Below are 57671 nucleotides of genomic sequence, written 5' to 3'. Positions count from 1 at the left end.
GATGATGCCAATAGCTATTTCTTCGACGCGGCCTACCGCATAATTGAATGTGGTTTCAGGAGCCGAAACGACAGCAAAACTCGCAATTGCAACCGTATAACCGGCCAACATGAAGAGATAGCTGCGCGGTGTGCCATCAAGCAAACTGATTGCCAGACAAAGACCCATCCACAAGCCGATGGCCAGTGTCAGGATTTCAGGCGAATTGACCAGATGCGGCACAAACAGGATCGTAACAGCACCACCAATGATCGTGCCGATCAGTCGATAAAAGCCCTTCGATGTTGTCGCACCCGAAAGCGGATGCGCCACGATATAAACCGCAGCCACCGACCAATAGGGATTGGGCAGGTCCGCTATTAGAGCGATCCACAATGCAAGCATAGCGGCCGCAAAGGTCTTCAGCGAGAAGACCACGTCCCAAAATCGTGGCAATGTTTCAGCAGGCTTAATCATTTTCTTTACGGCTATGGTTGTTGAAGCGTTTTCTGCTCAGGAAGGTTGGTTTTGAAACTTCTCATGAAGCTTACGCAGCACATCCATCGCGATATCGACAGCCTCCGGATCAAGATCACCCAGAAAGGCTGTGCGCAATCGCGCTGCAGTCTTTTCGACCTTCTGCGCAAGGGCGCGACCCTCATCGGTAAGTTGAATAAGTTTCACCCGGCGGTCCGAGTCGTCTGCGATACGGCGGATCAGGTTTTCTTTTTCCAGATCATCCACCACGCGAACAATCGTTGCGCCCTCAATGCCTACTCTTTCAGCCAGCACACCTTGCGGAATGCGGTCGCCGTGGCGCAGAAGCGTCATGAGCGGTATGGCTTTTGCATCGGAAAGACTGTGCTCTGCCATTGCCGCATCAAAAGCTTTACGCCATCCGCGCGAATTGGCTGAGAGCAGCGGTGCAAATTCGACCCAGGCCTGTTTCATGATTTAAGTTCCATTCAAATAGATAGGTTCATATCTATATGGATACAATCTTGTTTATTTCAACTGGTTTTTATTGGTATCAATTAAACGTGTAACTTCACTCATGACGCTTCGGGTGTAACCAAAAAGCTTGACCATCGGCACCGGCCTCTGTCATCGATGCGATCATGCGCGCAAATTATAAAATGCAACGAATTTACATTGAAGCCCAGCTTGCTGACAGCGCAAGCGTCGAAGCTCCAACCCAAGCCGCCCATTATCTAACCCATGTGCTGCGGTTGAAGGAAGGCGACGAAGTTCTGGCCTTTAACGGGCAGGACGGCGAATGGAAGGTCAAGCTTCGCCCCGAGGGCAAGAAGCGGCTTTTTCTCGAAGCAATTAAACAGACCCGCCCGCAGCCAGAAGCTTGCGATCTGATCTATTGTTTTGCACCGCTCAAACAAGGTCGGCTTGATTATATGGTGCAGAAGGCCGTTGAAATGGGTGCAGGTGTGCTGCAACCCGTGGTTACGCAGCATACGCAAGTGCCCAAACTTGGCACGGATCGCATTAAAGCAAACGCGATTGAAGCTGCGGAACAATGCGGCGTGCTGGCAATCCCAGAATGTCGCGATGCAATACGCTTTGACCGCTTTTTAGGACAGTGGGACCAGTCGCGCCGCCTGATTTTCTGCGATGAAGGCCATGAGACCGATGATCCGCTGACTATTCTGAGCAACTTAAAACCCGGCCCTTATGCTGTGTTGATTGGGCCAGAAGGCGGCTTTTCGGAAAGCGAGCGACAGCAATTGCGCAGCCTGCCTTTTGTGACCGCCATTCCACTTGGGCCACGCATTTTGCGCGCAGATACCGCAGCCGTTGCAGCACTAACGCTTGTTCAGGCCGTGCTGGGCGACTGGAAAGCACCAGCATGAATTCAAGAAAATTCAATCATCAATGAAATTGACTTGCGCGATTTGACAAATTTGTCCAATCACGCTCACAAACACAAATTCGACTAGGGACAAACTATATGGCGCGCGACACGACCGATGAAACAGCACTGACTGGTGTTGAAGAACTCGCAGCCTATCTCGCCGAAGGCAGCAAGCCAAAAGATGCTTGGCGCATCGGCACTGAGCACGAAAAATTTCCGTTCTATGTCGCGGATAACAGCCCTGTTCCTTATGATGGACCGCGCGGTATCAAAGCCATTCTCGAAGGTATGAAAGCCAAGCTTGGCTGGGAGCCGATCATCGATGAAGGCAATATTATCGGCCTCGTTGAACCAACCGGACAGGGTGCGATTTCACTCGAACCGGGCGGCCAGTTTGAATTGTCGGGCGCACCGCTCTCTTCGATTCACCAGACATGCCGCGAAGTGAATGCGCATCTTTCGCAGGTGCGTGAGATCGCCGAACCGCTCGGCATTCGCTTCCTCGGCCTTGGCGGCAGTCCTAAATGGACGCTGGCAGAAACGCCGGTTATGCCGAAGTCGCGCTATAAGATCATGAGCAACTACATGCCGAAAGTCGGGCATGAAGGTCTCGACATGATGTATCGTACTTGTACGGTGCAGGTTAATCTCGACTTCAGCTCCGAAACCGACATGCGCCGCAAAATGCAGGTTTCGATGAAGTTGCAGTCAATTGCGACTGCGCTCTTTTCAAGCTCGCCTTTCACCGAAGGCAAGCCAAACGGTCTTCAATCATGGCGCTCAGATATCTGGCGCGATACCGACAATCAGCGTTCAGGCGTGCTGCCATTTGTCTTCTCGGAAAACTTCGGCTTCATTGATTATGTCGAATGGGCGCTCGACGTTCCGATGTATTTCATCCTGCGTGACGGCCGCTATCATGACTGCACGCATGTCACCTTCCGCCAGTTTATGAATGGCGCGTTGAAGGGTGAAGTGAGCGATCCCGTGCCGAACATGGGCGACTGGACCAACCATCTTTCCACTCTGTTCCCGGAAGTCCGCCTTAAGCGCTTCCTCGAAATGCGCGGAGCTGATGGCGGCCCATGGCGTCGTATCTGCGCCCTGCCTGCTTATTGGGTTGGTCTGCTTTATGATGATGAAGCGCTCGATGCCGCAGAAGATCTGACGAAAGACTGGACCTATGAAGAGGTCCTGGCGCTGCGCAATGATGTTCCTGCAAAGGCACTCAATGCTACGTTCCGTGGCAAGCCAGTGGCACAGATCGCCCGGAAGACACTGGAAATTTCGCGTCTTGGCCTTCTCAACCGCAAACAGCTGAACAGCGACGGGTTTGACGAAACGCATTTCCTCGCACCGCTTGAAGAAATCATAGCCGCTGGCATCACCGATTCCGAACGCATGCTCAAAGCTTACAACAGCGTCTGGGCTGGTTCTATCGAGCCGATCTTCCTCGAATACGCTTACTAATTTTTAAAAACGGTCGAGCTTATCTTCGACCGTAACCAGCGATGCGCCGGGTCACTTTCCCGGCGCTTATGCCATATCTGCACAAAGGGTATCGGCGGCAGTTTCACCGGCACCGGCATCACGATGAGATTGTCATCCGGCGGCAGATTTTTCAAACCACCGCGCGCAATAGTCAAAATCAGGTCTGTACCCGCAATCAGGTGCGGAGCAACACCCCAATGCGGCACGACCACTGCAATGTGCCGCGTGTGGCCTTCTCGTTTTAAGCTCTCTTCAATCTCTGTCGTGGCATCGCCCCGCACAGCCACAAGCGCATGAGGGCGTGCGAAATAGGCTCTCGCATCAAATGCCCGCCCTTCAAGGCTGCGTTGATCCAGAAGACAGACATATTCGTCCTGCATCAGGATATCGGCAGCGATCTGCGCTGGCAGATGCGGAAACACACCAAAGCCGAGATCAATCTCGCCATCCAGAACACGCGCAATCATACCTTCCCGGCTATACTGACTGATCGAGAGATCAATCCCCGGCGCGTCTCTCCGCAATTCGCGCACCAGCCCCGGCAGCACAATGCTGCCGCCATAATCTGACATCGACAGATTAAAGCGATGCTGCGTCGTTGCCGGATCAAAACCTTGCGGCCCTAGCACAGCGCGCACGCCTGATAGCGCTTCCGTCAGAGGCTTTGCGATTTCCATGGCCTTAATGGATGGCACAAGACCAGCGCCTTCCCGGATGAGAAGTGGATCATCCAGCAACTCACGCAGACGCGCCAAGGCATGACTGACCGCGGGCTGGCTCATATTGAGTCGAACGGCTGCGCGAGAGACATGGCGCTCTGTAAGCAGCACATCCAGAATGACCAACAGATTAAGATCGACATTTCTGAGATTATTCATCTGCTGCATAATTGATCCAATAATCTGAATTTCACATTCATCTCATCTATATCTAGATTTGAGCCGAAAGAACACAGGAAAGGCCACTCTCATGCAGGCTCAAGGATCACTCACATTCCTAATCGCCGCCCTTATCGCGGGCGCTGTTGTACCGTTTCAGGCAGGCGCGAATGCCGCATTGGGCCGCGCACTTGGTCATCCATTGTGGGCAACCATCGCTTCGCTCATCGTCAGCATCATTTGTGTGCTGCCAGTTTTGCTGGCGATGAAAACCTCGTTGCCCACATTGACTGGTCTTGCAGGACAGCCAAAGTGGATATGGATTGGCGGTGTTGCCGGTGTGGCTTACATCACGGCAGCTATTCTGTTCGCACCAAAACTTGGTGCCGCAGGCTTTATGACCGCAGTCATTGCCGGGCAGTTGATCGCTGCCGTGCTGATCGACTATTTCGGCATTATGGGGTTTGCTTCAAGAGAAATCACACCATCGCGCATAGTGGGTGTTCTCTTGGTGGCTGTGGGCGTCGTCGTAATGCAGGGATCATCGCTCTGGCGCGGAGCAGAAACAATCGCTGCGGCAACAGGCAGCAAATAAACAAAAGGCGCGGAAATCCGCGCCTTTTGCTGTTGGTTAAGCTGAAACCTGCGTTCCTTTGCTCGGATCAGGGATCACCACAATCGTACTGCCATCGCGCACATTGTTATAAAGATCAATCACATCCTGATTGAGCAGGCGAATACAACCCGACGACACCGCTTTGCCGATACTCCACTCTTCAGGAGAACCATGAATACGATAGATCGTGTCGCGGCCATCCTTGTGGATATAGTGAGCGCGTGCGCCAAGCGGGTTTTTCAACCCCGGGGGCATGCCGCCATTGGCGATGCTATAAGGCTGGAGTGCTGGTTGGCGTGCCACCATTTCATCCGGTGGTGTCCAACGCGGCCACTCACGCTTATAAGCGATGATCGCGCGGCCAGCCCATGAGAAGCCATCGCGGCCCACACCAATACCATAGCGCATGGCGCGACCGTTGCCACGGATATGATAGAGATATTTGTTTGGCGTATCGACAATCACGGTGCCGACTTTTTCACTGGTTGGATAATCGACTTCCTGTCGCCAAAATTTCGGATCGACCTTAGCAACATTCACCGCAGGCAGCGGGAACTGCTCATAGGGCATCGCTTCATACATCGGCGGTACAGCACGAACCGGCGCAGGAGCTTTGGCAACCTTAGCCGGTTCCGGCTGCTGTGCTGTCGAAACACAACCCGAAAGCGCCAATGCACTTGTACCAATCAAAAAGGCACGGCGGCTCGTTACACCATGGCCTTGGGAAAACTTAACCGACATTCAAAAACTCTTTCAGCTTCATCTCTTTGAGCCATGTGACTCGCTGGAATAGCGAAAAAGAAAACCAAACTTAAGTCAGCCTTAAGAGTGCGCAAAGAATTGCTATTTATGTGAAATGGCTTTGGATTTGTTGCTAAAATAACGAGTTTTGGTCATCGGAACCCGGTGTGCTGGTTTTGCTCGCTTTTCCTTTTGAGGTGGCTCTTGAAGCTAAACCTGCAACTGCTGTCACATCACCATCGCGGAATCGAATCGACAAAGCATCACCTTCAGCGACATTCACAGCCTGCTTCACTGGCTTGCCTTCCGCATCAAAGACAACCGCAAAACCCCGATCAAGAACACTTTCATACGAAAGTGTGCGCATCAGCCGTTCCAGTTCCTGCCCGCGTCTTTTGGTGCGCTCAATTAATATATTAATCGCCTGATCGCGACGGCGGTCAAGCTGCTCAACAGCACTCTTCGCAAGCGTGGTGCGCCGCAGCAAAGGCTCCGGTGTCAGCCGGTCGGCACGCCTTGCAAACACTATGCGGCGCTCGCGCAAAAATGCTTCCAAAGCGCGTGGCAAGCGCTGCCCGAGCAGCTTAATATGACGCTTCTGCTCATCAAAGCCGCGTTGAAGCAAGCGATGTGACAGCTGCCTTGCACGACCTTCAAATTGTACGCGTTTCTTTTGCGTGTTCACAAACAGTCCACGCGTGAGGCGCGATGCAGCCTCATCAAAGCGACGACGCGGCAGGGCAAGCAGTTGATCGGCTGATGGCAGCGCACGACCGGCAGCGCGATAAGACTGACGCTTCTGATCAATGAACCGCGACATGGCTGCAGACAAGCGCGCAGATTGCGTGGCAACAGTTGCCACCAGATCAGCCTTCACAGGCACCGCCATTTCGGCTGCACCTGTCGGCGTAGGTGCGCGCACATCTGCTGCAAGATCAATCAGCGTCCAATCGGTCTCATGGCCAACAGCCGCGATGACCGGAATATGTGAGGCCGCAACCGCCCGCACAACGACTTCGTCATTAAAACCCCAAAGGTCTTCAAGACTGCCGCCGCCACGCGCTACGATTAGCACATCAGGCCGTGCGATTGCTCCATCTTCCGGTAGCGCGTTAAAACCTTCAACTGCAGCCGCAACCTCGGCACCGCTTGTCTCGCCTTGCACACGCACGGGCCAGACAATCACATGCAGCGGATAGCGATCCGAAATGCGATGAATAATATCGCGAATAACAGCGCCTGTCGGCGATGTAACAACCCCAATCACCCGCGGCATGAAAGGCAAAAGCTGTTTTGCAGCCGGATCGAACAGACCTTCCGCACCAAGTCTGCGCTTGCGTTCTTCAAGCAGCGCCATCAGAGCACCAGCGCCTGCCGGTTCCATCTGCTCAATCACGATCTGATATTTGGATGAGCCCGGATAGGTGGTCAGCTTACCAGTGGCAATGACCTCCATGCCCTCTTCGGGGCGAAAGCGCAAACGCCCCATCGAGCCGCGCCAGATCACAGCCTCAAGCCGCGAGCGATCATCCTTCAACGCAAAATAAGCATGTCCTGAGGAGTGCGGTCCACGATAGCCGGAAATTTCACCGCGCACGCGCACATGCGCAAACGTATCTTCGACCGTACGCTTCAAAGCGCCGGAAATCTCAGAAACGCTATATTCCGCTACATTGGAAGCGGTGCCCTTAGGATCAGAATCGAAGCCCATGCTCATAATGTAATTGGTATCAGTCGCGGAACAGGGGTCAACGGGACAAGACGCCACTATGCATGCTTATGCACGTTCAACGCTCACCAGCCCGGCAATAATTCGTTGCTGCGCACGCGACGCGTTCGGACGGACGGGAAAGATGCAACTTCGGCAGAGGCAAGAGCTGCGGGTGCAGGCGAAGAAATATTATCAAGACTTTCAATAATATGCTGTGCCAATGCATCCACAATTGCGTTCTGCTTGGTATGCCCGCGCATAATACCGATGCCAAATTCTGGCAAACGTCCAAAGCCATCAGCCTCACCCAAAACACGCATTCCCGGTCGCAATGCGCATTCAGGCAAAACCGAGACAGCGAGTCCGGACAGAACAGCGGCGGCAAGAACGGTCGCCGACCAACTCGTGATAATGATCCGGTAATCGCGCTCAGCCTGTTCGAGCACATCAATTGCCGCGTGGCGCCATATGCATGTCGGGCGCCCAACAGCCAATGGTAACATAGCCTCTTCATGCACCGCATGATTGGCCGATGTTACCCACAACAACGGCTCGGTTCGCACCACTTCAGACCGGCGCTTGTCATCGCATTGCGTGACAAGAGCGATATCGAGCGTACCGCGCCTAATCATTTCATCGAGATTGACCGTCGGCTCACAAACCACAGACAGCTCTACACGCGGGTTTGAACGCGCAAATCGCGCCATGATTTCAGGCAAAAACCGATCTGCGTAATCATCCGGCGTACCAATGCGCACATGGCCTTCGAGTTGCGTGTCGTCAAAGGCTGCAATCGTTTCACCATTAAGCAAAAGCATTCGACGCGCATAGAGCAACAGCCGCTCACCATCTTCAGTCAGACGATTAATTCGCCCATCTCGTTCGAATATCGATTTGCCGATGCGTTCCTCAAGGCGGCGCATCTGCATCGAAACTGCTGATTGCGTTTTGAAGACAGCGTCGGCGGCTTTGGTAAAACTACCTGTATCCGCGATGGCAATGAAGGTTTGCAACTGGTCTAGATCTAAAGGCGCACTCATCGAAATGATCCATCACGAATATTGAACTGTTACATTAAAAACATTCGTTGGAACAATCAATTCTATTATTGGATAAAGCTGGCGTCGCAGGGAATGGAGACGCGAAAGCGAATGACCTGACGATAGAAACATTTTGACCAAGCGCGCTTAAAGGAGAGCGGCAATGACAGCGATCAGCAAGACCACCATGACACATTTACCAGCAACCAGCACAACCAGTTCGGTGCTTAGCCAAGTGGTACAATCCGTGTTTACGTCGGTTATGCGTCGCTGGACGCTTTTCCGAAATCGACGCCATGTTGCTCACCTTAATGAACTTGATAGCTACCTACTCAGGGATATCGGGGTTCATAGTGGAGATATTTATACTGCGAACCATACACGTATGACGGATGATCCAACCCGTATACTGGCCGCACTTGCAGATGCACGCGCACGCGTGGAGGCGACGCGCCACATCTGCTGAACGAACATCTGGCGGGCGCCACCTTCACAGCCGGGAACCCTCTCGGCCAGCCTGCCCTTTTGCCCGGCCGCACCTCTGCTGCCGGGCTTTTTTTATGCGCGTTGAGTAAGCTGTAGTACGAAGCGTATGCTTTTGAAGCACAATAAAGAAATAACTGAATTTGCCATATTTTTTTAAAAGAAGGGCTTGCGCTACCCGTTTGAGTTCGCTAGATGGTGGCCACCGACTAATGAAGCATCTAGCTTCTGTCGAAATCGCACTCAGTTACACTGAACTGAAATGCGACCCTGCTGGGGAATAGGTTAACGGTAGACCCACGGACTCTGACTCCGTTAGTCCTGGTTCGAATCCAGGTTCCCCAGCCATTTGATTTCATTAGATAATTTCCGGTTTTTACTCGCGTTTTTTAGCTGTTCTGGTTTGTAAACTGTGCAAACTGAGCCTTTTTGAAAAGCATAAATGACTGTTTTTAATATAGTTTAATTCCAGAACAGCGGTACACTTTCTAAACCTTTTGGAATCAGCCGTTTGCCACTGCTCCCGAACGGCATTATTGGATCTATCTGCTTGTGACTGAGATGTGGTGGGAAGCGGGCCATCCGCATTACGGCACTGTAGTGAGATAGCCTACACTTCTCTATTTACATTCATTTCAGCAATTTGAGTCCCTTTAGTATTTTATCGGCGGTCTTACGTTCGCAACGGAACGCTAGCCCAACGATATCAAGGTGCGCAGCCTGAACGCCGGCAACTGCAGCACGATTGTCGTCGTCGTTGAAGGTGCCAAAAAGATCGCGAGTAAAGAGTGAAAATGGCACCTCCCTCGATCTCGCGCGTTCTGCAGTTCGCTGTATTTCCGAGGCGTCGGCTCCAAAGACTAGAACCGCATCTTTGAACATTGGGAGATACGTATTTCCGGACGCGTCAGCGTAAACTTGGCCAGTGGCACCGACCTGTGCGCCAACGCCGCTTATGGTGAATGCGGCAACATTGAGCCTCTGCCAGGGTTCCAGATCATCTCTAAGGACGATTGCTATTTTCATTCCCACCTCGACTTCGTCGAGTGACGGTGAATTTGGGGAGTTTATAGTCATCTTGAATTCCTTGATTGTGTTGTTGTGTGGTTTTGGTCGCTACAGAGCAGCTTAATGTATGCGCTCGACGATGAGAAAGACGGCTATGCCCATCATGGCCGCACCGGAGAACCTTCCAACCATCTGAGCAACGGTGGGACGCGAGCGCAGGACCGCTTTGGCGAAGACTGACACGAAGATATAAATAACTGCGCAGTTGAAAACGTGCAGGAGTCCTAGAGCTCCCATTTGCACTGACACAGGCCAAGAAGCTTCCAAATCCGTGAACTGGGGTAAGATTGCCAAAAACAGCAGGAAGACCTTCGGGTTGAGACCACTGACACCAAATCCCTTCAGCGCCCAGCGCCACCACACCGTCTGTGTGTCAGTGTCCTGATTTGTGGCTTTTGGAGGGTTTCGGAGCATAGCAACACCAAGCCACAAGAGATACGCAGCGCCAACCATTGTCAGCGTCGTGGTTGCATGAGGCACGCTGGTTATCAGTGCGCCAGCCCCTATTGCGACAATAATGGTAGCGACTAAGTGTCCGAGCAATAAACCTGAGACGGATGGAACGGCTGCGCGGTTAGTTAATCCGGCACTGATTGCGTAGGCCCAGTCAGCTCCTGGTGTAATTACGAACAACATGGATACCGCCCAGAAACCGGCTACGGTGACAATTTGCATCAAAAATCTCCTTGGTCAGAAACATATCCGTTGATTGCAGGAATGAGCTTCTGATATCTTCTCTGAAAATATCAATTATAGGGAGAATTTGCGCCTTGGATGACTTTGACCGGAAGATCCTTTCCGAGCTACAAGATGACGGCAGATTGTCGCTCACCGATTTGGCTGATAGGGTTGGTCTCAGCTTATCCCCCTGCCACAGACGGGTGAGATCGCTAGAACAGGCTGGTGTTATTCAAGGCTATAGAGCCCATCTTCACCCAGCAAAGGTTGGCCTGAACTTTTCGGCGATTGTGTTCGTCACATTGCGGGAAGTGAACCGGGATGCTGTGGAGGTCTTTGAGAGAGCAGTTATGGCAATAGATGAGGTCGTTCAGGCGCAACGTCTATTTGGCGATACGGACTATATGCTACATGTCATGAGCAAGGACCTAGAAAGCTTTCAAAAACTCTACGACACCAAACTGACAGCTCTGCCGTCAATATTGCGTCTGAACTCAACGCTGGTGATGAAAACTGTCATACAGAATCGTCGGTTGCCTCTCTAGAATAAATTTGAGGTGGCCTGTTTTCATTTCTTGGAAACCTGAGACGGACACAAAGGGCTGGAATAGGCTTGAAAGCTGACGTTCAATTGACCCGAGGCAGGCTAGCATTTCGACGATAAACAATTGTGGGAAACTGCTACAAATTGGTTTGCATTTCTGAGCTAACATATTGATTCACAATCTGCGTTAAATGCATTATTTTGCAAAATAAACATTATATATCAATATTTTGGCCGGGACTCTGATTCCGTTAGTCCTGGTTCGAATCCAGGTTCCCCAGTCATTTATCTTCCTAAAAAACCATCATTCCAGCCTACGAAAAACGCAGTATTTCTTGAGCGTATAGGCCACCATATTTGTGACGCCATTAGAAACTTAGCAGTTTGCCGCATTATTTGACGGCATACACTTGGCTTGAGACGCAGCATTGATTGAATACTTAGCGCGCTACAACTTACAGAAAACGCGCCAATGCGAATCTGTCACACATTATTCCAGTACGCGATGAAGTGACGGCCGAGTTTGTTCGCAAACGATTTAGTCCCCCAAGAGCTGCCGGTCATCGCCATCACGAGAGCGAACAAGTTCTTCCTTAATCTGTCGAAGAATGCGAACCGCACGATTACGATCCGCGTAGGCCACCATATTTGCTAGAATATCGATAGCCGCGAGATATGCATAACGCGTCGATGTTGGCCTAAAAATATTATTCCCCTCCTGAAGATCAACAGCGATCAACACATCGCAGGCTTTTGCTAAAGGAGAGTGGCTTTGCGTAATTGCGATTGTTGGAATGGATCTCTCACGCAAAAGATTCATACAGTGCAATAGATCCGGATCGCGGCCGGTAATTGAGGAGCCAATAACAACAGTCCCGGGCAAAGCTGCGGATGAAAGCATAATATTCATACTGTGATCATTTGAAGAATGAATATGGCAGCCAAGCCTAAAAAGACGATTATGCAACTCGTTTGCAATCATCGCAGAGTTTCCGCTCGCACCAAAAGCATGAATGAAATTGGCATTACGCAATAAATGAGCAGCCCTATCAATCGCATTCAGATCAAGCTGCCGATGGAGCTGAAACAACGCATTCTGAGCTTTGGTAACAATATCCTCGGCAACTTCTTCAACGCTGTTTGTTTGGGTTTCTGGGGTCAAATACCTCAAACCAACATAAGAAATTTTGGCCAACTGCACCTTAAAATCAGAATAGCCCTGACAGCCTAAATGACGGCAAAATCGGGTGACTGTCGGAGCAGAAACCTTTGCTTTTTCAGCGAGCTCACTAATGGATGACGTGACAACAAAATCGACATTATCAAGCACAAAAGCAGCGAGCTTTTTCTCGGAGCCTGACAGTTTGTTCTCATCATCACTCAATGCATGAATAATATCCATGTGAAAACACAAACCTTCGTTGTCGGTTGATAATGAAAAATAATTTCACTTTTATGAAAAATATCTGCCATATTGTCAATAAGACCAGCATTTTCCTGCTATTTAGGAAAATTATATACATCACCACATATAAAGCGCATGAAAGGTTATCGGATGACGTTTCCCTGGCCCGTAGCTGGCACGCGGATCGAAGAGCTACCCACCCCTCTGCCAATCATTGATGAAGATCGGCTAACGGCCAACATCACACGGGCCCAGATCTATATCGAACAGAGTGGAAAAACTTTCCGTCCACATATCAAGACGCATAAGATCCCAGCCGTTGCCCGTCAGCAAATAGAGGCCGGCGCCCACGGCATTAATTGCCAGAAGGTAACAGAAGCCGAAATATTTGCAGATGCGGGTTTTGATGACATCCTGATTACCTACAATATTCTTGGTTCTGCGAAAGTTGGTCGTCTCAAGGCGTTAAATGAAAAAATCAGTGCACTCAAAGTAACAGCAGATAATGAAACCACCATCAGAGGACTTGCTGATGCTTTCGTGGCTGCTAGGCCACTATCAGTGTTGGTTGAGTGCGACACAGGCGGCAAGCGTTGTGGCGTACAAACGCCTGAAGAAGCTGCGGCATTGGCACAATTAATCAACGCTCAACCGGGATTACACTTCGCAGGAATCCTGACCTATCCCGCCACTGGCGGCGCAAAAGAAGTTGAAAGCTTCATCGTTGAAACTATCAAGCTTCTTAAGCTGGGCGACTTAGATTGTCCAATTAGATCCAGCGGCGGTTCTCCCGATTTATATTCCGCGCATTTGGTACCATCAGCAACAGAACACCGTGCTGGCACCTATGTTTATAATGATCGCAGCATGGTTCGCGCCGGTCATTGCACAACAGATGATCTGGCAATGCACATTTTAGCAACCGTCGTCTCACGCCCAGCAAGCAACCGCGCGGTTCTTGATTGTGGCTCAAAAGCACTGACATCCGACCTTCTTGGCTTTAGTGATTTTGGTATTATTGAAAATTTTGAATCTGCACGCATCATCTCTTTGTCAGAAGAACATGCCGTGGTCGACCTCAGCGATTGTCAGGACGACTTCCCTGCAATCGGCTCTGTAGTCCGCGTTGTTCCTAACCACACCTGCGTTGTCAGCAATCTATTTGACCAAATGGTTTTCCATCGAAACGGTATCGTCACACGTGTAGAACCTGTTTCAGCACGCGGAACAGTTTGGTAGCCATAAGCCACATCAAACACGCGTATGAAAAAAGGGGCCGCTAAACGCCCCTTTTTTTCATAATAGAACTGAGCCTTTCGTACTTTATGCAAGTTTCTCCAAAATCGGCCTGTTACTAAATCATTATTTTAATTGTTCATTTCAATAAACCCGCACATCTACAGCGGGCGAAGCCTATGAAAAAGTGAAAATCAATTTCACATTATTTTCATTCCTCTTAGATTTTTTAGATTAATCTGCCAAAATCGATTGACTTATGTGACGCTTGACGCATTATTAAGAAAATAAATTACAAAAATAGCGGCGGAACATAATAAACGAAATCTGGACCCTTTGATGATTGTCTGAACATCAAACTTAGCGCTTGTGCAGATAATGTGGGGTTCGGGTTCCTGAGTATGGGCATCACATGCGTATTTTTACAGCCTCTTTGGCGACGGAAACGAATACTTTTTCACCTGTGCCAACAGATATGGATGCGTTTAAGGCCGCTTTCTATGCTGGCCCGGGCGAGCATCCAGACACGCCTACACTTTGCTCATCTGTTGTGCCAATCCTCCGACGCCGCGGGAAGATTGAAGGTTTTAGTGTCATTGAAGGCACCTCCTGCTGGGCCGAACCCGCTGGGCTTATTCAGCGCAAAACCTATGAGACCCTGCGCGATACCATTTTGGATGAATTGCGTGCCGCATTACCTGTAGATGGTGTGATTTTGGGCCTCCATGGCGCTATGGTCGCACAGGGCTACGACGATCCGGAAGGAGATTTTCTGGCACGTATTCGCGAAATCGTCGGACCGAATGTTCTGATCGCAGCCGAGTTCGACCCGCACAGTCATTTAACGACAAAGCGTATTGCCAACCTTAATATCATGGCAACATTTCTCGAATTTCCGCACACGGATTTCGAGGAACGGGGTGAGCATGTTGTCGATCTCGCTTTGAGAACGCTTAAAGGTGAATTTGAGCCGGTCATATCCACTTTCGATTGCCGGATGATATCCATCTATCCAACAAATCGCGAGCCTATGCGCTCGTTTGTTGATCGTTTGGTGGCCTTAGAAGGCAAGGACAGCATTCTTTCTATCTCTGTAATTCACGGTTTTATGGCAGGCGATGTGCCAGACATGGGCACGCGTATTGTTGTTGTAACGGACAATGCGAAGACAAAAGGTGATGCTCTTGCGCGCCAGCTCGGACATGAGCTTTACGCAATGCGCAAAACCACGGCGATGCCAATGTTTGATACAGAAGCAGGCCTTGATCACGCTATCGCCGTGCGCAATGCAAATCCCACTCTGCCCGTTGTCATATCCGACATATGGGATAATCCCGGTGGCGGTGTCGCGGGCGATGCAACCCATATTATTCGCCGTATGTTGGAACGTGGTCTGGATAACTTTGGCGTTGCAACATTATGGGATCCCGTCGCCGTTTCTTTCTGTCATGCAGCCGGCGAAGGTGCGGAACTCAATATTCGCATCGGAGGAAAATCGTCTTGGCAAGGCGGTGAACCGCTTGATCTGCGGGTTACAATAATAAAAGTCATGGACGCTGGATGGCAGAGTTTCCGCAATAGCCGCGTCAATTTAGGGCGCGTTGCTGTTATCCGCCCTTTAGGAACTGAAGTTGATATTATTCTGATTACCAGCCGCTCGCAAACCTATGAGCCCGATATCTTCACCAATCTTGGAATTGATTACAGATCAAAGAACTTCCTTCTGGTTAAATCCACCAATCATTTTCAAGCGGGCTTCCAACCGATCACTTCAGAGATCGTCTATATTGCGGCCCCAACATCCTACCCAACAGATCCGGCAACAACACCATACCGCAAAGCCAGCCTAGAGCTCTGGCCGCGTATCGCTGACCCATTGGGACTTGACTAATTATAGCGAAAATGACCGGTACGCCGGTTCAAAAAAGGGGAGTAAATCATGAAAAAAACTTTGTTATTTGTCGCCGCAGCGGCGGCCCTTGCATGTACCAGTACCATAGCGATAGCACAGGCATCTGATGGCATTCTCACAATTGCTACCATAGGTGAACCACCTAGCCTCGACGTCATGCAAACGCCAACAGACATCGTCCTGACGATAGATCAGCATATTTTTGAAACGCTTTTCACTTATGATGATCAGTGGAAATCTGTTCCGCTGCTTGCCGCGGCAATGCCAGAGATTTCAGAAGATGGCCTCACCTACCGCATCGCATTGCGTGATGGCGTAAAGTTCCATGATGGTAGCGACCTGGATTCCAAAGACGTTGTTGCGTCTCTTAAGCGCTGGATGGAGATTAACTCTAAAGGCAAACAAGTTGCAGAAGTCGTCGAAAGTGTGAATGAAGATGGAGACCATGCGGTCATCATCAAACTCAAATCGCGCTATGCGCCACTTCTCGCTACACTTTCACAAGCCTCGGTTATCATTCCGTCAGAAACGGTGGAAGATACACTTACCAAGTTTATCGGTACTGGCCCATATGCCCTTAAAGAGCGCAAGCCTGATCAATATACGCAGCTCGTGCGTTTTGATGATTACAAATCTCCGGAAGGAGAGCCAAGCAACTATGCTGGAAAACGTGCAGCAATCGCTAAAGAGCTGCGCTTCGTACCCGTTCCCGATGCAAACACCCGCGTCGAAGGTCTGATTTCCGGGCAATTCGATTTTGCGGATTCACTGCCTGTAAGCGCCTATCAACGTGTGGAGGCCAGCGACAAAGCAAAACCCGTCATCTTCGAGAATTCCGGCTGGGCTTCTCTCAACATGAATATGAAAGAAGGCGTTCTTGCAAATAAGGAACTGCGGCAGGCCGTGCAAGCTTCACTCAATGCCTCTGACATGATGCTTGCAGCGTTTTCGGATGATCGCTTTTACAGTGTTGATGGCTCTATTTTCCCAAAAGGTTTTTACTGGAATACGGACGCAGGCGTAGTTCGTTATGGAGAAGGTGATCCGGAAACGGCCGCCAAACTGCTCAAAGATGCAGGTTATACAGGCGCCCCTATCCGCTTACTGACAAGCCGTCAGTATGAATTCCACTATAAAATCGGAGAAGTTGCCAAAGCCTATCTTGAGGCTGCGGGTTTCAAAGTGGACTTACAGGTTGTCGACTGGGCTACCCTAACCACCCGTCGTGCGGATCCAACACAATGGGATATTTTCATTACCCATTCCAACTTCCCTGGAGATCCTACAACGATCAACACCATTACGGATTCTTATCCAGGCTGGTACGTGTCTGACCAGAAAACAGCAGCCGTCAAAAACTATATGAATGCCACCACAGACGACGAGAAACTCAAAGCATGGGAGGGAATACAAACCGTCATTTATGACGATGCTCCTCTCTACAAGGTTGGCAATTTTAATGCTCTCTCAGGCATTGCCAACGGAGTGGAAGGATACACGCCTACCTATTGGCCCCATTTCTGGAATGTAACTCCTAAGCAGTGAGGCATGGAAAATGGAACGGATCGCCTGGGCATTGTTGAACCGATTAGTTGGCATGTTAATCGTGCTGGCTCTTGTCGTAACAGTAGTCTTCATCATTGTTCGTGTAACGCCAGGCGATCCGGCCGCTGTCATGTTGGGATCAGATGCCACCCCACAAGACATAGCCGATCTGCGCGCCAGAATGGGGCTCGATGCGCCCATTCTGATACAGTATGTCCATTTCATTATGGGCATATTTCAGGGTGATCTCGGACAATCTATGTTCCTCAATCAGCCCGTTACGACAGCCTTGGCATCTCGCGCCGAGCCCACATTCTTCCTCACCTTATTCTCAATCCTGATAGCAGTCGCCATCGCTCTGCCCGTTGGCATTTTCTCGGCCGTAAAACGCGGTACGATTTTTGATCAGTCCGTCGTTACATTGACCATGATCGCAGCCAGCATTCCCAGTTTCTGGCTCGGCCTTATCCTGATCCAAACTCTTGCCGTGGGGATGGGGTGGTTCCCTGCTTCGGGTTATGGCGGGCCGGATGCGAGTTTTTTCGACAGGTTGCAGCATTTGGTATTGCCAGCACTGGCGCTTGGTATCGTAAACTCAGCACTGATAACCCGCTTCACGCGTGCGGCAATGCTTGATGTACTCAGTGACGACTATGTGCGAACGGCGCGCGCTAAGGGGGCTCGTGAACGCAGAGTAATCCTCAAGCACGCATTTAAAAACGCGCTTGTTCCAATCATTACCGTTATCGGACTTTCAATCGCCATGCTAGTGGCAGGTGCTGTAGTGACAGAGACAGTTTTTGGTCTTCCAGGCATTGGCAATCTGGTCGTGTCAGCTGTTCTCCGCCGCGATTATCCGGTCATTCAGGGAACTTTGCTTGTCGTGGCTGCGATCTACGTCCTGATCAATTTCACCGTGGACCTTCTTTATATTCTGGTTGATCCGAGGGTAAAACTTTGACACTCGCTTCTTTCTCAATGCCATTTATCGATAATCTGCGGCGTCTTTTCGGCAACCGCGCCATTGCGCTGGGCGTAGTCATTCTTCTGGCCGTTATCCTTGCCGCACTCTTAGCACCATGGGTCGCTCCATATGCGCCCAACAAACTCTCTATAGTCAATAAGTTGCAAGGGCCCTCCTGGTCTCATTTTTTCGGAACCGATGAATTTGGACGCGATATTTTCTCTCGTGCTATTTATGCGGGGCGCATATCATTGCTTGTAAGTCTCGGTGTCGTTGCAATATCGACCATTCTGGGCATTTTCCTTGGTGTGACCGCAGGATATTTTCGAAGGCTTGACGCGCCAATCTCCCGCCTGCTGGATGCCATGATGTCATTTCCCGACATTCTGCTTGCAATCGCTTTGGTAGCGGCATTGGGACCATCGCTCATAACAGTTATCATTGCACTCGGCATTACCTATGCGCCGCGGCTCGCACGTATTGTGCGCGGCTCTACTCTTGTTATCCGTGAGATGCCCTATATCGAAGCCGCGATTTCGTTGGGACTACCAACCTGGCAAGTTCTTCTGCGCCACGTTCTGCTCAATCTGGCTTCCCCTATCCTCGTTCAGGCAACTTTCGTGTTTGCATCAGCTATGCTTGCAGAAGCGAGCCTATCCTTCCTTGGTATCGGCGTTTCATCAGACATGCCGACCTGGGGAACAATGCTGGCCGCTGGACGCGAATATATGAACAATGCGCCATGGTTGATGCTGTTTCCGGGTTTGGCGATCATCCTTTCCGTACTTTCACTGCAACTTGTTGGTGACGGGTTACGCGACATGGTTGATCCCCGTCTTGCGAAAGAAAACTGACCATGACCGACAACAATCACAACCAGAAGTCAGTTCTGACCGTTGAAAATCTGACCACTTCATTCAAGGCCGCAGATGGCTGGCGCGCAGTCATACGCGATATAAATTTTCATGTGGATGCTGGTGAAACCGTTGCCATCGTCGGCGAAAGTGGCTCTGGCAAAAGCGTGACAGCGCTTTCGACTATGCGATTGTTACAGAAAGACAAATCGCGCATCGAAGGACGTATTCTGCTTGAAGGTCGCGACCTGTTGCAACTGCCAGAAGCCGAAATGCGCTCAGTGCGCGGCGGTTCGATTGGCATGATTTTTCAGGAACCGATGACGTCCCTTAATCCGGTTTTCACAATTGGAAATCAGTTGGCCGAAGCGCTGGTATTGCACCGAAATCTTAGCTGGAAGCAGGCTGAAGCCGAAGCGATACAGCTTATGGAGCGCGTGCGCATTCCAGCGGCTCGGACACGATTGAATGAGTATCCGCACAAATTTTCTGGCGGAATGCGCCAGCGTGTCATGATAGCAATGGCGCTTGCATGCAGGCCCAAGCTCCTTATTGCAGATGAGCCAACAACCGCACTGGATGTAACTATTCAGGCCGAAATCCTGCATCTCATTCGGGAGCTACAGCAGGAAGAGAACATGGCAGTGCTTTTCATCACCCATGATATGGGCGTGGTTGCTGAAGTTGCGGACCGCACTGTCGTCATGTTACGTGGTGATATGGTGGAAACCGGTGCTACCAAAGACATTTTCGCAAAACCAAAAGCTGTTTATACAAAATCGCTTTTAGCGTCCATTCCACGCCTCGGCACTATGGGCGACACAATAGCGCCGAAACGCTTCCCGGAAGTGGACCCTAAAACCGGAGAGGCCAAAGATGGCCGCGTGACCAAGCCAGTTCCATCCAGTCGCGAACCTATCCTTAAGGCATCCAATATTGTTGTGCGATTTGACCTGCCCAATGGCCGCATCCATGCCGTTGAAAATGTCTCATTTGATTTGCGCCCAGGAGAAACACTGGCACTTGTAGGCGAGTCCGGCTGTGGCAAATCCACAACCGGACGCGCAGTTATGCGACTTCTTGAACCCACTTCCGGCAACATCATTATTGATGGTCAGGACGTCACGAAGCTAAATGCCTCATCTTTGCGTAACATGCGACGCAATGCGCAAATGATCTTTCAAGACCCCTTTGCCTCACTCAATCCCCGCATTCGTATTGGTGCGGCGATTGCAGAGCCGATGATATCCCATGGCCTGATGGACAAGAAGCAGGCGAAGGAAAAAGTTGCGGAACTCCTTGAACAGGTAGGACTTACAGCTTCGATGGCAACGCGCTTTCCGCATGAATTTTCAGGCGGGCAGCGTCAGCGCATCTGCATCGCCCGTGCACTGGCGCTTAACCCGAAGCTCATCGTCGCGGATGAGGCCGTTTCAGCACTCGATGTTTCGGTGAAAGCACAGGTTTCCAACCTTCTGTTGGATTTGCAGGAAAAGCACGACCTCGCCTATTTGTTTATCAGTCATGACATGGCGGTTGTTGAGCGGATCAGTCATCGGGTGGCGGTTATGTATCTGGGTGAAGTCGTTGAGATCGGTCCGAGAGTATCTATTTTCAATAATCCCCAGCACCCCTATACGCGTCGGCTTATTGATGCCGTTCCTGTTCCTGATCCCCTATCAAAAAAACTGGTGCGCCCTGATCTTGGAGAGGAAATTAAAAGCCCACTCCGACCACTCGATTATGTGGCCCCAAAGAAAAGCTATCGTGAAGTTAGTACCGGACATTTCGTGCAGATAAATGATGAGAACCGCGAAGAAAGCACGGCGGCATGAAATGCGCTCAGTCACCAATTCCAGCCTTCGTTGGCGTTGACTGGGGCACTAGCAGTTTTCGTGCTTGGCTTATGAGCGCTTCAGGCGATGTTATTGCCCAAAGCAAATCTGGCGAGGGTATGTTGCATTGCGCAAAGAGCGGCTTTGCACCAGTATTGGAGCGGCATCTGCGCAAGCTTGGCGCTACAAACGATTTGCCGGTTTTAATCTGTGGTATGGCTGGCTCACGCCAGGGCTGGGTAGAGGCACCTTATCTCCCCACGCCGACAACACTTGATCATCTGTATCAAGGTGCCCAAAGAATAGAATGCGACATGAACGTGCAAATTCTGCCGGGTGTTGCGCAGAAAAATGTTCACAATCCAGATGTAATGCGAGGTGAAGAAACCCAAATTCTGGGAGCAATCGATAATAGCTTTACCGGTCTCGTCTGTATTCCTGGCACTCACAGCAAATGGATCAAGATCTCAAATGGCATTATCCAGTCGTTCCAAACCTATATGACGGGGGAGCTTTTTTCCCTTCTATCGAGCCAAAGTATTTTAATGCATGCTGTTGAATGCGATGACAATCATATTGTCGATGATGCTGCATTTCTGTCCGGCTTTGAGATTGGACTAGAAAGCCCCACGAACTTAACAACAAACCTGTTTCGTTTGCGCGCGAGCCAATTGTTAGGCTTTTCACAGCGTAAGGATGGATACCATTGGCTATCAGGTCTGTTGATTGGTGTCGAGTTGGCTGACGCTCTTAAGGACTGTCATAAAGATATACCACTTATCTTGATAGGCGTGGGTCGCCTCGCCACCCTTTACGATAAAGCCCTGCAACATTCTGGCTATCAACCCCAAATAATCGATGCAGAAGAGGCATCACGTAAGGGACTGCTTAAAGCTGCCCGTAATCTCTAGAATATGAAAGAACAATAAGATGTCTCAGCCGAGTGTCAAATGGCCTGCGTTTAAGCGTTCTTTGGTTGCCATTTTACGTGGTATAAGGCCCAGCGAAGTTGAAGCAATCGGCGAAATGCTTATAGGTGCGGGTTTCGAGGCTATTGAAGTACCGCTCAACTCGCCCAATGCCCTTTCTTCGATTGAGCGCCTGAGCAAGCGCTTTGGTGCGGATAGCCTGATTGGTGCTGGAACGGTTTTAACAGCGGACGACTGTGCCCGGGTAGCAGATGCCGGTGGGTGCCTGATGGTCAGTCCCAACATCGATGCCGATGTGATGCGGATAGCCAAGGAACGCTCTATGGTCACATTGCCGGGTGTATTCAGTCCGACTGAAGCGCTGAAAGCAATTGAGCTTGGAGCATCGGCATTAAAGTTCTTTCCTGCCTCGGTTCTCGGCCCATCGGGTATTTCTGCGCTAAGCGCAGTGCTTCCTAAAAATATAGTGATCGGCGCTGTTGGTGGCGTCTCCCATCAAAACTTCCACGACTATATAACCGTTGGCATTCGTACCTTCGGATTGGGAAGCAGTCTTTATCGGCCCGGACAGAACGCAAAGATAGTTGAGGCGAATGCCATTGAAGCGGTCACGGCCTATGACGAAGCAATTTCTACAGCCAATTCTGGAGTATAGATAACATGACTGATAATCAGATAATTCGGTATGAAACCGCAGACAATCAAGCGGGCGGTCAGCCTCGCCCTTTCGCCAAAGCCGTACGCGCCGGTGACTTTGTTTATGTTTCAGGTCAAGTACCCACAATGGATGGCGAAGTCGTCGCCGGTAATATTGTGGTGCAAACCGAACAAGTCATCTCAAATATTAAGTCAGCTTTGGCGCTTGCAGATTGCACATTGGCCGATGTGGTTAAAGTGAATGTCTGGCTGGATGACGCTCGCGACTTCTCAAGCTTTAACGCAGTTTTCAAGAAACATTTTCTCGACCATCCACCAGCGCGGTCCACTGTGCAATCGCCGCTTATGGTTGATGCTAAAGTGGAGATGGACGTAATAGCTTACAGCAAACCAAAAGTCATTTAATGAAATAATAGACTTACATCCTTATGAAACACAGATAGACCAATTTTGGGAGTGCACAGACAGCAGGTTTTCCCTGTGCCCTTCCATCATTTCCGTCCCTCTTTTACGAGTAGCCAGAGGAAGTATATGCCTCCGATGCTAACAGTCATGATGCCGACGGGAAGCTGTGTTTCGAAGGCGTGCTGAGCGGCATAATCTGCGGCAGCAAGAAGCCCACTGCCTGTCAACGCTGAAGGAATAAGCGCAACACCTGCAGAACGCGTGATCCGACGTGCAATCTGTGGGGCAGCAAGCGCAATAAACGAGATCGGTCCAGCGGCGGCCGTGACAATAGCCGTGAGTGCAACGCCAAGGATCATCAACGCCGCCCTCGTGCGATTGGCATTCACACCAGAGGCGCGCGCTGCATCATCTCCCATTTCGAGTTGTCGCATTGGTCGTGCAAGAAGCATCGTCAAGGGCATGATAATGAGAAGAACAATTGCAACGGGCACCAGCTGATCAAAGCCCAGACCATTGAGCGAACCCGCGCCCCAGATAGCAGCTGACATCGCCACATTAAGATCAGCCGCCTTGATCATCCAACCATTGAAGGCGGATAACATAGCTGAGATGCCAATACCCACAATGATCAGCCGGAAGCCTTGCATACCATTGCGCCAAGCCAACATATAGACAGCGAGCGCTGTAATCACGCCACCTGTCAACGCTCCTGCGGCAACTTCATAATAGCCGCCAGACAAAAGCAGGATGACGATCAATGCACCTGTATAAGACCCCGCCGCAAAGCCAATGATATCCGGGCTACCCAGTGGATTGCGGGTCAGTGATTGGAAGATCGCGCCGCTCATGCCAAGTGCTGCGCCCAATAAAATGGCCAGCAGAACACGCGGCAACCGCCACTCAACAACAATCATCCGCACCATATCCTCACCCTCGCCGCGTAAGGCACGCAGCGCATCGGGGATCGGAATTTGGTAACTGCCACTGGTGAGCGATGCGATTGCAACAAGCAAAATCAACGCAATGAGAGCAAATCCAATCAGCAGTCCACGTCGATGCAGGCGAAGGGAAAAGCGACCTCCAAAGAAGCGAATGACCGCGATATGGCCAGTTCCAACACGTGTTGAAGGTGTTTCTGTCATAGTCCACTCACCTTCCTGCGTCGTGCCAGCGCAATAAGCACCGGCGCACCAATAAAGGCCGTCACAATGCCCGCTTCGAGCTCGCCTGGATAAAGCACCAGGCGTCCGACAATATCGGCACTGAGTAGAAGGACCGGCGAGAAAATCAGCGTGAAGGCAACAATCCGTCTCTGATCAGGACCAGTAAACCAGCGCACCATATGCGGCACCATCAGACCGACAAACCCAATAGGACCACAAGCCGCAGTTCCAGCACCCGCGAGCAGTGTGACAGCAATCACCACAAGAATACGCGCACGCAGGATACTTGCTCCCAATGAGCGCGCAAGATCATCACCCAGTGCCACTGCATTGAGCGGTCGCGCGGCCAACAATCCAATAACAAGGCCAGCGAAGATAAACGGAGCAACGCGCGCCACCACATGCATGTCGCGGCCTGCAAGCGAACCAATCGACCACATACGCAGCGCATCAAAGGTTTGCGGGTTCAGCAACGTCATGGCAGAGCCAATACCACCCAACACGGCTGAGAGTGCCACGCCAGCCAGAACCAGTCTAATGGGCGTTGCACCTTCTCTTCCGCTGGCACCCAGCGCATAGACAATCAGCGTGATGATAATAGCACCAGCGAAAGCCGCCCAGATATAGGTGTCAATCGACTGCCAGCCCAAAAGGCCAACGGCCAGCGTGACGAAGAAAGCAGAACCGGCATTGACGCCCAAGATTCCGGGATCGGCCAAAGGATTGCGGGTCGCAGCCTGTATCAGTGCGCCCGACACGCCAAAAGCTGCACCGCATAACAGTCCAAGCAAAGTACGTGGCAGGCGATAATCAAGCAGTATAATTTGCTCGGCTGATGATCTGTTCTGCCCTGACAAGGCTTGAAGCAGCACATCAGGCAAAAGCATCCGCGTTCCAACAAGAAGGCTGGCAAAACTAAGCGCAACCAATAGACCAAAGCCGCAGAGTAGAAACAGGAAACTGATCCGCATTGTTGGAGCTGAAGCATTGACGGGTAACCGAACGGGCCTGTCTACTTTCAACGATTGGTCCTTTTGATTATCAATCATTGTGCTGACCTAATGGAATACCTGCCGCCGACCAGGCTGGCCATCGCTCTAACCGCTTGCTGCTCTTCTATGCATTGCTTGTTCTTCACGTATCCATCAGACTCGTGCCTGTCCTTCAATCCAGTAACCAATCTCATCAATACGCTTCTTCTCAAAGCTGAACCCATCAAGCAAAAACTTGAAGCAATCGAAAACACAAAGACTTCACCTGCGATATAGAGATAACCCACACCGTAGGGCAAGCATGGAATGTTTCGTGCAAGCCATGGCAGTCCTTCGTGGCGCTGATCTCTATCTCAGAACAAGCTTTTCCCACGAATTGCAAATATTCAGCCGTGGCTTCCTTCAGTCGGCACAAGCGGGACCGTATCTTTCTTTACCTTCTCGCGATGGAAGATAAACAGACCCGCCAAAACGATAATCGCGGCGCCTCCCAATGTTTGCACATCAGGCAACTCATCAAAGAACATCCACCCAAACAGAATAGCCCATAGCAACAAGGTATATTGCAGCGGCGCGAGAATTGAAGCAGGCGCAAGCTTTAGTGCACGCGTTATAAGCAAATGCGCAAGGCATGCAACGATGCCGAGTAAGAGCAAGGCAAGCAACTCACCTGTGTCGAACGATGTCCAGTTCCCTATACTCAGGGCGCCACCAACGACCAGACAGCCTATTGTTTGCCAAGTGACCAGCGTTGTATCGGGCGTCGATCTGAGCACGCGCCCCAGAACCAGTGTCAGGGCAAAGGACAAGCTACCCAACAGACCGAACATAGAAGGCCAGGAAAGCATGGCTGAGGATGGTCGCAATGCGATAATCACGCCGACAAAGCCAATAAATACGGCCAACCAGCGTCGCCAACCGATACGTTCACCCAAAAGAAAATGTGAAAGGGCCGCAACGTAAATTGGGCCAGCCATATAAAAGGTCATCACATCTGCCAGCGGAAGGAATGTAACTGCAGCATAAAAAAGGCCGGTATCCGCTGTTGCAAGCACAACACGCGCGAATTGCAGGGATGGCTTTTCTACTTGGAACAGACTTGCAGCTGGCTTTCGCGCAAGCATCGGCCCAAGCACGAAGAACGCACCAAACGATCGGATAAGAAGGACCTGACCAACAGAGAAACTTGCGACCAGCCATTTACCCATGGCATCATTGAGCGCGAACATGAAATCGCCAAGCAGCATTAACAGGATGCCAACCAAGACTGCATTTCCGCCCACGGCAAGCACCGTTTTTTTGTTCATAATTAATTGGTGGTCCCGGCCACAAAAACCAGCATTCTTCGCGCACAAATCCGTTGCTGAGCTTGGCCGACTATACTGCTGCATGTTGGAGTATTACTCTGCTTACTCCGCACATGAAGGCTTTGCAAGATGCTGCTGCAAGTGCACCCTCTTCGTTACTTTTCAAGTCATGCGCAGTAGGCTATAGCGCTTCACATAGCGTCGCGAGGTCGCGCGTTGTGAGGTCAGCATGAGCACTGAGTCCAAACCTATTGTCGGGATAGCATTAGCTTCAGCAGGCTATGCCTGCTTTGCGCTACAGGACGCGATTGTAAAATGGCTCGTCGCTGATTACGCAGTGCCGCAAATTCTTTTCATGAGAAGTCTGGTTATTGTCCTGATAACCGGCGGGTTAGCCTGGCATTTCCGCCATCCTTCAATATTTAAAAGCAAATACCGGGGAACACTGGTTCTTCGCGCAGCTTTAATGCTGTTGGCCTGGCTGCTTTTTTATAATGCCGCTCGATATTTAGGTCTTGCAGAATTAACGACACTATATTTTTCAGCACCAATAATGGTCATGTTCTTGTCGATTTTTATACTGAAAGAGAAGATCGGCACAGGACGCTGGATCGCTTGTATCGGTGGCTTCATTGGCGTTCTGATCGCAGCAAATCCAACGCATTCTCCAAATCTTATCCCAGCACTGATGTGTGTTGTTGCCGGTTTCTGCTGGGCTCTGAGCACGATTTTGATACGCCTTGTGAGCAGGACTGAAACAACACTGACCCAGATGTGGGCTACAAGTCTTCTGTTCGGAATTGCATGCGCTGTTTCCTTTCCATGGATCTGGAAAACACCTGACGCGACTGGGTGGCTTTTGATGCTCATACTGGGACTGGTCGCGACCGTTGGACAATATCTGCTTTATGAAGGCTTCCGTCATGCGCCCGCTTCCGCTCTTGCACCAACGGAGTTCTCGGCACTGATCTGGGCATTTATCTACGGCTATGTGCTCTGGGCAGAAATCCCCACCGAGAACGTTTTGATCGGCGCAGTATTGATTGTTTTTTCAAGCATGGTTTTGGTCGCCTGGGAGCGCCGTGCTGAACGTGCTGCGCAAGCCGGATAACCGTTTCTCGCGATGTGCTTAACAATCAGAAACCAGTGCTTAACGCCCAGACAAAATAAAAACATTCACTTTGTACTCATATTTATTTAGTAAGAAAAGGCTTGATAGAGAATCGACGCGCATCTCGTTCAATATGCCGATATAACAACTTGAATTGCGTTAAAGCGTCTCTCGTAAAGCTGTTATGGGACCAGTTCGAAAGCGTTATCATGAATTTGAATTTGCTTCCATTTCTGATGGCACGGTCTTTTTTCGTCACGTCTGTTTTGACAGATAGTTCGGGGCGTTGAACTTTGTCGCTCGTTCTTAATTCGGTTTATGCATCGCAACGCCAGTCTTTGCTTAGCACTGTATTTCGGATTGTCCGGGATGCACAAATTGCTGAAGACTTGGCGCAAGAGACATATATTCGTGCAAAGAGAGCAATCGACAGCGCACCGATAGAGCATATCGAAGGATATCTTCACCAGACAGCCCGCAATCTTGCCTTGGATTATCTCCGTCGCAAGAAGACGCGCAGCTCCGTAGAGAGTGAGACAACGGACCCATCCGTTATCGATGTTATCGCCAGTGATGTTATATCTATCGAAGAAGCGATCATTGAGCGCCAGAAATTCCATCAGTTTAAGCACGCACTGGCTGGCTTACCGAAGAGAGCTCAGGCAGTACTGATACTCAGTCGAATAGATGAATGGCCTCAGGCGAAAATTGCTGAACATCTTGGTATATCGGAACGAACGGTATTTAATGATTTGAAATTGGCGCTTGGTCATTGCAGAGATATTTTACAGCGATATGAAAAACCTTAGATCTTTTGGATTTGACCAATCATTTTGCCGGTTACAACAGTGTCAGGCGTCAAATGTATAAAGAGTGCTGCTGCACTGACTATGGGATGGCCTGAGTGGAACGTCGCGATACTGACAAGAATAAGGCTTCAGGTGAGACTTACGCTCATGACGACGCGGTTGTCGACGAAGCTTTGAATTGGTTTCTGAAGCTCAACGACCGGCCGCAGGATGAACAGCTGCAAAATGCTTTTGAAGCATGGCTGAATGTGTCTCCAAGTCATATTATCGAGTTTCGCAATATAGAGAATCTGTGGGGCTCGAAAGTGTTTCAGGCCGCAGTCGAAACCTTGCCGCAGACAAGTGTAAGATCAAAACGGCGGCAACCATGGTTTAGCTTCAGAAATATTGCCATCGCCGCATCGCTTGCCGCAGTTACAGCTGTCGGTGCCATGCGTCTTCCAGACATGATGCTTTGGATGGAAGCTGACTACATGACTGCTACCGGCGAGATCCAGCAACAGAATTTACCGGATGGATCATCGGTTTTACTCAACACCGGTTCTGCAATCAAATTTGACTTTGAGAATGGAAAACGCTTCGTCTCTGTTTTGAAAGGTGAAGCTTTCTTTGACGTTAAACACGATCCAGAGCACCCTTTTCGGGTTAAGAGCGCTTTTGGCAGCGTTGAAGTAAAGGGCACAGCCTTCTCCGTGAAAGAGGCGACAAACCACGTCGATGTGGTATTGGAGCGAGGAGAAGTTGAAGTTCGTTGTGATTGCGAGCAAGGCGCAATGGCTCTTTTAAGACCGGGCGAAACAATCACATTGACGTCAGATTCACTCTCCGCAATCAAACCCATTGATGCAGAGCAAGCACTGGCTTGGCGTGATGGCCGCATGATTTTTACAGACGTGGCACTCTCAGCCGTCCTCAGCGAGCTTAAACGTTATTATTCGGGCAAGATTTTTGTTACTGACGACCGTATCAACCGTTTGATCGTGACGGGTAACTATCGCCTTGATAATATTGAGGGTGCGGTGCGAACGCTTGCTGATGCGGCAGGTGTTTCTATGACCCGCATTCCCGGCGGCATTATAATTCTTCGCTAAATTCTCAAGTTTTTTTTCTGGTTCTCGTTGTCTGCTGCGTCAAACCCTTTGAGAGCGGTGTTCGACGATCTGCGAACGCCCACTGTAAGCATTAAGAGGGTATTGAAATGTCAATATGGCGGGAACATTCTTGTTTGTCACGAAACTCTAACCGACCCGGTTCAAGACGGCTATCAACTACATTGCTGATGGCATCAACAGTGGTCAGTTTAGTTTCTATGAGCACAATGGGGCCAGCTCACGCACAAACCGGACAAGCTTCTGGTGACATACAACAATCCCGCAGTTTTGAAATTGCTCCGCAGCCTCTGTCATCCGCGATTAACAAATTCATCAGTCAAACCGGTTGGCAAATCAGCTACTCGTCAGAACTGGTCCGCGGAAAACAATCGCAAGGCGTCAGTGGTCCGCTGACACCAGCGGCTGCGTTACAGCGACTTGTGGCTGGCACCGGGCTTGCAATCCGCATTGGAGCGCCGGGGTCCGCAGCCTTGGTTGATCCTGCCCGATCAGCAATTAATTCCAGCGCAGCCGATGGCACTCTTTTGCTGGATACCATTACGATTGCAGCAGGTGCAGGCGCGTCAGGGCTTACAGAAGGCAGCAATTCATATACGACATCAGAAGCGGGGATGCTGAAAGGTATCGAAAGCCTGCGTGAAACACCGCAGTCAGTCAGCGTCATTACGCGCAAGCAGATTGAGGACCAAAACCTCACCTCGCTGAGCGATGTGCTGAGCAAAACCAATGGCCTCACCCTGCAACGAGCCAGCAGTTCAGCGGGATCATCGCTGGGCAACGATACCAATTTTTACTCACGCGGTTTTCAGGTTGGCAATATCCGTATCGACGGTGGTGCCGCGATGGACACTGTTCTAAACGGATTTGGATCGATCAGCGGCATTGATATGGCGCAGTATGATCATGTTGAGTTTCTGCGTGGAATTGATGGTCTCTATTCCAGCACTGGTGATCCAGGCGGTACAGTTAATCTCGTCCGCAAGCGTGCCAAGGCCGAAAAGCAGACAACGTTTTCAACGAGTGCCGGGAGCTGGAACAATTATCGCGTTGAGGCAGATACCACCGGCGCTTTAAATGAAGATGGCACTATCCGGGGCCGTGTCGGGGTCGCATATCAAGATCAAAAATATTTCTACGAAACCGCAAAAATGCGAAATGGTCTGGTTCATGGTTCTCTCGAATTTGACCTCACGCCTGATACACTTTTGATCTTGGGCGGCAGCTATAAAAAGACAGATGGAAAGCCCGATTTTGCGGGCCTTCCCCGCTATAGCAATGGCGCTGACCTTGATCTGTCGCGCAAAACATCGCTTATCCCTGACTGGTCCTACACGCACGATACCTCAACCGAACTTTACACACGGCTTGAGCATAATTTTAATGAGAACTGGGCTGTGAACGCCAATGTTCTCTATTCACGTATGAAGCGTGATCACAGCGGAGCTTATGTATTTGGTGGCGTTGATGCTGCGACGGGTGCCGGAGGCTATCTCTATAGTTTTCCTGAAACCAATATCATGAACCGCATAGCCGCCGATATTAATATCAAAGGCAATGTCGAGGCATTTGGTCAGGAGCACACACTCCTGTTCGGTACGGACTATCAGCGCGGCAAAGCTGATTCTGAGCAATATACTGGGTATCTTGGCTACCCAATGGATGTATTTAATCCAGTATTCCCAGATGAGAACCTGCCAGCCTCTCCACTCAAGGATAGCTATTACACGACGGAAAAACAGTCATTCTACGGAATGGGACGGTTCGGCATCGTCGACGGTTTGCACTTGATAGCTGGCGGCAGGCTATCGAACTATTCATATAAGAGTGAATCTTGGGAAACGAACGGAACCGGCTATGTGCAGGGTTTACGCCATCTCAAAGAGAAAAATGTTTTCACGCCTTACGTTGGGTTGACTTACGACGTCATGGACAACTGGACAGCCTATGGTAGCTATGCGGAAACATACAAACCGCAATATATGTATCGTGCTGGCCCTCTGCCGGGAACACCACTTGATGCCGTAGAAGCCAAGAATTATGAGTTGGGTATCAAGGGCGAAATCCTTGGTGGTCTAGCAAACACATCCTTTGCACTTTATCGCATCGAACAAACTGGTGCCGCAGTTGAGAACCCAGACTACCCATTGAGCTATGGCGCATTTATCTGCTGCTATCTCAATCAGGGCAAAGTTGTCAGTGAAGGATTTGAGGCCGAGATCTCCGGCGAAGTTCTGTCAGGACTACAGCTTTCCGCAGGTTATACGTACAACCAGAATTCTGACAAAGATCAAAACCGTTCATACAGCACCATTACACCGAAACATATGTTTAAGCTGTGGTCGACCTATAAACTGCCAGGCAAGCTGGAGGGATTAACCCTTGGTGGTGGAGTGGTTGCACAGAGCAAAACATTCGTTCGTGGTAGTGCTGTAACCTACAATCCCGATAGCGGTAAGTGGGATGGTGCCTCAGTACCGTTTGAATTTACCCAGTCGGGATACTCAGTCTGGAGTACGCGTATCGACTACGAAATAAGGCCAGACTTGAATATAGCACTCAACGTCAACAATATTTTCGATAAGAAATATTATTCGACAGTTGGCTCCAGCTCGACGGGGAATTTTTATGGGGAACCACGCAGCTTTACTGTATCTCTAAGTGGCAAATTCTAAAATGTACTGCTAACACACTGTGTAAGCGAGCATAGCGTAACTTGAAAATGATGATATCGTTTTGCAGCCTGAGAAACCCGGTTTTTGGGCTGCAAAACGAAGACAGGTGGTGAATTTGAGAACTACATTTTCACGCTTTATAGGTGTTTTACTGCTTCTTGTCGGACTGTCGCTTAGTCCAGCTTTCGCGGTAGAACCCAATCATCCGCGCACTGTCAATCATGCTCTTGGCACGACTGAAATCCCTTCTGATCCACAGCGCATTATAACACTTGGCTGGAGTGGTGAAGATGCGGTGCTCGCATTGGGCAAAGTACCAATCGCGATGATGCATTATGGCCTGTTTGAAAGTGGTGTTTCCCCTTGGAATGAAATTAAACTTGGTAACGAAAAGCCAGTCTTCATCCATGCCGGACCGTTGGACTTTGAAGCCGTCGCAGCATTAAAACCTGATCTTATCCTTGGCATCTATTCCGGCATTGACGCAGTTGCATATAAGCGGCTTTCTGCAATTGCACCGACTGTCGTTTATCGCTCCGGTCCGTGGCAGGCCGATTGGCGAGAGCAGACGACATTAACAGGTGAAGCGCTCGGCCAGACCGAATTGGCAGCGCAACTCATTGATCAAACGAACAAGTATTTACAAGAACTCGGTGGGCAGCATCCCGATCTGAAGGGCAAGAGCTTCATTTTCGGCACCTATTTTGCCGGCAGCAACAGTGTGGTGGTTTATCTTCCTGCTGACCCACGTGTGCAGGCGCTAACGGAACTGGGTCTGAAAATTCCAGATGGTGTTGAGGTTCTAGGCCAAACGCACAAAGGTGATTTTTCAACCTCTGTAAGCCTTGAGAATATCGGTAGTATCGACGCCGATATACTTATCATGTGGTATAGGGATGGAGCACGAGAGGCTGCCGAAGCCCAACCTTTGTTTACAGCGCTGAACGCTGTGAAGCGAGGCTCTTATGTTCCACTTGAAGATCCGGTTTCGGTCTGGTCTACATCGGCATTGAGTGTTCTTTCGATTCCTTACGGGTTTTCTAAATTTGTGCCGCATCTGGCTGAGGCTGCACGCAAAGCGGAGCAGCAATAATGATGCATGACGACACACATAATCACGATGCCCACTCAGACGATCATGATCACCACCATGATGAAGATGATGGTCATCATCACGATCCCTATGTGGAAGATTATTTTCTGGGTGAAGCGATAGACGTTGAACAACTATCGCCATCGATGATCCGGGTTGTTCTAAAGATCATAGGCGGAGAACGCCTGATCCCATCGGGCCATGCGGATGAATGGGTGCGTCTTGCGCTACGGCCTGATGCAGATACACCGGTTACGCTGCCGGTTCTGATGGAAGACGGCAAGTGGGGCAGACCTGATGGCTCGAAGCATTGCCCGAACCGTCCTTATACGATCCGCCGCTGGGATGCTTCACGCTGCGAGATGACGATTGATATTGTTGTGCATGAGGGCGGGGTCGCAGCAGACTGGGCGATGTCTGCAAAAATTGGCGATGTGGTTGGCATTTGTAACCCGGAAGGCCGGTTATGGATTCCCAAGGGCAGCAGCTGGATATTGATGCTGACTGACATTACCGGTCTGCCTGCTGTTGGCCGTGTTCTGGAGGAACTGCCAGAGGGTTTTCAGGCAGTTGTGCATGTAGAAGTGCCGCTTGATGAAGACAGGCAAGAATTGACGACACAGGCCAATGCCAGCATTCACTGGCATGTCTGCCATGGTCTGAAAGCTGAACGTCCGGGCTATACTGAACTGCCACGCATTGCACAGGCTATCGATCACCTGCCGGATGGTCCGGGTTATATTTATATCGCCGGTGAAGCACGCGCGGTATCGGATTGCCGCAAGCATTTCCGCGATACGCTTGGCTTCGACAAAAAGCGGATTGATGCAATCGGTTATTGGATTGAAGGACAAGCGCGGGTTTAATGGTCTCGTAGTGGTGTTTGCTGAGACCCGCAAACACCCACCCCCACATATTTTTAAATAGCAGTTTAGGCGCTTTCTCTTTTCACCACATCATACCCGATATCGATGATGGAATTGCTTACACCTGGTCCCGAAACACGATGGATGATAAGTTCCATACTTCTCTCGCCCATCTCATAGGCATTGGGTTGAATAGTCGAAAGACCTGGTGTGATTTCTGAAGCGATTTCATAGTCCCCCCATCCTGTTACCGCCAGACGATCAGGAACTTTCCAGCCAAGACGCGTACACTCAAAAATTACGCCCGCCGCAACGATATCCGTTGGGCAGATCACCCCATCAATATCAGGATCAATGAGACGCAGTGCCTCCAAGGCTTTCGGACCAGCGCCAAACCCATCAGCTTCATCTACAACACAAACGCGATGGCTTTCTAAACCTGCCACCACAACAGTTTCTGTAAAGGCTGGTAGTCGGTCGCTATACCGTCGGGCAGATGTGCTACCATATCCAACAAACCCGATACGCTGACAGCCTCGCTCTATTAAAAGCCGCGTCATCGACCGCGTTGCATCAGTCATCGAATAACCAACCGCCATATCTAGCGGATCTTGAGTTACCCAACTTTCAACAACAGGTGTTTGGGTTTTGTTGATGAGATCTATTGCCTCTTGCGAATGCTGGTTGCCGACCAGCGCAATACCAGCAACACGTAACCCGATGAACGTCTGAATTGCGGCAGTTTCGTCTTCTTTGGTTTCCGCAAGTTTCAAGATCAATTCATAACCGCTCTCCGTTGCACGATCCTGCATACCGCGTACATATTTATAGAAGCTCGAATTCTTCATCGAAGGAATAACAGCTCCAATCACACGGCTTTGTCCTGATGACAAAATACCCGCTGAATGATTGGGGACATAACCAAGTTCAGCTGCCACCTGAAAAACGCGAAGGCGCGTTTCTTCCAACACCCGCTCAGGATATCGGAACGAATTTGATACAGTCATAGGTGACACACCAGCGGCTTTTGCGACCGACTGCATCGTTATGAGAATTTTACTATGAACCAGATTATTCATGATTAAGGCACAAATTATTACCACAAAAACCTGTTTTCAAGGTTTTATATACTATTGAATTGAAGTTCATAAGAAAATACATCCTTGACCAAAACCGCTTAAAGATTGATTGTAGCGCTACAATATAATGCAATTTCTGGAAATGCATATGGTTTTTGGTTTGGGTGAGAGGGCAGATCGCGAGATGCCCTTATGAATTATCATGCTGAGAATGGAGCTAGTCCACTGGTGCTGCAAGCTGTTACCAAACGGTACGGCTCAGCTATCGCCGTCGATAATCTTGATCTGACGATTGAAGCGGGCAAACTTGTTTCACTGCTTGGGCCATCAGGATGCGGAAAAACCACCACCTTGCGTATGGTAGCCGGTTTTGAGCGCGCAGATTCAGGATCTATCCGCATCGGAAATGCCGATGTAACGACCCTTCCACCGCATCGCCGCCAACTCGGCATGGTCTTTCAAAACTATAGCCTCTTTCCCCATCGAACGGTCGCCGAGAATATAGGATTTGGTCTGAAGATGCAGGGGATTGGTCGTGCTGCACATGATGAGCGCATCAAATCAATGCTTGACCTCATCCAGCTGTCGGGGCGTGGTGATACCTACCCCTCGCAACTCTCTGGTGGTCAGCAGCAACGTGTAGCGCTCGCTCGATCCCTTGTTGTCAACCCAAAGGTTCTTTTGCTTGATGAACCACTAAGCGCACTCGACAAATCTTTGCGCGAAAGCATGCAGTTTGAAATTCGCGCGATGCAGGCGCGTCTTGGCATCACCACTTTGCTGGTCACGCACGATCAGGAAGAAGCGCTGTCTATGGCAGATCAGGTCGCAGTTATGAAAAGCGGTCGAATTCTCCAGCTCGGTACGCCGGGAGACATTTATGACCGACCGCGGAGCCGTTTTGTCGCGGAGTTTCTTGGTGCTTCAAACATATTCGAAGGCACGACATCGCAAGATGGTACTGCGCTGCTTTTATCAAATGGCCAGAGTAAAGTTAGCATTCCGCTTGCCGCTCCTCAGCCTGCTGGGGCGTCAGTGATCCTATCGATCCGCCCTGAACGTATTGTTCCGCTGAATAAGGACGAAGGACTGCTTGAGGGTCGCGTTGTTGGCGCAGTTTTCCGAGGGAATTATGCTGCGTATCAGGTCGATATCCCGGCGTTGCGCCGCGAAATCGTTATCTACAGACAGGCTGAAAGCAATCTCGGTGAACTGGCCTATCATCTGAATCAAGACATTACGCTTGGCTGGAAACCGCAGGATGCGGTCGTCGTAGTGCCAGAATAATTGGAAGACCAGACTATGCAGAAGAACGGCGCACGTATCGGCATTGATGTGGGCGGAACATTCACCGATTTTGTTCTGTTCGATCCCGACAGAAAAAAACTGATACATTACAAAGAACCATCAACACCCGATGATCCGTCAAGGGCGCTGATTGTCGGATTGCAGGCGCTTCTGCAAAAAGCCGAACTTCAGGCTAATGATATCGGCACGCTGATGCACGGCACGACAATTGGCCTGAACGCAATCATTCAGCGTCGTGGCGCCAAAATCGCGCTGATTGTCAGTGAAGGCTATCGCGACATTCTGGAAATCGCGCGCAGCCGAATGCCCTCCTCCTTTGATTTTCATGCCAGAAAAGAAGAGCCGCTGGTGCCCCGGCATCGCATCATTGAAATTGGTGCGAGACTATCGGCTCAGGGTGAAGTCACACAATTCGCAGATGAAGCTGCTATCAGTGACATTGCAAAAAAGTTGAATACGCTTGACGTTGAGGCCGCAGCACTGGTGCTAATCAACGGCTATACCAATCCAGCAATCGAACGCGAACTTTCTGAGAAAATCTCCAAGAAAGCCGGAGGACTTTCTGTCACCTCTGCTGCAGCAATCTGGCCAGAAATCCGTGAGTATGAACGCACGCTTGTCGCCTGTCTTAACGCCTATATTCAACCGCTTATGGGCCACTATTTTGATGGCCTGAAAGAGGGTCTGGCCCGCGATGGCGTGACTGCGCCTATATTGGTGACAGCATCCAATGGCGGTTCGCTCAGCCTTGCATCGGCACAAGAACGCCCGGTCGAGACAATTCTTTCCGGACCTGCTTCGGGTGTTATGGCTGCTGCGCGGCTTGCCAATGCTGCGCAAGTCAGTTCGATTATCACATTCGACATGGGAGGCACCTCCTCCGATATTGCGGTGGCGCAGGATGGCGCCGCACAACTGGCAACGAAAACCGACATTGGTGGACTTCCTCTGGTGCTTCCAGTTGTCGATGTTTCAGCAATTGGCGCAGGCGGCGGCTCAATTGTCTGGGTCGATGATCATGGCGTCCTGAAAGTAGGGCCGCGTAGCGCAGGGGCCATGCCGGGACCTGTTTCTTACGGTCGCGGCGGTACCGAACCCGCAGTCACCGATTGCTATCTGACGCTAGGCTATATCGATCCAATGGGCTTTCTCGGCGGTCGTATGCAGCTTGATAGTCAGGCCGCGCAGGAAGCCTTGGCACGTGTTGGCCATCGCATCGGTTTTAACGGCGACGAAGCAGCGGCGAAAGCCGCAGAAGGAGCGCTCGCAGTAACCACGGCAGGCATGGCAACTGAACTCTACAAAACACTTGCTTCGCGCGGCCTTGATCCGGCAAGCTTTGCTCTGGTGCCATTTGGCGGCGCCGGGCCGACACATGCCAATCTGCTGGCTGAAGAAGTGGGCATCTCTCATATTATCATCCCGCCAGCAGCAGGTACCTTTTGTGCCCTGGGTGCTGCTGCAGCCGATCTGCGTCGTGATTTTGTGCGCAGCCTGCGCCGCTCACTTGATAATGAAAGTGCTGCTTTGCTTGGCGAAACATTTGCCACACTTCAAGCCGAAGGCAGCAAATGGCTTGATGAAGAAGGCGAACAGAGCAGCGGACGGCATTTAGACAAGGCCGCAGATATGCGTTACGTCGGTCAGGCCTATGAACTTCGTGTAGCACTCAACGCAGTTTCCACTGATGCAGAATCTATTGCCGAGGCATTCCACCGCGAACATGAGCGCATTTACGGCTTCCGAGATACGCAGGCAGAAGTGGAACTTGGCACCGCACGACTTGCGGTCATTGGTATTACGCCTGAGCTTAGCGCGCCGGAAATTGCAACAGGTACAGGTGACCCAAAACCCAATGCCTCCCGCCCGCTTTTTCACAAGGGCGCATGGCTTGATGCAGCGATTTTCAGCCGCAATGCACTTGGCGCTGGCGACCAGATAAGTGGTCCCGCCATTATTGAACAGGATGACACAACCACGATCTTGCTGCCTGACTGGATCGCACGCTGCGATACGTCCGGAAATCTGCATCTTGAAAGGCTGACCAAATGAAACTCGATCCGGTCACACTTGCCATTCTCGGCAATAAGCTTGCAGCCATCAGCGAAGAGATGTGCCTGACGTTACAGCGTACTGGCCGCACTCTCTATGTTAAAGAAACGGCTGATTTTGCCTGTGCGCTGGCAGGACTTGACGGGCGTTTTTTTGCCTATCCGCGCTCAATAGGCGTTTCCGGGTTTGTGGGACTTGAATGCGGACCAACGATCAATGCCGTTGGACCGCTGGAGCCGGGTGATGTCATTCTGACCAACGATCCTTATCGTTCCGAAGGTCTTGCAACCCATTTGCCTGATCTGCACATGATCGAACCCTATTTCCATGAGGGCCGTATTGTCGCCTATGGTTGGTGCTTTGTGCATTGCTCAGATGTCGGCGGCCGTGTGCCGTCAAGCATCTCTCCGGTCAATACGGAAATCTTTCAGGAAGGTTTGCGCATCCCGCCCGTCAAGCTGATGAAGCGCGGTGAAATATCGCCGGAAGTTAAGCTTTTCCTTGATGCAAACAGCCGTACACCAGAAGCCAATATGGGCGATATTCGTGCAATGCTTGCAGCGCTTAGCGCCGGTCGTCGCCGCTTTGAACAGGCAATCGCGCAACATGGCGTGGATGCGGTCGCGACCGCAAGCACGGACCTTGTTACTTATGCATCCGAGAAGGCACATGCGGTCCTGCGCAAGGTACCCGCAGGGACTTATGCCTTCTCAGATTATCTCGACGATGATGCTGCCGGAAAGTTACCAGTTCGGATTGCACTAAACGTTACTTTTGAAGATGGAAAAGTCCATCTCGATTTCACGGGAACTGATCCACAGGTCGCAACTGCGATGAATATTCCATCACGCGGCAGACCTCATGCATGGCTCACGCTTCGTGTGCTGGCACTGGTCAACACGCTTGACGCAACTGTTCCGCTCAATGTCGGACTGCTTGATCCGGTGCGCATCACGGCACCTGAAGGAACGCTTGTTAATCCGCAGGAACCTGCCGCTACCGGTGTTCGCCACGCAGCCGCCATTCGTGTCAACGACGTACTCAACGGTGCTTTTGGTCAAGCCTTGCCCAACGTAATGCCCTCCGCATCGTCAGGCACAGTGATCCCGGTGGTTATGGCAGAGCCCGATGGCAAAGGCGGTCGTCGCGTTCAGGTTATTGAACCAATGATCGGCGGCACAGGCGCGCGCAACGGGCACGACGGCGTGGATGGTCGCGATAGCGGCATCTCAAACCTCGCCAACAATCCCGTTGAAACAGTTGAGGCCGAACTCGGCATCGAAATCCTGCGCTATGCGCTGCGCCCGGATTCAGGTGGTGCCGGTAAATGGCGCGGCGGATGTGGTATGGAACTAACTTTCCGCATCCTGACCGATGATAGCAATGTACTGGGCCGTGGCATGGAGCGTCTGCTGTTCCGACCATGGGGCGCTTATGGCGGACAGGCGGGACTACCCGGCCAACTGATCGTAAATCGCGGCAAGCCGGACGAACAAAAGCTTGGCAAAATCGATGTTTTGACAGTTAACACAGGCGATACAGTAACATTTCTGACGCCCGGCGCTGGCGGTTGGGGCAATCCGTTTGAACGATCACCTGCGGCTGTCATGCGTGATGTAAAAGACGGTTTTATTTCAGCTGAAGCAGCCCTCACCTTCTATGGCATCGTTATCAGGGACGGCCAGATTGATGACGCCGCAACCGCTCAGCACCGCACAACGCTATCTAAAGCAGCGCCCACTGACGGTCGCGGACCAGAGCGCCAAAGATGGGATGAAGTCTTTGAACCATCTTTGATGGGTCAGCTCAACCACGCGTTAATTGCACTCCCGGCGACCGTGCGACAGCGCCGTCGCACCCAAGTTTTCCAGACCGTGCTCGAGCAATTGCCGGATGGTTTCCCGCGCATCAATGCGACCCAAAATGCTGCGTCTGCGGCCAAAGCAAAGCTCGCAGCAGAAGTTGAAAATTTACTCGAAAATATCTGACATATTCTGATCGGAGAACCGAAATGCCTATTTTGACAAGACGCAACTTTCTCGGCTCCGGCGCTATGCTGGGTCTGGGCCTCGCCACCGGCAATCTGCCTCGCTTTGCCCATGCGCAGAGCGCACAAGAAATTACAGTCACTGCTTTTGGCGGCGTATGGGAAGAGGCCATCCGCAGTTGTTTTGTTGCGCCATTTGAAGCCAAATCGGGTGCAAAAGCAAATGTCGCGCTCGGTGGCCCGCCGCAATGGCTGGCGCAAATCGAAGCAGCGCCGCAGAAGCCCCCGCTTGATGTGCTGATCATGACTCCGGATCTCGCTCTCACTGCCGCCAAAGCTGGTTTGGTCGATGAGTTCACACTCGACAAACTGCCCAATCTGGCAAAAATTCCACAGGAGTTGACTAACTCGGTTGAGAGCAAAGGAACACTGTTTGACTATGGCGTCGCTGGCATCACTTACAACAAAGATAGGGTGAAAAACCCTCCAAAATCATTCGCTGAATTTGTTGATCGCGTCGCCAGCGGTGAATTTGTCGCTTCGGTTCCATCAATCAGCTATGCAGTCACCCCTATCATGCTCATCTGGGCAATGGCCAAGGCTCTGGGCGGTGGTGTGGAGAATGTCGATCCATTCTTCAAAGCTGTTGAGAAGATGAAAGATAATCTCATCTATTGGGCAAGCCCCAACGACTTTTTCAACCACTTGTCCTCCGGCGAGGCCGATATTGGCATTTATTTCGATGGTCGCACCTGGAACCATTATGATGCTGGCGCAACCTGGATTGACTTCATCAATCCGGCAGAAGGCGGATCGCTCAATGGACTTGCCGTGCAGAAGCCGAAAAATGCCAACCCACTGGCATGGGACTATATCAACGAAGTTCTTGATGCCGCAAACCAGACCAAGTTTGCCGACATTATGAATTACGGTGTGACCAATATTGACGTGGTTTATAGCGAAAAACTGAAGCCTCGCATCACTCCATGGCAGAAAACAGCTTTCCCACCTTACGAGCAGATCGCAGAAGTTCGCAATGAATGGGTTGATCGCTGGAACCGTGAAATCGGTCAGTAAGCCTGTGCCTTGGCGTTCTCGGAGTAGAAATATGAACCAGACGAAACCATCCGAGACTGTAGTAGCAAAGGGGCTCGCCTTACCGGGCTGGCTCCTTGCGCTGCCCGTTTTGGCGTTTCTGCTAGTCTTTTTTGTACTTCCGCTTTTTGACAACAGCATCCGCAGCTTTGTTGATGCTGAAGGTGACTTGACGTTCACTCGCTATATCAAGCTACTAAGCGACCCATTTTACCTGCGCATTATCGGCGAAACACTTTTGCTTTCCGGCGGCGTGACGCTGATATGTGTGGTGATTGGCTATCCTGTTGCTTATTTTCTGGTGCGCAAAGCTGGCCGATGGGCCAGCCTCATCGTATTTTTGCTGATCGCACCTCTTCTGACATCGATTATTATGCGTACATTCGGCTGGCAGGTTCTGTTTGCTCGTCGCGGTCTTATCAATAACCTGCTGGTAGACCAGCTTGGTATCATTTCAGCACCGTTGCGTTTCACCAACTCGCCTGAAATCACTATAGCCGCTTTGGTGCATGTGCTTGTCCCATTCATGGTTCTATCTATCAGCACTGTTCTGCAAGGGATTGATCGCCGGCTGGAGGAATCCGCCAAAATTCTGGGTGCAGGTCGGCTGCGTACATTCTGGGAAATAACCTTGCCGCTTTCCCTCGACGGTATCGGCACTGGTGCAATTCTGGTATTCATGATCGCCAATGGCAGCTTCGTGACACTGGTAATGCTGGGTGGCGGTCTGCAAACCTTGCCACTGATGATCTATCAGCAGTTCAACACGACACGGGATTTTGGCATGGCCAGTGCAATGAGTACAATCCTGCTGGTGATAGCTATTGCTTGTCTCTTCCTGCAACTCCGCCTCGTGCGACAACGGGGAGCCTGATCTATTGAAGACTCTTCATAAAGACTGGGCCGGAATTGCCCTCACCACTTTCGTAATCGCGTTCTTCATTTTCATGCTAGCACCTATTCTCGTTGTCGTCGTAGTATCCTTCACGTCAGCGGGCTATGTCTCGTTCCCAATCCCCGGCTGGTCGCTGAAATGGTTTGCAAATATCTTTGCCTATCAGCCTTTTGTAGATGCGATAATCGTAAGTCTTAAAATCGGTCTGGGCGCAACTGTGCTTTCCAGCCTGATCGGCATTCCGGCATGTCTCTATCTTGCAAGATCCCGTGCCGGATGGGCCAATGCTATCATGACTTTCCTGCTATCCCCTTTATCGATGCCGATGATCGTCATCGGCTTCGCTTCACTGTTTTTCATGAGCTGGCTTGGACTTGGTATTTCATTCACAGCTCTGCTCATCACCCACACTGTGGTTTGTCTGCCCTATGTAGTGCGAACGGTCGCCGGTGTTTATGGAAATCTGCCACGGCGCTTTGAAGAGGCGGCTGCAATTCTCGGTGCCAATCCTTTACAGGTTTTCTGGCACGTAACACTGCCATTAATCCGCCCCGGAGTGATGGCGGGGTCGCTGTTCTCATTCCTGACATCGTTTGACAATCTGCCAGTCAGCTACTTTTTCGCAAGTGCTCAAACAAACACCCTACCAGTCGTAATGTTGAGCTATCTTGAACACCAGTTTGATCCAACAATTGCAGCGCTCAGCACACTACAACTGTTTATGGCAATCATTACACTGCTCATCGTGGATCGCATTTATGGCATCAGTAAAATGACCGTGGCAGCGTAATTTCCGTTGCAAACAGCCAGATCAGACAATCGAAGGAACATTCATGCCTCGCGCTGCCGTTATTCAGCTCTTTCACGAAGCCAATGCGTTCACTCCGGTTTGGGCAAATTACGAAGGGTTTCTGTCTGCACAATATTTTCGCGGCGAAGACGTCAGGCGTGAATTTGGATCAACGAGTAACTGGCTTGGTGGTGTCACTGAAGCACTCGATGAATCTGGATATGACATTGCCTACGGCGTCTGCACAGGATGCCTGCCGGGTGGTACATTAGAAACAGAAAGCTATCACCAGCTGGTTTCAGAGATCATTCAATCACTTGGAGATATTGTTGCGGCTGGCCCGGTGGATATTGTGGCGCTCTTGCTGCATGGTGCTTTGGTGGTTGACGGTGTTGCTACACCCGAAACCGATCTTGCACGAAAAGTCCGCGCAATCGTCGGGCCAGATGTTCGCATCGCTGTTCCACTCGATTTTCATGCCAATGTTGAGCCACTGCTTCCTCATGTGGTGGATGTGATTATTGGCGGCAAATTATATCCACATGCTGATACGCATGCGCGCGGCAAGAAGCTCATGCAGCTCGCACTTGATCCAACGAGCGGAAAAACCCGGCGCTTTCGTCTGCCAGTGGCTGCTCCCATGAGCGCACAAACAAGCGATGCAGAACCGTTTAAAGGTCTGGTTGCGCTGTCTGATGAAATTGAGCAACGCGCTGGTCTCGCCGATGTGGTCGTTATGGGGGGATTCCCCTATGTGGACTCTGATGAAGTCGGTAGTTCGGTGCTTATAACCGGAACTGACGCTGACGCCATGAAACAGGCCTATCGCGACATGGCAGAAGTAATATGGGAAAACCGGGAAGCGATTACAAAGCCAGCACCTTCATTCGAAGAAGTCGCAACTGAGATCTATGCGCGTGCCGCAAAGGGACGTCTCGTGATTGGCGATGCGGGTGATAATCCCGGTTCGGGCGGCGTTGCCAATGTTGCTGATATTTTTGCAAGTCTTTCGGCACAGGACTTGCCCTTTGCAGCGGGTTTTATGGTCGATGGCGAGGCTGTTTTGGCAGCGCAGGCAATTGGCGAAGGCAATCGCGGTGCGATTGCGATGGGACGCCTCCAAAATGGATCCCCATTTGTCGTTGATGCATTTGTAGAGCGCATAACCGACGTTCGTTATCGCAATGAAGGTGCCAACTTGCATGGGGAGTTATTAGAGGGTGGTTTGGGTGCGGTCCTTCGGATTGGCGACCATGGTCATATCGTGCTCGTTACAGAGCGTATTCAGGCTTATGACACACAAGCTTTTCGCAACCTTGGGATAAGCCTTGAAAGCAAGGCGATTATCCACGTTAAATCGAGCAACCATTTCCGCACATCATTTACGCCATTGGCAGAGCAAGGCGTCTTTGTCGTTGATAGCGGGGGCTATGCTTCAACGGATGCTACCAAGTTTCCGTTTACCAAGCGTGCAACCCGCATTCTTCCGCTGGCATCACTCGACAAAAGTGAATGGGACCGTCAAGTCGCAGAAGAATGCGAGATCGCATTTCAGTCTTTATGATGAATAGTCTTTGACGACCTTGCCGCCTTTGATGACAATTCGCAGGTGATCAGCAAAGTTTTCCAGAGTGCCTTTATCAAGTGGATTGGCTGAGAGGATATTGAGATCGGCCCGGTAGTTTTCTTTGACTAAGCCGATTTCATTCTCAAGACGCACCAATTTTGCCGCCGTAATTGTTGCTGCGCGCAGCAGATCGAGTGGTGGAACAACATCCGCTCGCAGTGCAAATTCATGCAATTGGCGAGAATGCATTGGTCCGATCAAATCGGTGCCATATGCCATGGGAACACCCGCACGATAGGCAAGCTCTACCGCATAAAGACCGGAGTCTAGCACCAGCTTAATCTTGTCCATCCGATCTTTGGGAAAACCGCTTTCAGCTCCCACTTCAGCCAGCGCACGGAAGCATGAAAGCGTTGGTGTGAGAAAACTCCCTGCCCGCTTCATCAGCGCGACAGTCTCTTCATCGAGCAAATTGCCATGCTCAATTGAGCGGACGCCATTGCGCACTGCACGCGCAACCGAGCGTGCAGTATAGGTATGCGAGACGACATAGAGATCAGCCATATTGGCCTCATCCACGATCGCTGCAATTTCATCTTCAGAGAATTGATCCGACGTGATGCGGTCGGTTGGCGAAGAGATACCACCATTGGCCATGATCTTGATGTGGTGTGCGCCGCGCCTGATCTCATCGCGCGCAGCGCGACGAACCTCGTCAACACCGTCACAACGTCGGCCAAGACTCACCTGCGCATAGGTTTCATCCGTCCGATCCACACCCATAGCGCGGTGATCGCCATGACCACCACTGGCCGAAAGCGCCTTACCGCCATAAAGAAGCCGCGGCCCTGAAATCAGTCCTTCTTCGACCGACTGTGCAAGACCAAAATCCGCACCACCAACATCGCGTACAGTCGTAAAACCACGCGAGAGCATTCCATCAAGTACCTTTGCTGCACGCGCTGCGACATACATAGGAGACTGGCGCGGAAGCTCGCCAAGGTTAGCGGTGTATGCAGTGGCATGGACATGGGCGTCGATCAGTCCCGGAATAACAAAAGCACCTTTGAGATCAATACGGTTTGCATCAGCTTGCGAAAGCTTGCCGGTGTCGATTTCACGGATAAAGCCATTTTCCAGAACAAGATTTTGATCAGCGTGAATAGCTCCGCTTTCAACATCGACAACATTGGCATTTTCAAGGATTGTAATCACTGTAGTTTTTCCTGCCAGAAAACTTGGAAACGGCAAAAGCCGGACTGGTTACCAGCCCGGCTTTTGTTGTGCGATTTGGCTTATTTTTCTGACCAGCCAACACGATTGAGAAAGAGGTTCTCGTTTGGCAAAGGCGTAAATTCTGCATTCTTGGCCGCGCCATAAAGCACCGAAGCCTGATAGAGCGGGATGATGTAATTTTCGGCAGCGACAATCTCGTGCACCGACTTGTAGAGTTCAAGACGACGTTCCGGGTTGATCACGGTTCGCGCCTCATCCAGCGCCTTGTCCAGACGATCATCCTTGATTGTTGACCAACTGCTCGAAGAGTGCAGAAGCGGATAGAGCGTGCCATCGGCGTCCTGACAGCCGCAGCTCCAGCGTCCAAAAGCTGCCGAAGGGATAGTGTCGGAGCCGGATTGCATCTGCTGCATCCAGTTGCCCATATCAGTCGTGACAATTTTCACATTAAGGCCGACATCATTGAGCATCTGCTGAATTGCCTGCACGACGCGCTGATCGTAGGTTGGCGTGGTAAGCAGTGTAATCTCTGTTTTGGCAGCGTCGCCGACTTCAGCCACAAGCTCTTTCGCCTTTTCAGGATTATATTCTGGTGCTTTGATGCCTTCGACAAAGCCAAAAGATACCGGCGAGGTCAGTTCGTCAATCGGTGCATCGTAGCCGCCCAGAATACCTTCGACGATACCTTGCTTATCAATAGCATGGGCAACTGCCAGACGAATGCGCGGATCATCAAGCGGCGCTTTGTTGATATTGAGCGAGAAGAACGCAATGCGCTCGCCGCGAACCGGCAAAACCTTGCCCTGTCCCGAAGCTTCTAACTGAGCTGCAAGATCATTGTCGAGATTGCTTGCAAGGTCGGTTGTTCCCGCCTGCAAGTTGGCGATACGCGTTGAGCCATCCGGCACTGCACGGAATGCAACTTTCGGAAACTCGCCTTTTTTGCCCCAATAATCATCGTTGCGATCAAGCAGAACTTCGACGCCACGGTTCCAGCTCTCAAGCTTATATGGACCTGAGCCAATCGGCTTGATGTTGAACTCATCTTTACTGACAGCCTCAACGACATGCTTCGGCACGATGGAAAGCTTGGTGAACTGAGCAAGCAGAACTGGATATGGACCCTTCGTCGTCACAACAACGGTGGTGTTATCCTTGGCAACGGCGTCAGTGATCTGATTGAACTGACCAATCTGCGGGCTTGCGAAAGCAGGATCGATAATACGTTTGATGCTGAACGCGACATCTTCAGCCGTCAGTGGCTTACCGTCATGGAATTTCACATCATCGCGGATTTTAAACTCGATCTCTGCATCAGAGAGATATTTCCATTCAGTAGCGATCTGCGGCGTGATCTCGCCCTTGTCGTCACGCGTCAGCAGATTGTCAAAAATGTTGCGGTAGACGTTAAAGCTATCAGTATTCCACTGCACATGTGGATCAAGTGAGCTGGGTTCAGCAATGAAATCCACCGACAGCACATCTTTGGCATTGGCGTTGTACGGTTGAGCGGCAAGCGTCGTTGCTGCCAGCATTGCTGCAAAGAGTGCGTTTCTAAAGCGCATCAACATATCTCCAATAGGTTCCCCGATTTTTCGGTTCAATGCGGCATTATGCAAATCAGACTGGATTTTTGACATCTCAGTTTTTATATTTGCAATATTAATATTGAATAGTGTCACCTTATAAAAATCGACGCAACTGGTGGACATTCTAAATCTTAGCTCAATTGAAAAATGTCATTTCATTTTCACACCTGAAAGAGAAACAGTTGATTTATAGGAACTGTAGAGGCAACATGCTCTTGTTTCCTCTTGAGCGCGATATGGAGATAAATTCTTCACTTCAGCGATTGGGAATGGAAAATACGTTCTTTTCTTTGGCCGAAAGAGATTTCAAAATACGCAACTGAGAGGTCAGTTATAAATGTTGGATAATGATGTCTACACGTCTCCTGTTTCGCTGGAAGGCAAGGGAGACCTGGCAGAAAAGGCACTCCGAAGTGCAATTGTGAATTGCGTTCTGGCACCGGGAGAGCGGCTGTCGGAATCCGCACTTGCAAATGAATTTGCCCTTGGACGCGGTGCTTTACGTGCAGCACTTGCGCGCCTTAAAGCAAGCGGGCTTGTTTCATCTTCAGCGCGAAGCGGTTGGGTTGTTACGCCAATTTCTGCAGGAGAAATCCGCGAGTTGAGTGCAGCAAGACGGCACCTGGAACCTTTGCTTTTTGCAGCTGTACTTGATGAAGCTTCTATCCAACGGCTGACCGCGCTTGGTGAAATGCATTCTGCACTCACGCAGCGCAATGAACTTGGAGGCGACATTCTTCCGACAATCCGCCGCTATGAGCGCGAAATATTGGAGCTGCTGGCTACGCGTCTCAATATGCCGATTGTGTCGGGCTGGCTGACCGATCTTTGGGACCGCGCCGTAAGGCTGGTTAACTTCTTTGAGAAAACGGGGCGTGTCAGACTGATCCCTGCCAACCGTTCGCTGCTGATCAGCGCGATTATTGAGGGCCGCAAGAGCGAGGCTCTGGAATTATTTGGTGCTGCCAACACGGCGCTCGAAACCTATCTGCTCGACCGCTTTCTTGAATCCGAAGCTATGGTCGGCACGAAACCTGTCCGCCGCGATGCAGGCAAAAGCAAAACTGAAAAACAAACACGTTCAGAAGCAAACTTAGAGAAACCAGGGGCATTATAGATATGAAAGTAGCGAGCCGTTCGATCCGTTCCGCCATTGCAGGCCTCATTCTGGCCTGTTCACCACTGACCATGACCACAGCCTTTGCAAAGGATCAGCTGGTTATTGATCTCGTGAACGAACCCTCCTCGCTTGATCCACATAAGCAGTGGAACCCGGACAGCTACTACGTTTACCGCAACATTTTTGACAATCTGGTTACCCGCACAGACGAAGGCGAGATTGCACCGCAGATTGCGACCGAATGGAAATACAATTCCGATAATTAGATCGTCTTTAAATTGCGCGACGATGTTAAGTTTCATGACGGCTCGCCGCTAACTGCTAAAGACGTTGCCTTCAGCATCAACCGCATCATCAATCCTGCTTTCGCCAGCCCGCAGCTCGGTCAGTTCAACAAAATTGTATCGGCTGAAGCCTCCGGCGATCATGAAGTGATCGTGAAAACGGATGGTGCTTACCCGGCATTGCTTGCACAGCTTGTAAAGCTGTCAATCGTCCCTGAGAAAGTCGTTGAGGCAAAAGGCGACGATGCCTTCAATGCAGCGCCTGTTGGTTCTGGTCCTTATAAGTTTGTAAACTGGCAACGCGGTGTATCCGTAGCACTTGAACGCAATGACGATTACTGGGGCGAAAAAGGCGCTTTCAAAACCGCTGAATTCCGCGCAGTTCCTGATGCCGCGACCCGCATCGCCAATCTGCAATCTGGTACCACTGATCTGGCTGTTGGCCTCGATGCTGATCTTGCAACCCAGATTGAAGGTTCGGCCAATGCCAAGCCTTTATCCGTTCTGACCGAGCGTGTTGGCTATGTAAAACTTAACCCGAACCTGCCGCCTTTTGATGATAAGCGCGTCCGCGAAGCTGTAGCCCGCGCCATCGACAAGGAAGCCATTACCGAAGGTCTGCTGGGTGGGGTCGATAAGCCTGTCGCGCAAATGGTGACGCCATCGCATTTTGGTTACGTCGAAGGCATTGAGGGATATGATTATGACCTCGAAAAGGCAAAGCAGCTGATCAAAGATGCTGGCGCCACTGGTAAGGCCGTTAGCTTCGCAACCGCACCCACATTCGATCAGCGCATCGTACAGGCCGTCGCCCAAATGGTGGGTGAAACGGGGCTGACGGTTAATATCGAAACCACAGATATGGCGACGTATCTCAAGCGCGCGCAAAGCGAGCCAGCAAGCCAGCCCGCCATTGCGTTTGGACGCTGGTCTTGTGCCTGTCAGGATGCCGATGGCGTGCTCTTCCCGCTTCTGCATTCGTCCAGCTCCTGGTCGTCAACAAACAATCCTGAAATCAACAAGGCGCTGGAAGCCGCACGCGGCACACTCGACGAAAAGACCCGCCTTGAAAACTATAAGACTGTCAGCAGTTTCGTTGCGGAAGACGTACCGCTTGTGCCGCTTTATCAGGCCGCAATTATTTATGGCGCGGCAAAGCAGCTTGAGTGGAAGCCGACAGCCAATGAAAGCCTCTTCCTCAACCGCATGAGCTGGCAGGACTAGAGCGCATCCAGAGATGCACTCCAAACATGAAAGACTGGCGCAGACATGCGCCAGCCTGAAATAAAAATAACAAGGGAACGATAACCGCAATGCCAGCTTTTTTTCTGACCCGCATTGTGCAGGCTCTGATCGCCATTCTTGGCGTAATGACACTGATTTTCTTTCTGCAACGCTTAGCAGGCGATCCCGTTCTGCTGCTCGTACCGCAAAATGCGACACTGGCCGATATCGAAGCAATGCGCACCGCACTTGGCTTTGACCGGCCTCTTGCTGTTCAGTACCTCGAATATCTGCGGGGGTTACTGACCTTCGATCTGGGACGCTCCTATGTCCAGAACGTCTCCGTCTGGACGCTGATTGCAAGTCGATTGCCCTATACGTTGCTGCTAGCGGGAGGCGCGCTTGTGGTTGCGATCGGTCTTGGCATTCCATTAGGTATTATCATGGCCGTGCGTCGAGGACGCGCAGAATCTAAAGCCATTATGGGTATTGTCCTTGCAGGGCAGTCAATGCCGACTTTCTGGAGCGCAATCCTGATGATCATGGTGTTCGCGGTCTGGCTTGGATGGTTGCCACCATCCGGCGCGCGCGATTGGCCAAGCCTTATCATGCCGTCCATTGCACTCGGGCTTTTGTCCATGGCGACTTTCGCACGCGTTGCACGGACTGCCGTTCTTGATGAACTCGAAAAGGATTATGTGCGCACGGCTCATGCTAAGGGCGTGCCGGTCATGCGCATCGTCATCCGTCATTTGCTTCGCAATGCATCAATCCCGGTGGTGACTGTTGCAGCACTTGAGATTGCCAATCTTCTGGCAGGCGCCGTAATCGTAGAAACGGTCTTCGCATGGCCGGGGCTAGGCCAATTGACCGTACAGGCAATTGCAGCGCGTGATTTCATGCTGGTTCAGGGCGTCGTTCTCTTAGGCGCAGTGACTGCGATTGTGCTCAATCTGATTGCCGACGTACTTTACAGCCTGATTGACCCGCGCATTCGCATGGGAGGTCAGACATGACGTCCCTTACATCATCAAAAAGCACATTCGCCAAATGGTCGAAGAGATTACCCCTGTCGGTTTCACCTTTCCTTGCCATATTGATCCTGCTGCTGTTGATCGCTATTTTTGCCCCCTTTTTTGCTCCTTTCGATCCAAACAAGCAGAACTTGCTGGCTCGCCTCAAGCCACCGGGCTTTGAAAGCCGTGGTGTTGTCTACTATCTTGGATCCGATGAGCTTGGCCGCGATGTCTTAAGCAGGCTGATCTATGGTGCCCGGATTTCACTTTTAGTGGCTATTTCATCGGTCGTCCTGTCCGGCATTCTGGGCAGTATTTTGGGCATGCTGGCTGCTTTTTATCGCGGCTGGACCGAAACAATCATCATGCGGCTTGTCGATATGGTTTTATCCGTCCCGGCCATTCTGCTCGCGATCATTACTGTTGCCATTTTGGGGCCAAGCCTTGCGAATGTGGTGATCGTTCTCGCTCTCACACGCTGGCCACGCTATGCGCGTGTGGCTTACGGGCAGACGCTTTCGGTCGCCAATATGCCTTATGTACGTCTGTCTCGCTTCATGGGCGCAGGCTGGCTGCGCCTGTTATGGCGGCATATTCTACCGAATATTGCAGGGGCGCTTATTGTTGTCGCAACGCTCGAATTCGGCTTAATGGTCTTGTTTGAAGCTGGATTATCTTTCCTCGGGCTGGGCGTACAGCCACCAACTGCGAGTTGGGGTGCAATGCTTTCAACCGGGCGCAACTACGTCGCTTCGGCCTGGTGGATAGCGACATTTCCGGGCCTCGCTTTGTTCCTGCTTGTTCTGTCCATCAATCTTATCGGCGATCATATCCGCGACTGGCTCGACCCACGCGGCAGATAGGAGACTACCCATGAATTTCGAAAATGAATTCAAAGGCAAAAAAGTCATTGTAACCGGCGCGGGTGGCATCATCGGCGGTTGGATTGCCACTGCTTTTGCCAAAGAAGGCGCACTCCTCTGCCTGACCGATCAGGATCAGGCGAAGATTGATGCGCGGATTGCCGAACTCCCCGGCGAAGGGCATTTTGGCATTGTCTCCGACCTCACCGACGGGGCTTCCATCTCAAGCTTTGCCAACGCAGTCGGTACACGCTGGGGTGCGCCAGACATTCTCATCAACAATGCTGGAATTTATCCGTCAGGCTTCTTGCTCGATATTTCGCTTGATGATTGGGACCGTATCATGGGCGTCAATTTGCGCGCACCATTCCTGTTATCGCAGCTTTTTGCAAAACAGATGATCGATACCAAAACGGCCGGTTCTATTGTCAATGTATCATCAGGTGCTGCGCGCAAAATGCGCACAACTGTCGTTCCTTATTGCACCTCGAAGACGGCCCTTGATCGTCTGACAAAAGGCTTTGCACTTGAACTTGCAGAATATGGAATTCGGGTTAATGCCGTCGAACCGGGCTTTGCGGCCGGAAGTGATGTGAGTTCGCTGTCCGATGAACACGTGAACACGGTGACGTCATCGATCCCTCTCGGACGTGCCTCTTCAGCCCCCGATGTGGCATCGGCTGTACTCTATGTAACATCGTCGGCAGCAACCTATGTGACCGGCGCCACAATGACGGTCGATGGCGGCAATTCCATCGGTTCATCGGCTGTTTTCCAGCAGAAAAAGAAGGCGCTATGATCGAAAAACTCGCCATCAAATCGCCATGGCCCGATTATCAATGGCCGTCTGGCAAGCAGTCCGCGACGTTGTTGTCTGTCGATGTAGATGCGCAGGTTCCGTTCATGTGGGCACATCGCGATGCGGTCCCGGATCGTTTGGCAACGCTTGAAATCCGAAGCTTCGGCCCCCGTACCGGGTTGTACCGGCTGGTCGACCTTTTCGCACGATACAACGTAAAAGCCAGCTTTTATGTCCCCGGACTGACCGCTGAAACCAACCCGGAAATTTTGCCAGCATTGTTTGAAGCGGGACATGAAGTCGGCCTTCATGGATATTTCCACGAGATCGTCGCCGATGTATCAGACGCGGAATTTACCGGAGCGCTTGAAGCAAGCATCGAATTGTTCGTTAAACAGACAGGCAAAAAGCCAGTTGGTTTTCGTTCGCCTGCATGGGAATTGACCCCACATATGCTTCGCGAAATCAAGCGTATAGGTTTGGCCTATGACTCGTCTCTTTCGGGCTTTGATCACCCCTATGAAATCGACGGTGTCACAGAAATTCCTGTGCAATGGGCAACCGACGATGCCATTTTCTTCAAGTTTGAGGGCGGTGGGCGCGACAAGTGGCCATTTCAGTCTGGACAGGCAATCTTGCAGGATTGGATTTCCGAATGGCGCACCCTTCACCGCTTTGGTGGGTTGTTTACGCTGACGGTCCATGACTGGATTTCGGGGCGTGCGCAACGCATCGCACTTTTAGAAGAGCTTTTGGACAACATAACCAGTCAAAGCGATGCATGGGTAGCAACTGCTGCGGAGATTGCAGCCCATCATAAAGCATCCGCCAATCTCGGATGTTTTGCTGTCGATGCAAATATCCCCGATGCCATTGGAAATCGTAGATTTGGACAGGCGAATGGCTGAGAGCTGGGCAATCCAGAAAAAGCAGAGCTTAAGTGAAGGCGGCATGGTTGCCTGCCAGAATTGGCTCGCTGCGGAAGCAGGCGCGGCTATTTTGCGTCGTGGTGGCAATGCTATGGACGCTGCCGTAACAACTGCATTGGTCTTAAGCGTGGTCGAACCGTGGCTTTCAGGCGTGGGCGGTGGCGGCTTCTTGCTTCATGCTGATGGCAAAAGCGGCACTGTAAATACGCTCGATTTCAATGTTGTTTCGCCGCGCAATATCGACCCAAACGATTATCCACTTGCTCCGGGCAGCGATGGTGACTGGTTTAACTGGCCGAAGGTGATCGCTGACAAAAACCTGATCGGTTATAGTTCGATCTGCGTGCCGGGTGCGATAGCCGGCCTTGCATCAGCATTGGAACGTTTCGGCTCAATCAGCTTCGCTGATGCGTTGCAACCCGCTATCGAACATGCGCAACGCGGTCTACAGATCGACTGGTTCACCACGCTCTGTCTTGCCATTGATAGCGAAGGTTTGAACCGCTTCCCTGCCTCAAGCGCCCTGTTTCTTGATCAAGGGCGTGCACCGCGTGTTCCTGAAACGGGGTCGCCGCGCCACATTCCGATGCCTAAGAAAGCAGCCATGCTTGAACGACTAGCAAAAGCTGGTGCGCGGGATTTTTATGAAGGCGAAATTGCTCAAAAGCTGCTCATAGATTTGCTAGATGGCGGTTGTCTCATCGACAAAAACGATCTCATCCATTTTGAACCGAAATGGAAAAAGCCGCTCTCTGTTGATTATCATGGCTCAACGATACATGCCATTCCCGGGCTTTCTGGTGGTCCAACGCTTAAACATGTTCTTGATGAACTGAACCGGACCCTACCCCAAGAAAATCCGCTTTCTGGCAAAACGGCGCTCGCCTTCGCGCGATCAATCCGCCGCGCATCTGAAGAGCGTTTGAGAACACTTGGTCATGGCAGCAATGGCGAAAGCTGCACCACACATATCAGCGTTGTTGATCGCGATGGCACAATGGTGTCACTCACCAACACGCTCTTGTCGCGCTTTGGTTCAAAAGTGGTTGCACCGTCGCTTGATCTTCTCATGAACAATGGAATGATGTGGTTTGATCCGCGACCCGGTCAGCCAAATTCGATTGCAGCGGGTGTCAAGCCACTCGCCAATATGTGCCCGATCATTGCCAGCAAAAATGGTGTACCTTATATCGCACTTGGTGCAGCCGGCGGCCGCCAGATCATGCCAGCAGTGGCGCAGATATTGTCCTATATTAACGTTTTTGGCATGTCGCCGGAAGCGGCGTTTCATGCGCCGCGTATTGATGGCAGCGGGGTTAAGCTACGCGTGAGTGAACGTGCACAGCCCGACGTGGCGGCCCGTTTAAACGAAGAATTTCCAGTCGAGATTATTGAGGATACGCTCTATCCCGTGAATTTCTCGATCCCTTCAGTTGTGATGCGTGAAGATGGCCACAATATCGGCATGGCACATCCTTACCATCCTTGGGCAGCAGTGCGCACGGAGGCAGAATGACGAAACCTGTGCTTACAGTCGAAGGGCTTGTCATCGAGATTGCCGGTCAACCCGTGGTGGATGGTGTCAACTTTCATGTCGATGAAAGTGAAATCCTTTCCGTTGTCGGTGAGTCCGGTTGCGGAAAATCATTGACTGCCTTTTCAGTCATGGGACTTTTGCCGAAGGTCGCAAAAGTAGCCTCTGGGAGCATTCGCTTTGGCGAAACTGATCTTTTGCGCGTATCTGACAACAAGCGGCGTCATCTTCGCGGCAACGATTTGGCGATGATTTTTCAGGAGCCTGTGGCTTCACTCAATCCGCTGATGAAAATCGGCAAGCAAATAGAGGAAAGCCTCATCGTTCATCGCAATCTGAGTGGTAAAGCCGCGCGCCATGCCGCTATTGCCATGCTCGAAGAGGTGGGGATTCCAGAACCTGAGATCCGGGCTGGGCAATACCCTTTCGAGCTGTCGGGCGGTATGTGTCAGCGCGCGATGATCGCCATGGCTCTGATCTGTCGGCCTAAACTGCTTATAGCCGATGAGCCTACAACGGCGCTTGATGTTACCATTCAGGCGCAAATACTCGATCTGATGAAGAAACTGCGCGACGAAACAGGAACTGCCATTCTGCTCATTACCCATGATATGGGCGTCGTTGCAGATATGGCTGATCGCGTAGCGGTTATGTATGCAGGGCGCGTGATCGAACAGGCTCCGGTTGAAGCGATTTTCGCTCAACAGGAGCATCCTTATACAAAACTTCTGCTCTCAACCATTCCACGACTGGAGGGGGCACCTAAAACCCATCTGCCAACTATTGAAGGTATCGTGCCCGACATTGGTTCATGGCCCGATGGATGCCGCTTTGCACCACGCTGTCCTATTGCCGAAGATTATTGCAGCGCGCAGATACCGAAACTATCGGCACGCATTGATGTTGGCGCCGCTGCCTGTTGGCGTTCGCAACATGTGGGAGCACTATTATGAGCGACACGCTGCTTTCTGTCGATAATCTCAAAGTTCATTATCCGATTCGCGGTGGCTTGCTGGGCCGTGCTGTTAATCACGTCAAAGCCGTTGATGGCGTTAGCCTCAATATTACTCGTGGCGAAAGTGTTGCACTGGTTGGTGAATCCGGTTGCGGTAAGTCCACGCTCGGCACTGCAATCTTGGGCATGACGAAAGCCACATCAGGCACAATCAGTTTTGATGGAAAGCCAGTTACGCATGGTCTTTCCGAAACCATACGCGGACTATCGCGTGATATTCAAATCGTGTTTCAAGATCCAGCTTCTGCGCTTAATCCGAAACTCACAATCGGCGAGAGCATCGCTGAGCCGCTTGCAATCCATAAGATCGGCACTTCAGCAGAACGTCGCGCCCGAGTTGCGGAATTGCTTAAACTGGTAGGGCTTCATCCAGAACATGCCACGAGAATGCCAGGTGCTTTTTCCGGTGGGCAAAGACAGCGCATCGTAATTGCACGTGCGCTTGCGCTTAATCCCAAGCTGATGATCCTGGACGAACCAGTTTCGGCGCTCGATGTTTCTATCCGTTCGCAGATACTTAACCTGCTTCTCGATCTGCAAAGACAATTTGGCCTGTCTTATCTTTTCATCAGCCACGACCTTTCGGTTGTGCGGCATTTTGCAGATCGTGTTGCTGTGATGTATCTTGGACGCATCGTTGAGACGGGCAAGACCTCTTATATTTTCGATAATCCTGCGCATCCCTATACGGAAGCACTGATTTCAGCCATTCCGTTGCCTGATCCCATCGCTCAACGCCAACGTAAGCGCATTGTCCTTCGCGGTGATCTGCCAAGCCCAGCCAATCCACCAAAGGGCTGCGGTTTTTCCACGCGCTGCCCGATTGCTTTCGACGAATGCCATCAACTGCCGCCGCCGCTCATTGAAGCTAAGGCGGCAAGGTATGTGGCTTGCCACGCTCGATAGTATCAGAGATGGTGTTACTTAACGCTACGGTCTTACAGCACCCCCGCAGACTTCTCCGGCTCATTTAAAGAGTGTTTGCATTTGCGTCATCATGCTTTTCCCGATTTCAGCATCTTATAGCTGCACTATTTCTGGATACCATTTCCTAAAGCAAAAAGCCCGCTCGGGGCGGGCTGTTTTTGGGTGTGTTTTGCCGTTGTAATGATAGGCAGGTAGGCTGGTTGATAAATCTGGGTCGTTTTTTTGGAGATTTTGGTTTTGTGTTCAGGATTTGTGCCGTTCGTGGTGCGATCGATAGTCGATTGATTATCGATTTTGGTTGAACGGGCTTCTCATGTAGCTTGTAGAGGCGGTATAGCTACGAATATGGCGTGTGCATCAAAGGTTTTAGTATTTTTTTTTGAGATTTTGGTTGCG

At 51.0% G+C, this 57671-nt stretch carries 52 protein-coding genes and 1 tRNA gene (1 of these 53 running past the window's edge); 38 read left to right on the top strand and 15 right to left on the bottom strand.

Annotated features, from left to right (window positions below; all coding sequences use genetic code 11):
- Both WH356_RS15060 and WH356_RS15055 read right to left on the bottom strand, forming a co-directional pair.
- Window positions 1-456, bottom strand: the 5' end (the start) of a protein-coding gene (locus WH356_RS15060; RefSeq protein WP_339512183.1) for an FUSC family protein. Its footprint begins 1644 nt before the window's first position; only the first 456 of its 2100 coding nucleotides appear in the window; its start codon is at window positions 454-456; its stop codon lies beyond the left edge, outside the window.
- 36 nt (window positions 457-492) lie between these two features.
- A complete protein-coding gene (locus tag WH356_RS15055; RefSeq protein WP_339512181.1) occupies window positions 493-930 on the bottom strand; it encodes a MarR family winged helix-turn-helix transcriptional regulator in 438 nt (145 codons plus the stop codon).
- A gap of 167 nt (window positions 931-1097) precedes the next feature.
- On the opposite strand from WH356_RS15055, the gene WH356_RS15050 reads away from it, so the two are divergent.
- Both WH356_RS15050 and WH356_RS15045 read left to right on the top strand, forming a co-directional pair.
- Window positions 1098-1844 (top strand): 16S rRNA (uracil(1498)-N(3))-methyltransferase, encoded by a 747-nt coding sequence (locus tag WH356_RS15050; protein WP_339512179.1) that lies wholly within the window; start codon window positions 1098-1100, stop codon window positions 1842-1844.
- Between the two features lie 98 nt (window positions 1845-1942).
- Window positions 1943-3316, top strand: a complete 1374-nt coding sequence (locus WH356_RS15045; RefSeq protein WP_339512177.1) for a glutamate--cysteine ligase — start codon at window positions 1943-1945, stop codon at window positions 3314-3316.
- Here the strand turns inward: WH356_RS15045 and WH356_RS15040 are convergent.
- Window positions 3313-4224 carry a LysR family transcriptional regulator gene (locus WH356_RS15040; RefSeq protein WP_339512175.1) on the bottom strand — a complete coding sequence of 304 codons (912 nt, stop codon included), beginning with the start codon at window positions 4222-4224 and terminating at the stop codon, window positions 3313-3315. The genes WH356_RS15045 and WH356_RS15040 overlap by 4 nt on opposite strands.
- Window positions 4225-4306: 82 nt before the next feature.
- On the opposite strand from WH356_RS15040, the gene WH356_RS15035 reads away from it, so the two are divergent.
- A complete protein-coding gene (locus WH356_RS15035) occupies window positions 4307-4810 on the top strand; it encodes a DMT family transporter (RefSeq protein ID WP_339512173.1) in 504 nt (167 codons plus the stop codon).
- Between the two features lie 36 nt (window positions 4811-4846).
- Here WH356_RS15035 and WH356_RS15030 read toward each other — a convergent pair whose 3' ends face one another.
- The 3 genes from WH356_RS15030 to WH356_RS15020 form a co-directional block, all read right to left on the bottom strand.
- Window positions 4847-5572: a L,D-transpeptidase gene (locus WH356_RS15030; RefSeq protein ID WP_339512171.1), complete on the bottom strand. Its 726-nt coding sequence runs from the start codon at window positions 5570-5572 to the stop codon at window positions 4847-4849.
- A 133-nt stretch (window positions 5573-5705) separates the two neighbouring features.
- Window positions 5706-7289, bottom strand: a complete 1584-nt coding sequence (gene xseA / locus WH356_RS15025) for an exodeoxyribonuclease VII large subunit (RefSeq protein WP_421566518.1) — start codon at window positions 7287-7289, stop codon at window positions 5706-5708.
- 77 nt (window positions 7290-7366) lie between these two features.
- A complete protein-coding gene (locus tag WH356_RS15020; RefSeq protein ID WP_339512169.1) occupies window positions 7367-8323 on the bottom strand; it encodes a LysR substrate-binding domain-containing protein in 957 nt (318 codons plus the stop codon).
- Window positions 8324-8486: 163 nt separating this feature from the next.
- Between WH356_RS15020 and WH356_RS15015 the strand changes: the two genes are divergently transcribed.
- Both WH356_RS15015 and WH356_RS15010 read left to right on the top strand, forming a co-directional pair.
- On the top strand, window positions 8487-8789 hold the full coding sequence (locus WH356_RS15015) for a DUF1127 domain-containing protein (RefSeq protein ID WP_339512166.1): 303 nt from the start codon (window positions 8487-8489) through the stop codon (window positions 8787-8789).
- 291 nt (window positions 8790-9080) lie between these two features.
- Window positions 9081-9154, top strand: a tRNA-Gln gene (locus WH356_RS15010).
- A gap of 282 nt (window positions 9155-9436) precedes the next feature.
- On the opposite strand, the gene WH356_RS15005 is transcribed toward WH356_RS15010, so the two are convergent.
- Together WH356_RS15005 and WH356_RS15000 are read right to left on the bottom strand one after the other, a co-directional pair.
- Window positions 9437-9883 carry a DUF2000 domain-containing protein gene (locus WH356_RS15005; protein WP_339512164.1) on the bottom strand — a complete coding sequence of 149 codons (447 nt, stop codon included), beginning with the start codon at window positions 9881-9883 and terminating at the stop codon, window positions 9437-9439.
- 51 nt (window positions 9884-9934) lie between these two features.
- Complete coding sequence (locus tag WH356_RS15000) at window positions 9935-10549, bottom strand: LysE family translocator (protein WP_339512162.1); 615 nt, start codon at window positions 10547-10549, stop codon at window positions 9935-9937.
- A gap of 95 nt (window positions 10550-10644) precedes the next feature.
- On the opposite strand from WH356_RS15000, the gene WH356_RS14995 reads away from it, so the two are divergent.
- Entirely contained in the window at window positions 10645-11097 is a 453-nt protein-coding gene (locus WH356_RS14995) for an Lrp/AsnC family transcriptional regulator (protein ID WP_339512160.1), read from the top strand.
- A gap of 537 nt (window positions 11098-11634) precedes the next feature.
- Here the strand turns inward: WH356_RS14995 and WH356_RS14990 are convergent.
- Complete coding sequence (locus tag WH356_RS14990) at window positions 11635-12498, bottom strand: MurR/RpiR family transcriptional regulator (RefSeq protein ID WP_339512158.1); 864 nt, start codon at window positions 12496-12498, stop codon at window positions 11635-11637.
- A gap of 153 nt (window positions 12499-12651) precedes the next feature.
- Between WH356_RS14990 and WH356_RS14985 the strand changes: the two genes are divergently transcribed.
- The 9 genes from WH356_RS14985 (at window position 12652) to WH356_RS14945 (ending at window position 22838) form a co-directional block, all read left to right on the top strand.
- A complete protein-coding gene (locus WH356_RS14985; protein WP_339512156.1) occupies window positions 12652-13740 on the top strand; it encodes a D-TA family PLP-dependent enzyme in 1089 nt (362 codons plus the stop codon).
- A 409-nt stretch (window positions 13741-14149) separates the two neighbouring features.
- Complete coding sequence (locus tag WH356_RS14980; RefSeq protein ID WP_339512154.1) at window positions 14150-15628, top strand: M81 family metallopeptidase; 1479 nt, start codon at window positions 14150-14152, stop codon at window positions 15626-15628.
- Between the two features lie 48 nt (window positions 15629-15676).
- Window positions 15677-17194: an ABC transporter substrate-binding protein gene (locus WH356_RS14975; RefSeq protein WP_339512152.1), complete on the top strand. Its 1518-nt coding sequence runs from the start codon at window positions 15677-15679 to the stop codon at window positions 17192-17194.
- A 10-nt stretch (window positions 17195-17204) separates the two neighbouring features.
- On the top strand, window positions 17205-18155 hold the full coding sequence (locus WH356_RS14970; protein ID WP_445253679.1) for an ABC transporter permease: 951 nt from the start codon (window positions 17205-17207) through the stop codon (window positions 18153-18155).
- Between the two features lie 17 nt (window positions 18156-18172).
- On the top strand, window positions 18173-19012 hold the full coding sequence (locus WH356_RS14965) for an ABC transporter permease (protein WP_339512340.1): 840 nt from the start codon (window positions 18173-18175) through the stop codon (window positions 19010-19012).
- A gap of 2 nt (window positions 19013-19014) precedes the next feature.
- Complete coding sequence (locus WH356_RS14960; protein WP_339512150.1) at window positions 19015-20847, top strand: ABC transporter ATP-binding protein; 1833 nt, start codon at window positions 19015-19017, stop codon at window positions 20845-20847.
- Window positions 20844-21758: a 2-dehydro-3-deoxygalactonokinase gene (locus WH356_RS14955; RefSeq protein WP_339512148.1), complete on the top strand. Its 915-nt coding sequence runs from the start codon at window positions 20844-20846 to the stop codon at window positions 21756-21758. Before WH356_RS14960 ends, WH356_RS14955 begins: the two co-directional genes overlap by 4 nt.
- A 19-nt stretch (window positions 21759-21777) precedes the next feature.
- Window positions 21778-22431, top strand: coding sequence for a 2-dehydro-3-deoxy-6-phosphogalactonate aldolase (locus tag WH356_RS14950; protein WP_339512146.1), 654 nt, complete (start codon window positions 21778-21780; stop codon window positions 22429-22431).
- A gap of 5 nt (window positions 22432-22436) precedes the next feature.
- Complete coding sequence (locus tag WH356_RS14945) at window positions 22437-22838, top strand: RidA family protein (protein WP_339512144.1); 402 nt, start codon at window positions 22437-22439, stop codon at window positions 22836-22838.
- Window positions 22839-22924: 86 nt separating this feature from the next.
- Here the strand turns inward: WH356_RS14945 and WH356_RS14940 are convergent, their stop codons facing one another.
- The 3 genes from WH356_RS14940 to WH356_RS14930 all read right to left on the bottom strand — a co-directional run bounded on the left by WH356_RS14940 (window position 22925) and on the right by WH356_RS14930 (window position 26303).
- Window positions 22925-23983, bottom strand: a complete 1059-nt coding sequence (locus WH356_RS14940) for a FecCD family ABC transporter permease (protein ID WP_339512142.1) — start codon at window positions 23981-23983, stop codon at window positions 22925-22927.
- Window positions 23980-25026, bottom strand: coding sequence for a FecCD family ABC transporter permease (locus tag WH356_RS14935; RefSeq protein WP_339512140.1), 1047 nt, complete (start codon window positions 25024-25026; stop codon window positions 23980-23982). Before WH356_RS14935 ends, WH356_RS14940 begins: the two co-directional genes overlap by 4 nt.
- Before the next feature lie 356 nt (window positions 25027-25382).
- Entirely contained in the window at window positions 25383-26303 is a 921-nt protein-coding gene (locus tag WH356_RS14930) for a DMT family transporter (protein WP_339512138.1), read from the bottom strand.
- Window positions 26304-26532: 229 nt separating this feature from the next.
- On the opposite strand from WH356_RS14930, the gene WH356_RS14925 reads away from it, so the two are divergent.
- The 6 genes from WH356_RS14925 to WH356_RS14900 all read left to right on the top strand — a co-directional run bounded on the left by WH356_RS14925 (window position 26533) and on the right by WH356_RS14900 (window position 33966).
- On the top strand, window positions 26533-27414 hold the full coding sequence (locus WH356_RS14925; RefSeq protein WP_339512136.1) for a DMT family transporter: 882 nt from the start codon (window positions 26533-26535) through the stop codon (window positions 27412-27414).
- Window positions 27415-27707: 293 nt separating this feature from the next.
- On the top strand, window positions 27708-28223 hold the full coding sequence (locus WH356_RS14920) for an RNA polymerase sigma factor (RefSeq protein ID WP_339512134.1): 516 nt from the start codon (window positions 27708-27710) through the stop codon (window positions 28221-28223).
- Between the two features lie 95 nt (window positions 28224-28318).
- A complete protein-coding gene (locus tag WH356_RS14915; RefSeq protein WP_339512132.1) occupies window positions 28319-29314 on the top strand; it encodes a FecR family protein in 996 nt (331 codons plus the stop codon).
- 227 nt (window positions 29315-29541) lie between these two features.
- Entirely contained in the window at window positions 29542-32007 is a 2466-nt protein-coding gene (locus WH356_RS14910; protein ID WP_339512130.1) for a TonB-dependent siderophore receptor, read from the top strand.
- Window positions 32008-32122: 115 nt separating this feature from the next.
- Window positions 32123-33100, top strand: a complete 978-nt coding sequence (locus WH356_RS14905) for an iron-siderophore ABC transporter substrate-binding protein (RefSeq protein ID WP_339512128.1) — start codon at window positions 32123-32125, stop codon at window positions 33098-33100.
- Window positions 33100-33966: a siderophore-interacting protein gene (locus tag WH356_RS14900; RefSeq protein WP_339512126.1), complete on the top strand. Its 867-nt coding sequence runs from the start codon at window positions 33100-33102 to the stop codon at window positions 33964-33966. The genes WH356_RS14905 and WH356_RS14900 overlap by 1 nt, the downstream gene beginning before the upstream one ends.
- Window positions 33967-34031: 65 nt before the next feature.
- On the opposite strand, the gene WH356_RS14895 is transcribed toward WH356_RS14900, so the two are convergent.
- Window positions 34032-35009: a LacI family DNA-binding transcriptional regulator gene (locus WH356_RS14895; protein ID WP_339512338.1), complete on the bottom strand. Its 978-nt coding sequence runs from the start codon at window positions 35007-35009 to the stop codon at window positions 34032-34034.
- Between the two features lie 228 nt (window positions 35010-35237).
- Between WH356_RS14895 and WH356_RS14890 the strand changes: the two genes are divergently transcribed.
- Genes WH356_RS14890 through WH356_RS14860 form a run of 7 tightly spaced genes read left to right on the top strand, consistent with a single transcriptional unit; the run spans window position 35238 to window position 44736 of the window.
- Window positions 35238-36332 (top strand): ABC transporter ATP-binding protein, encoded by a 1095-nt coding sequence (locus tag WH356_RS14890; protein ID WP_339512124.1) that lies wholly within the window; start codon window positions 35238-35240, stop codon window positions 36330-36332.
- A 15-nt stretch (window positions 36333-36347) separates the two neighbouring features.
- Window positions 36348-38405, top strand: a complete 2058-nt coding sequence (locus tag WH356_RS14885) for a hydantoinase/oxoprolinase family protein (protein ID WP_339512122.1) — start codon at window positions 36348-36350, stop codon at window positions 38403-38405.
- On the top strand, window positions 38402-40393 hold the full coding sequence (locus tag WH356_RS14880) for a hydantoinase B/oxoprolinase family protein (protein WP_339512120.1): 1992 nt from the start codon (window positions 38402-38404) through the stop codon (window positions 40391-40393). Before WH356_RS14885 ends, WH356_RS14880 begins: the two co-directional genes overlap by 4 nt.
- A 23-nt stretch (window positions 40394-40416) precedes the next feature.
- Window positions 40417-41469 carry an extracellular solute-binding protein gene (locus tag WH356_RS14875; protein WP_339512118.1) on the top strand — a complete coding sequence of 351 codons (1053 nt, stop codon included), beginning with the start codon at window positions 40417-40419 and terminating at the stop codon, window positions 41467-41469.
- Between the two features lie 31 nt (window positions 41470-41500).
- Complete coding sequence (locus tag WH356_RS14870) at window positions 41501-42361, top strand: ABC transporter permease (protein ID WP_339512116.1); 861 nt, start codon at window positions 41501-41503, stop codon at window positions 42359-42361.
- Between the two features lie 4 nt (window positions 42362-42365).
- Window positions 42366-43172, top strand: coding sequence for an ABC transporter permease (locus WH356_RS14865; RefSeq protein ID WP_339512114.1), 807 nt, complete (start codon window positions 42366-42368; stop codon window positions 43170-43172).
- 43 nt (window positions 43173-43215) lie between these two features.
- Window positions 43216-44736, top strand: a complete 1521-nt coding sequence (locus tag WH356_RS14860; RefSeq protein WP_339512112.1) for a M81 family metallopeptidase — start codon at window positions 43216-43218, stop codon at window positions 44734-44736.
- On the opposite strand, the gene WH356_RS14855 is transcribed toward WH356_RS14860, so the two are convergent.
- Both WH356_RS14855 and WH356_RS14850 read right to left on the bottom strand, forming a co-directional pair.
- Complete coding sequence (locus WH356_RS14855) at window positions 44731-45954, bottom strand: metal-dependent hydrolase family protein (RefSeq protein ID WP_339512110.1); 1224 nt, start codon at window positions 45952-45954, stop codon at window positions 44731-44733. The genes WH356_RS14860 and WH356_RS14855 overlap by 6 nt on opposite strands.
- An 80-nt stretch (window positions 45955-46034) precedes the next feature.
- Complete coding sequence (locus WH356_RS14850) at window positions 46035-47540, bottom strand: ABC transporter substrate-binding protein (RefSeq protein ID WP_339512108.1); 1506 nt, start codon at window positions 47538-47540, stop codon at window positions 46035-46037.
- A gap of 361 nt (window positions 47541-47901) precedes the next feature.
- Between WH356_RS14850 and WH356_RS14845 the strand changes: the two genes are divergently transcribed.
- The 10 genes from WH356_RS14845 to WH356_RS14800 all read left to right on the top strand — a co-directional run bounded on the left by WH356_RS14845 (window position 47902) and on the right by WH356_RS14800 (window position 57254).
- Window positions 47902-48681: a GntR family transcriptional regulator gene (locus WH356_RS14845; RefSeq protein WP_339512106.1), complete on the top strand. Its 780-nt coding sequence runs from the start codon at window positions 47902-47904 to the stop codon at window positions 48679-48681.
- A 2-nt stretch (window positions 48682-48683) separates the two neighbouring features.
- Entirely contained in the window at window positions 48684-48950 is a 267-nt protein-coding gene (locus tag WH356_RS14840; RefSeq protein ID WP_339512104.1) for a hypothetical protein, read from the top strand.
- 12 nt (window positions 48951-48962) lie between these two features.
- On the top strand, window positions 48963-50192 hold the full coding sequence (locus tag WH356_RS14835) for an ABC transporter substrate-binding protein (protein WP_339512102.1): 1230 nt from the start codon (window positions 48963-48965) through the stop codon (window positions 50190-50192).
- Window positions 50193-50281: 89 nt separating this feature from the next.
- Window positions 50282-51208, top strand: a complete 927-nt coding sequence (locus WH356_RS14830; RefSeq protein ID WP_339512100.1) for an ABC transporter permease — start codon at window positions 50282-50284, stop codon at window positions 51206-51208.
- Complete coding sequence (locus tag WH356_RS14825; protein WP_339512098.1) at window positions 51205-52071, top strand: ABC transporter permease; 867 nt, start codon at window positions 51205-51207, stop codon at window positions 52069-52071. Before WH356_RS14830 ends, WH356_RS14825 begins: the two co-directional genes overlap by 4 nt.
- Before the next feature lie 10 nt (window positions 52072-52081).
- Window positions 52082-52870: an SDR family NAD(P)-dependent oxidoreductase gene (locus WH356_RS14820; protein WP_339512096.1), complete on the top strand. Its 789-nt coding sequence runs from the start codon at window positions 52082-52084 to the stop codon at window positions 52868-52870.
- On the top strand, window positions 52867-53778 hold the full coding sequence (locus tag WH356_RS14815; RefSeq protein WP_339512094.1) for a polysaccharide deacetylase family protein: 912 nt from the start codon (window positions 52867-52869) through the stop codon (window positions 53776-53778). The genes WH356_RS14820 and WH356_RS14815 overlap by 4 nt, the downstream gene beginning before the upstream one ends.
- A complete protein-coding gene (locus WH356_RS14810; protein WP_339512092.1) occupies window positions 53771-55315 on the top strand; it encodes a gamma-glutamyltransferase family protein in 1545 nt (514 codons plus the stop codon). Before WH356_RS14815 ends, WH356_RS14810 begins: the two co-directional genes overlap by 8 nt.
- The gene (locus WH356_RS14805; protein WP_339512090.1) at window positions 55312-56286 is read left to right on the top strand and encodes an ABC transporter ATP-binding protein; all 975 of its coding nucleotides are present in this window, start codon (window positions 55312-55314) and stop codon (window positions 56284-56286) included. The genes WH356_RS14810 and WH356_RS14805 overlap by 4 nt, the downstream gene beginning before the upstream one ends.
- Window positions 56283-57254, top strand: coding sequence for an ABC transporter ATP-binding protein (locus WH356_RS14800; protein WP_339512088.1), 972 nt, complete (start codon window positions 56283-56285; stop codon window positions 57252-57254). The genes WH356_RS14805 and WH356_RS14800 overlap by 4 nt, the downstream gene beginning before the upstream one ends.
- Window positions 57255-57671: the final 417 nt, after the last annotated feature.

The sequence above is a fragment of the Ochrobactrum sp. MYb379 genome (assembly GCF_037479515.1).
GTDB lineage: Bacteria > Pseudomonadota > Alphaproteobacteria > Rhizobiales > Rhizobiaceae > Brucella.
Note: the sequence above shows the minus strand (reverse complement) of the source record. Positions and strands in the feature narration are given on the sequence as shown.

Bases quoted from the DNA above. Each gene is read 5' to 3' on its own strand.
- WH356_RS14810 (WP_339512092.1), top strand. From the start codon at position 53,771: ATGGCTGAGAGCTGGGCAATCCAGAAAAAGCAGAGCTTAAGTGAAGGC.
- WH356_RS15020 (WP_339512169.1), bottom strand. From the start codon at position 8,323: ATGAGTGCGCCTTTAGATCTAGACCAGTTGCAAACCTTCATTGCCATC.
- WH356_RS15050 (WP_339512179.1), top strand. From the start codon at position 1,098: ATGCGCGCAAATTATAAAATGCAACGAATTTACATTGAAGCCCAGCTT.
- WH356_RS14845 (WP_339512106.1), top strand. From the start codon at position 47,902: ATGTTGGATAATGATGTCTACACGTCTCCTGTTTCGCTGGAAGGCAAG.
- WH356_RS14930 (WP_339512138.1), bottom strand. From the start codon at position 26,303: ATGAACAAAAAAACGGTGCTTGCCGTGGGCGGAAATGCAGTCTTGGTT.
- WH356_RS14955 (WP_339512148.1), top strand. From the start codon at position 20,844: ATGAAATGCGCTCAGTCACCAATTCCAGCCTTCGTTGGCGTTGACTGG.
- WH356_RS14870 (WP_339512116.1), top strand. From the start codon at position 41,501: ATGAACCAGACGAAACCATCCGAGACTGTAGTAGCAAAGGGGCTCGCC.
- WH356_RS14960 (WP_339512150.1), top strand. From the start codon at position 19,015: ATGACCGACAACAATCACAACCAGAAGTCAGTTCTGACCGTTGAAAAT.
- WH356_RS14820 (WP_339512096.1), top strand. From the start codon at position 52,082: ATGAATTTCGAAAATGAATTCAAAGGCAAAAAAGTCATTGTAACCGGC.
- WH356_RS14895 (WP_339512338.1), bottom strand. From the start codon at position 35,009: ATGCAGTCGGTCGCAAAAGCCGCTGGTGTGTCACCTATGACTGTATCA.
- WH356_RS14860 (WP_339512112.1), top strand. From the start codon at position 43,216: ATGCCTCGCGCTGCCGTTATTCAGCTCTTTCACGAAGCCAATGCGTTC.
- WH356_RS14985 (WP_339512156.1), top strand. From the start codon at position 12,652: ATGACGTTTCCCTGGCCCGTAGCTGGCACGCGGATCGAAGAGCTACCC.
- WH356_RS14910 (WP_339512130.1), top strand. From the start codon at position 29,542: ATGGGGCCAGCTCACGCACAAACCGGACAAGCTTCTGGTGACATACAA.
- WH356_RS14825 (WP_339512098.1), top strand. From the start codon at position 51,205: ATGACGTCCCTTACATCATCAAAAAGCACATTCGCCAAATGGTCGAAG.
- WH356_RS15055 (WP_339512181.1), bottom strand. From the start codon at position 930: ATGAAACAGGCCTGGGTCGAATTTGCACCGCTGCTCTCAGCCAATTCG.
- WH356_RS14990 (WP_339512158.1), bottom strand. From the start codon at position 12,498: ATGGATATTATTCATGCATTGAGTGATGATGAGAACAAACTGTCAGGC.
- WH356_RS14950 (WP_339512146.1), top strand. From the start codon at position 21,778: ATGTCTCAGCCGAGTGTCAAATGGCCTGCGTTTAAGCGTTCTTTGGTT.
- WH356_RS14850 (WP_339512108.1), bottom strand. From the start codon at position 47,540: ATGCGCTTTAGAAACGCACTCTTTGCAGCAATGCTGGCAGCAACGACG.
- WH356_RS14925 (WP_339512136.1), top strand. From the start codon at position 26,533: ATGAGCACTGAGTCCAAACCTATTGTCGGGATAGCATTAGCTTCAGCA.
- WH356_RS15000 (WP_339512162.1), bottom strand. From the start codon at position 10,549: ATGCAAATTGTCACCGTAGCCGGTTTCTGGGCGGTATCCATGTTGTTC.
- WH356_RS14840 (WP_339512104.1), top strand. From the start codon at position 48,684: ATGAAAGTAGCGAGCCGTTCGATCCGTTCCGCCATTGCAGGCCTCATT.
- WH356_RS14800 (WP_339512088.1), top strand. From the start codon at position 56,283: ATGAGCGACACGCTGCTTTCTGTCGATAATCTCAAAGTTCATTATCCG.
- WH356_RS14970 (WP_445253679.1), top strand. From the start codon at position 17,205: ATGGAACGGATCGCCTGGGCATTGTTGAACCGATTAGTTGGCATGTTA.
- WH356_RS14965 (WP_339512340.1), top strand. From the start codon at position 18,173: ATGCCATTTATCGATAATCTGCGGCGTCTTTTCGGCAACCGCGCCATT.
- WH356_RS14980 (WP_339512154.1), top strand. From the start codon at position 14,150: ATGCGTATTTTTACAGCCTCTTTGGCGACGGAAACGAATACTTTTTCA.
- WH356_RS14880 (WP_339512120.1), top strand. From the start codon at position 38,402: ATGAAACTCGATCCGGTCACACTTGCCATTCTCGGCAATAAGCTTGCA.
- xseA (WP_421566518.1), bottom strand. From the start codon at position 7,289: ATGAGCATGGGCTTCGATTCTGATCCTAAGGGCACCGCTTCCAATGTA.
- WH356_RS14815 (WP_339512094.1), top strand. From the start codon at position 52,867: ATGATCGAAAAACTCGCCATCAAATCGCCATGGCCCGATTATCAATGG.
- WH356_RS14805 (WP_339512090.1), top strand. From the start codon at position 55,312: ATGACGAAACCTGTGCTTACAGTCGAAGGGCTTGTCATCGAGATTGCC.
- WH356_RS14900 (WP_339512126.1), top strand. From the start codon at position 33,100: ATGATGCATGACGACACACATAATCACGATGCCCACTCAGACGATCAT.
- WH356_RS14890 (WP_339512124.1), top strand. From the start codon at position 35,238: ATGAATTATCATGCTGAGAATGGAGCTAGTCCACTGGTGCTGCAAGCT.
- WH356_RS15005 (WP_339512164.1), bottom strand. From the start codon at position 9,883: ATGACTATAAACTCCCCAAATTCACCGTCACTCGACGAAGTCGAGGTG.
- WH356_RS14945 (WP_339512144.1), top strand. From the start codon at position 22,437: ATGACTGATAATCAGATAATTCGGTATGAAACCGCAGACAATCAAGCG.
- WH356_RS14940 (WP_339512142.1), bottom strand. From the start codon at position 23,983: ATGACAGAAACACCTTCAACACGTGTTGGAACTGGCCATATCGCGGTC.
- WH356_RS14975 (WP_339512152.1), top strand. From the start codon at position 15,677: ATGAAAAAAACTTTGTTATTTGTCGCCGCAGCGGCGGCCCTTGCATGT.
- WH356_RS14830 (WP_339512100.1), top strand. From the start codon at position 50,282: ATGCCAGCTTTTTTTCTGACCCGCATTGTGCAGGCTCTGATCGCCATT.
- WH356_RS14885 (WP_339512122.1), top strand. From the start codon at position 36,348: ATGCAGAAGAACGGCGCACGTATCGGCATTGATGTGGGCGGAACATTC.
- WH356_RS15040 (WP_339512175.1), bottom strand. From the start codon at position 4,224: ATGCAGCAGATGAATAATCTCAGAAATGTCGATCTTAATCTGTTGGTC.
- WH356_RS15035 (WP_339512173.1), top strand. From the start codon at position 4,307: ATGCAGGCTCAAGGATCACTCACATTCCTAATCGCCGCCCTTATCGCG.
- WH356_RS14875 (WP_339512118.1), top strand. From the start codon at position 40,417: ATGCCTATTTTGACAAGACGCAACTTTCTCGGCTCCGGCGCTATGCTG.
- WH356_RS15045 (WP_339512177.1), top strand. From the start codon at position 1,943: ATGGCGCGCGACACGACCGATGAAACAGCACTGACTGGTGTTGAAGAA.
- WH356_RS15015 (WP_339512166.1), top strand. From the start codon at position 8,487: ATGACAGCGATCAGCAAGACCACCATGACACATTTACCAGCAACCAGC.
- WH356_RS15030 (WP_339512171.1), bottom strand. From the start codon at position 5,572: ATGTCGGTTAAGTTTTCCCAAGGCCATGGTGTAACGAGCCGCCGTGCC.